Source organism: Streptomyces sp. NPDC002044 (assembly GCF_040296725.1).
Lineage (GTDB): Bacteria > Actinomycetota > Actinomycetes > Streptomycetales > Streptomycetaceae > Streptomyces > Streptomyces antarcticus.
In genome coordinates this window covers 1-54,819 of sequence record NZ_JBEOXU010000016.1, presented here as the reverse complement: position 1 = coordinate 54,819, position 54,819 = coordinate 1, and the positions used below count along the sequence as shown (strand labels likewise).

Annotated in this window: 55 protein-coding genes and 2 pseudogenes (1 of these 57 only partly in view); 30 read left to right on the top strand and 27 right to left on the bottom strand. The window is 72.8% G+C overall.

Going from position 1 to position 54,819, the window contains the following annotated elements:
* Positions 1–1,795, bottom strand: the 5' portion of a protein-coding gene (locus ABT106_RS06935) for a tetratricopeptide repeat protein (protein ID WP_351273383.1). It extends 1,526 nt beyond the left edge of the window; only the first 1,795 of its 3,321 coding nucleotides appear in the window; it begins with the start codon at positions 1,793–1,795; its stop codon lies off the left edge, out of view.
* A gap of 157 nt (positions 1,796–1,952) precedes the next feature.
* Between ABT106_RS06935 and ABT106_RS06930 the strand changes: the two genes are divergently transcribed.
* Positions 1,953–2,765: a DUF4344 domain-containing metallopeptidase gene (locus ABT106_RS06930; protein ID WP_351273380.1), complete on the top strand. Its 813-nt coding sequence runs from the start codon at positions 1,953–1,955 to the stop codon at positions 2,763–2,765.
* Positions 2,766–2,796: 31 nt separating this feature from the next.
* On the opposite strand, the gene ABT106_RS06925 is transcribed toward ABT106_RS06930, so the two are convergent.
* Together ABT106_RS06925 and ABT106_RS06920 are read right to left on the bottom strand one after the other, a co-directional pair.
* Positions 2,797–3,315 carry a Uma2 family endonuclease gene (locus tag ABT106_RS06925; RefSeq protein ID WP_351273377.1) on the bottom strand — a complete coding sequence of 173 codons (519 nt, stop codon included), beginning with the start codon at positions 3,313–3,315 and terminating at the stop codon, positions 2,797–2,799.
* Between the two features lie 255 nt (positions 3,316–3,570).
* Entirely contained in the window at positions 3,571–5,094 is a 1,524-nt protein-coding gene (locus ABT106_RS06920; RefSeq protein ID WP_351273374.1) for a restriction system modified-DNA reader domain-containing protein, read from the bottom strand.
* 116 nt (positions 5,095–5,210) lie between these two features.
* Between ABT106_RS06920 and ABT106_RS06915 the strand changes: the two genes are divergently transcribed.
* The gene (locus ABT106_RS06915; RefSeq protein ID WP_351273371.1) at positions 5,211–7,283 is read left to right on the top strand and encodes a thioredoxin domain-containing protein; all 2,073 of its coding nucleotides are present in this window, start codon (positions 5,211–5,213) and stop codon (positions 7,281–7,283) included.
* Positions 7,284–7,403: 120 nt separating this feature from the next.
* On the opposite strand, the gene trhA is transcribed toward ABT106_RS06915, so the two are convergent.
* The gene (gene trhA, locus ABT106_RS06910; RefSeq protein ID WP_351273435.1) at positions 7,404–8,021 is read right to left on the bottom strand and encodes a PAQR family membrane homeostasis protein TrhA; all 618 of its coding nucleotides are present in this window, start codon (positions 8,019–8,021) and stop codon (positions 7,404–7,406) included.
* A 402-nt stretch (positions 8,022–8,423) separates the two neighbouring features.
* On the opposite strand from trhA, the gene ABT106_RS06905 reads away from it, so the two are divergent.
* Positions 8,424–10,247, top strand: a complete 1,824-nt coding sequence (locus tag ABT106_RS06905) for a phosphoenolpyruvate carboxykinase (GTP) (RefSeq protein WP_351273368.1) — start codon at positions 8,424–8,426, stop codon at positions 10,245–10,247.
* Between the two features lie 74 nt (positions 10,248–10,321).
* Here the strand turns inward: ABT106_RS06905 and ABT106_RS06900 are convergent, their stop codons facing one another.
* From ABT106_RS06900 to ABT106_RS06885, 4 genes are read right to left on the bottom strand one after another with little or no spacing between them, the layout of a single operon-like run.
* The gene (locus tag ABT106_RS06900; RefSeq protein ID WP_351273365.1) at positions 10,322–10,927 is read right to left on the bottom strand and encodes a hypothetical protein; all 606 of its coding nucleotides are present in this window, start codon (positions 10,925–10,927) and stop codon (positions 10,322–10,324) included.
* Complete coding sequence (locus ABT106_RS06895; RefSeq protein ID WP_351273362.1) at positions 10,914–12,554, bottom strand: substrate-binding and vWA domain-containing protein; 1,641 nt, start codon at positions 12,552–12,554, stop codon at positions 10,914–10,916. Before ABT106_RS06895 ends, ABT106_RS06900 begins: the two co-directional genes overlap by 14 nt.
* A complete protein-coding gene (locus tag ABT106_RS06890; protein ID WP_351273360.1) occupies positions 12,551–13,744 on the bottom strand; it encodes a toxic anion resistance protein in 1,194 nt (397 codons plus the stop codon). Before ABT106_RS06890 ends, ABT106_RS06895 begins: the two co-directional genes overlap by 4 nt.
* Positions 13,741–14,832, bottom strand: a complete 1,092-nt coding sequence (locus tag ABT106_RS06885; RefSeq protein ID WP_351273357.1) for a substrate-binding domain-containing protein — start codon at positions 14,830–14,832, stop codon at positions 13,741–13,743. Before ABT106_RS06885 ends, ABT106_RS06890 begins: the two co-directional genes overlap by 4 nt.
* 143 nt (positions 14,833–14,975) lie before the next feature.
* On the opposite strand from ABT106_RS06885, the gene ABT106_RS06880 reads away from it, so the two are divergent.
* Together ABT106_RS06880 and ABT106_RS06875 are read left to right on the top strand one after the other, a co-directional pair.
* The gene (locus tag ABT106_RS06880; protein WP_351273355.1) at positions 14,976–15,422 is read left to right on the top strand and encodes a hypothetical protein; all 447 of its coding nucleotides are present in this window, start codon (positions 14,976–14,978) and stop codon (positions 15,420–15,422) included.
* A 201-nt stretch (positions 15,423–15,623) separates the two neighbouring features.
* Positions 15,624–16,121 (top strand): hypothetical protein, encoded by a 498-nt coding sequence (locus ABT106_RS06875; RefSeq protein ID WP_351273352.1) that lies wholly within the window; start codon positions 15,624–15,626, stop codon positions 16,119–16,121.
* Between the two features lie 95 nt (positions 16,122–16,216).
* On the opposite strand, the gene ABT106_RS06870 is transcribed toward ABT106_RS06875, so the two are convergent.
* The 4 genes from ABT106_RS06870 to ABT106_RS06855 all read right to left on the bottom strand — a co-directional run bounded on the left by ABT106_RS06870 (position 16,217) and on the right by ABT106_RS06855 (position 19,421).
* Positions 16,217–16,609, bottom strand: coding sequence for an SCO4983 family protein (locus ABT106_RS06870; RefSeq protein ID WP_351273350.1), 393 nt, complete (start codon positions 16,607–16,609; stop codon positions 16,217–16,219).
* 145 nt (positions 16,610–16,754) lie between these two features.
* Entirely contained in the window at positions 16,755–17,966 is a 1,212-nt protein-coding gene (locus ABT106_RS06865; RefSeq protein ID WP_351273347.1) for a pyridoxal phosphate-dependent aminotransferase, read from the bottom strand.
* A gap of 253 nt (positions 17,967–18,219) precedes the next feature.
* Positions 18,220–18,825: a dihydrofolate reductase family protein gene (locus ABT106_RS06860; protein ID WP_351273345.1), complete on the bottom strand. Its 606-nt coding sequence runs from the start codon at positions 18,823–18,825 to the stop codon at positions 18,220–18,222.
* Complete coding sequence (locus ABT106_RS06855; protein ID WP_351273343.1) at positions 18,822–19,421, bottom strand: TetR/AcrR family transcriptional regulator; 600 nt, start codon at positions 19,419–19,421, stop codon at positions 18,822–18,824. Before ABT106_RS06855 ends, ABT106_RS06860 begins: the two co-directional genes overlap by 4 nt.
* A 245-nt stretch (positions 19,422–19,666) precedes the next feature.
* On the opposite strand from ABT106_RS06855, the gene ABT106_RS06850 reads away from it, so the two are divergent.
* Complete coding sequence (locus tag ABT106_RS06850) at positions 19,667–20,230, top strand: GNAT family N-acetyltransferase (RefSeq protein ID WP_351273340.1); 564 nt, start codon at positions 19,667–19,669, stop codon at positions 20,228–20,230.
* Here the strand turns inward: ABT106_RS06850 and ABT106_RS06845 are convergent.
* The 3 genes and pseudogenes from ABT106_RS06845 to ABT106_RS32125 form a co-directional block, all read right to left on the bottom strand.
* The gene (locus ABT106_RS06845) at positions 20,191–20,568 is read right to left on the bottom strand and encodes a DUF6083 domain-containing protein (RefSeq protein ID WP_351273338.1); all 378 of its coding nucleotides are present in this window, start codon (positions 20,566–20,568) and stop codon (positions 20,191–20,193) included. The two genes, ABT106_RS06850 and ABT106_RS06845, sit on opposite strands and share 40 nt — an antisense overlap.
* Positions 20,569–20,631: 63 nt before the next feature.
* Positions 20,632–20,859: pseudogene (locus ABT106_RS06840) on the bottom strand (DUF397 domain-containing protein); the annotation flags it as partial.
* Positions 20,860–20,971: 112 nt separating this feature from the next.
* A pseudogene (locus ABT106_RS32125) lies at positions 20,972–21,358 on the bottom strand (helix-turn-helix domain-containing protein); the annotation flags it as partial.
* 68 nt (positions 21,359–21,426) lie between these two features.
* Here ABT106_RS32125 and ABT106_RS06830 point away from each other — a divergent pair.
* Positions 21,427–21,783 (top strand): hypothetical protein, encoded by a 357-nt coding sequence (locus tag ABT106_RS06830; protein ID WP_351273335.1) that lies wholly within the window; start codon positions 21,427–21,429, stop codon positions 21,781–21,783.
* Here the strand turns inward: ABT106_RS06830 and ABT106_RS06825 are convergent.
* A complete protein-coding gene (locus ABT106_RS06825) occupies positions 21,770–22,402 on the bottom strand; it encodes a hypothetical protein (RefSeq protein WP_351273332.1) in 633 nt (210 codons plus the stop codon). The genes ABT106_RS06830 and ABT106_RS06825 overlap by 14 nt on opposite strands.
* 33 nt (positions 22,403–22,435) lie before the next feature.
* Complete coding sequence (locus ABT106_RS06820; protein WP_351273330.1) at positions 22,436–22,882, bottom strand: nitroreductase family deazaflavin-dependent oxidoreductase; 447 nt, start codon at positions 22,880–22,882, stop codon at positions 22,436–22,438.
* A gap of 107 nt (positions 22,883–22,989) precedes the next feature.
* Here ABT106_RS06820 and ABT106_RS06815 point away from each other — a divergent pair, with 107 nt between their 5' ends.
* Together ABT106_RS06815 and ABT106_RS06810 are read left to right on the top strand one after the other, a co-directional pair.
* On the top strand, positions 22,990–23,988 hold the full coding sequence (locus ABT106_RS06815) for a LysR family transcriptional regulator (protein ID WP_351273327.1): 999 nt from the start codon (positions 22,990–22,992) through the stop codon (positions 23,986–23,988).
* 97 nt (positions 23,989–24,085) lie between these two features.
* Positions 24,086–24,721, top strand: coding sequence for a TOPRIM nucleotidyl transferase/hydrolase domain-containing protein (locus tag ABT106_RS06810; protein WP_351273324.1), 636 nt, complete (start codon positions 24,086–24,088; stop codon positions 24,719–24,721).
* Positions 24,722–24,884: 163 nt separating this feature from the next.
* On the opposite strand, the gene ABT106_RS06805 is transcribed toward ABT106_RS06810, so the two are convergent.
* Positions 24,885–25,070, bottom strand: a complete 186-nt coding sequence (locus ABT106_RS06805) for a hypothetical protein (RefSeq protein WP_351273321.1) — start codon at positions 25,068–25,070, stop codon at positions 24,885–24,887.
* A 188-nt stretch (positions 25,071–25,258) separates the two neighbouring features.
* Here ABT106_RS06805 and ABT106_RS06800 point away from each other — a divergent pair, with 188 nt between their 5' ends.
* Complete coding sequence (locus ABT106_RS06800) at positions 25,259–26,620, top strand: carbohydrate-binding protein (protein WP_351273318.1); 1,362 nt, start codon at positions 25,259–25,261, stop codon at positions 26,618–26,620.
* 123 nt (positions 26,621–26,743) lie between these two features.
* Here the strand turns inward: ABT106_RS06800 and ABT106_RS06795 are convergent, their stop codons facing one another.
* Genes ABT106_RS06795 through ABT106_RS06785 form a run of 3 tightly spaced genes read right to left on the bottom strand, consistent with a single transcriptional unit; the run spans position 26,744 to position 30,668 of the window.
* Positions 26,744–27,751, bottom strand: coding sequence for a YdcF family protein (locus tag ABT106_RS06795; protein ID WP_351273316.1), 1,008 nt, complete (start codon positions 27,749–27,751; stop codon positions 26,744–26,746).
* A 5-nt stretch (positions 27,752–27,756) separates the two neighbouring features.
* Positions 27,757–29,358, bottom strand: coding sequence for an N-acyl-D-amino-acid deacylase family protein (locus ABT106_RS06790; RefSeq protein ID WP_351273313.1), 1,602 nt, complete (start codon positions 29,356–29,358; stop codon positions 27,757–27,759).
* An 11-nt stretch (positions 29,359–29,369) separates the two neighbouring features.
* On the bottom strand, positions 29,370–30,668 hold the full coding sequence (locus ABT106_RS06785; protein ID WP_351273311.1) for an amino acid deaminase: 1,299 nt from the start codon (positions 30,666–30,668) through the stop codon (positions 29,370–29,372).
* Between the two features lie 175 nt (positions 30,669–30,843).
* Between ABT106_RS06785 and ABT106_RS06780 the strand changes: the two genes are divergently transcribed.
* Together ABT106_RS06780 and ABT106_RS06775 are read left to right on the top strand one after the other, a co-directional pair.
* Complete coding sequence (locus ABT106_RS06780) at positions 30,844–31,611, top strand: IclR family transcriptional regulator (RefSeq protein WP_351273309.1); 768 nt, start codon at positions 30,844–30,846, stop codon at positions 31,609–31,611.
* Positions 31,608–32,027, top strand: coding sequence for a RidA family protein (locus ABT106_RS06775; protein ID WP_351273306.1), 420 nt, complete (start codon positions 31,608–31,610; stop codon positions 32,025–32,027). The genes ABT106_RS06780 and ABT106_RS06775 overlap by 4 nt, the downstream gene beginning before the upstream one ends.
* A gap of 154 nt (positions 32,028–32,181) precedes the next feature.
* On the opposite strand, the gene ABT106_RS06770 is transcribed toward ABT106_RS06775, so the two are convergent.
* A complete protein-coding gene (locus tag ABT106_RS06770; protein ID WP_351273303.1) occupies positions 32,182–33,516 on the bottom strand; it encodes a M14 family metallopeptidase in 1,335 nt (444 codons plus the stop codon).
* A gap of 125 nt (positions 33,517–33,641) precedes the next feature.
* Positions 33,642–35,339 (bottom strand): chitinase, encoded by a 1,698-nt coding sequence (locus ABT106_RS06765; RefSeq protein WP_351273300.1) that lies wholly within the window; start codon positions 35,337–35,339, stop codon positions 33,642–33,644.
* A 399-nt stretch (positions 35,340–35,738) separates the two neighbouring features.
* Here ABT106_RS06765 and ABT106_RS06760 point away from each other — a divergent pair, with 399 nt between their 5' ends.
* The 14 genes from ABT106_RS06760 (at position 35,739) to ABT106_RS06695 (ending at position 46,983) form a co-directional block, all read left to right on the top strand.
* Complete coding sequence (locus ABT106_RS06760; RefSeq protein ID WP_351273298.1) at positions 35,739–36,668, top strand: hypothetical protein; 930 nt, start codon at positions 35,739–35,741, stop codon at positions 36,666–36,668.
* A 48-nt stretch (positions 36,669–36,716) separates the two neighbouring features.
* On the top strand, positions 36,717–37,418 hold the full coding sequence (gene cpaB / locus ABT106_RS06755) for a Flp pilus assembly protein CpaB (protein ID WP_351273295.1): 702 nt from the start codon (positions 36,717–36,719) through the stop codon (positions 37,416–37,418).
* Positions 37,419–37,446: 28 nt separating this feature from the next.
* Complete coding sequence (locus ABT106_RS06750; protein ID WP_351273292.1) at positions 37,447–38,706, top strand: CpaE/TadZ family protein; 1,260 nt, start codon at positions 37,447–37,449, stop codon at positions 38,704–38,706.
* Positions 38,707–38,769: 63 nt separating this feature from the next.
* Complete coding sequence (locus ABT106_RS06745) at positions 38,770–39,099, top strand: TadE/TadG family type IV pilus assembly protein (protein WP_351273290.1); 330 nt, start codon at positions 38,770–38,772, stop codon at positions 39,097–39,099.
* Position 39,100: 1 nt separating this feature from the next.
* On the top strand, positions 39,101–39,475 hold the full coding sequence (locus ABT106_RS06740; RefSeq protein WP_351273287.1) for a TadE/TadG family type IV pilus assembly protein: 375 nt from the start codon (positions 39,101–39,103) through the stop codon (positions 39,473–39,475).
* Positions 39,476–39,477: 2 nt separating this feature from the next.
* Positions 39,478–40,824 (top strand): TadA family conjugal transfer-associated ATPase, encoded by a 1,347-nt coding sequence (locus ABT106_RS06735; RefSeq protein WP_267718278.1) that lies wholly within the window; start codon positions 39,478–39,480, stop codon positions 40,822–40,824.
* On the top strand, positions 40,821–41,759 hold the full coding sequence (locus ABT106_RS06730; protein WP_351273283.1) for a type II secretion system F family protein: 939 nt from the start codon (positions 40,821–40,823) through the stop codon (positions 41,757–41,759). The genes ABT106_RS06735 and ABT106_RS06730 overlap by 4 nt, the downstream gene beginning before the upstream one ends.
* A 13-nt stretch (positions 41,760–41,772) precedes the next feature.
* Positions 41,773–42,663 (top strand): DUF5936 domain-containing protein, encoded by an 891-nt coding sequence (locus ABT106_RS06725; RefSeq protein ID WP_351273432.1) that lies wholly within the window; start codon positions 41,773–41,775, stop codon positions 42,661–42,663.
* 2 nt (positions 42,664–42,665) lie between these two features.
* A complete protein-coding gene (locus tag ABT106_RS06720) occupies positions 42,666–44,012 on the top strand; it encodes a sensor histidine kinase (protein ID WP_351273281.1) in 1,347 nt (448 codons plus the stop codon).
* Positions 44,009–44,695: a response regulator gene (locus ABT106_RS06715; protein WP_351273279.1), complete on the top strand. Its 687-nt coding sequence runs from the start codon at positions 44,009–44,011 to the stop codon at positions 44,693–44,695. The genes ABT106_RS06720 and ABT106_RS06715 overlap by 4 nt, the downstream gene beginning before the upstream one ends.
* Positions 44,696–44,805: 110 nt before the next feature.
* Positions 44,806–45,051 (top strand): hypothetical protein, encoded by a 246-nt coding sequence (locus tag ABT106_RS06710; protein WP_351273277.1) that lies wholly within the window; start codon positions 44,806–44,808, stop codon positions 45,049–45,051.
* A gap of 8 nt (positions 45,052–45,059) precedes the next feature.
* Positions 45,060–45,716, top strand: a complete 657-nt coding sequence (locus ABT106_RS06705) for a pilus assembly protein TadG-related protein (RefSeq protein WP_351273274.1) — start codon at positions 45,060–45,062, stop codon at positions 45,714–45,716.
* 30 nt (positions 45,717–45,746) lie between these two features.
* Positions 45,747–46,343: a hypothetical protein gene (locus ABT106_RS06700; protein WP_351273271.1), complete on the top strand. Its 597-nt coding sequence runs from the start codon at positions 45,747–45,749 to the stop codon at positions 46,341–46,343.
* 4 nt (positions 46,344–46,347) lie between these two features.
* Positions 46,348–46,983 (top strand): OmpA family protein, encoded by a 636-nt coding sequence (locus tag ABT106_RS06695; RefSeq protein ID WP_351273269.1) that lies wholly within the window; start codon positions 46,348–46,350, stop codon positions 46,981–46,983.
* A 102-nt stretch (positions 46,984–47,085) separates the two neighbouring features.
* Here ABT106_RS06695 and ABT106_RS06690 read toward each other — a convergent pair whose 3' ends face one another.
* Complete coding sequence (locus ABT106_RS06690) at positions 47,086–47,673, bottom strand: TetR/AcrR family transcriptional regulator (protein ID WP_351273266.1); 588 nt, start codon at positions 47,671–47,673, stop codon at positions 47,086–47,088.
* Positions 47,674–47,798: 125 nt separating this feature from the next.
* On the opposite strand from ABT106_RS06690, the gene ABT106_RS06685 reads away from it, so the two are divergent.
* The 4 genes from ABT106_RS06685 (at position 47,799) to ABT106_RS06670 (ending at position 51,942) form a co-directional block, all read left to right on the top strand.
* Positions 47,799–49,409 (top strand): MDR family MFS transporter, encoded by a 1,611-nt coding sequence (locus ABT106_RS06685; RefSeq protein WP_351273263.1) that lies wholly within the window; start codon positions 47,799–47,801, stop codon positions 49,407–49,409.
* Positions 49,410–49,683: 274 nt separating this feature from the next.
* Entirely contained in the window at positions 49,684–50,565 is an 882-nt protein-coding gene (locus ABT106_RS06680; RefSeq protein ID WP_351273261.1) for a polysaccharide deacetylase family protein, read from the top strand.
* Between the two features lie 208 nt (positions 50,566–50,773).
* Positions 50,774–51,097: a nuclear transport factor 2 family protein gene (locus ABT106_RS06675; RefSeq protein ID WP_351273258.1), complete on the top strand. Its 324-nt coding sequence runs from the start codon at positions 50,774–50,776 to the stop codon at positions 51,095–51,097.
* A gap of 218 nt (positions 51,098–51,315) precedes the next feature.
* The gene (locus ABT106_RS06670; protein WP_351273255.1) at positions 51,316–51,942 is read left to right on the top strand and encodes a hypothetical protein; all 627 of its coding nucleotides are present in this window, start codon (positions 51,316–51,318) and stop codon (positions 51,940–51,942) included.
* A gap of 182 nt (positions 51,943–52,124) precedes the next feature.
* On the opposite strand, the gene ABT106_RS06665 is transcribed toward ABT106_RS06670, so the two are convergent.
* The 3 genes from ABT106_RS06665 to ABT106_RS06655 form a co-directional block, all read right to left on the bottom strand.
* Positions 52,125–53,408, bottom strand: a complete 1,284-nt coding sequence (locus ABT106_RS06665) for an extracellular solute-binding protein (protein ID WP_351273253.1) — start codon at positions 53,406–53,408, stop codon at positions 52,125–52,127.
* Between the two features lie 291 nt (positions 53,409–53,699).
* Positions 53,700–54,317, bottom strand: a complete 618-nt coding sequence (locus ABT106_RS06660) for an SMI1/KNR4 family protein (RefSeq protein ID WP_351273251.1) — start codon at positions 54,315–54,317, stop codon at positions 53,700–53,702.
* Positions 54,318–54,376: 59 nt separating this feature from the next.
* Positions 54,377–54,745 carry a DUF192 domain-containing protein gene (locus tag ABT106_RS06655; RefSeq protein WP_351273248.1) on the bottom strand — a complete coding sequence of 123 codons (369 nt, stop codon included), beginning with the start codon at positions 54,743–54,745 and terminating at the stop codon, positions 54,377–54,379.
* Positions 54,746–54,819 lie beyond the last annotated feature (74 nt).

The window sequence follows — 54,819 nt, the reverse complement described above, 5'->3', positions numbered from 1 at the left end:
CGACCATCCGGATCACCGAGTCCGCGAGCTGCGCGTAGTTGCGGATCAGCCGCTCGTGGGCCGCCGAGGCCCGCGCCCGCTCCTCCTTCGACGCCGGCCGGGCCGCCGCGTACGCCCGTACCGCGTCGTGCATCCGGAACCGCTGGCCGCGCACCCGCTCGATCAGCCCGGCCTCCCACAGCTCCTCCAGCGTGCGCAGCGCCGCCTGCTCCGGTACGTCCGCCAGCGCGGCGGCCGCCGCCCCGCCCAGGGAGGCCCGCCCGGCCAGCGGCAGCAGCCGCAGCAACTGCCGGGCCGGCTCCGCCAGGCGCGCGTCGGCGGCCCGCAGCGCGCGCTCCACCGGATGCCCGCCGTCCGGCGCGCCCGGGCCCTCGGCGGCCGGCACCCGCCCGGTACGGGCCAGCGGGGCCAGCATCCGCAGGGCCAGCGGGAGCCCCTCGCCCAGCCGCACCGCGGCCGCGGCCGCCTCCGGGCCGAGGCCGGGGGCGGGGGCGGACGTGCTGCCGGGGCCGCTCGGGCGGCCGTGAGCCCGGCCGGGCTCCGGGGAGCCCGCCGGCCGCGCGGGCCCCGACTCCGCCGCCGCGGACCGGAGCAGCTCCAGGGCCTCCGCCTCCGCCAGCCGCTCCACCGGCAGCCGGTGCACCCACGCCGACAGCTCCGCCGGCAGCTCCAGCGGCTCCCGCGCCGTCACCAGCACCAGGCTCTCCGACCGCTCCGGCACCAGCAGCCGCACCTGCTCCGCGTCCACCGCGTCGTCCAGCACCACCGTCACCGGCAGCCCCCGCAGGTACTGGTGGTACAGCTCGGAGAGCCGCCGCACCTGCTGCTCCGCCGAAGCGCCCTCGCGGAACAGCAACTGCTCCCGGGGCGCGCCCAGCCGGTTCAGCAGGTGCAGCAGCGCCTCCCGCGTCGACAGCGGAGCCCCCGAACCGCCGCCGCCCCGCAGGTCCACCACGCACGCGCCCCGGAACTGGTCCCGCAGCGCGTGCGCCGCCCGCAGCGCCAGCGCCGTACGCCCCACGCCCGGCTCCCCGTGCAGCACCACGACCACCGGCCGGGTCTCCGTACTGGCCCGCGCCGCCTGCACCCACCGCGCCACGCGCGTCAGCTCCGCCCGCCGCCCCGCGAACAGCCCCGCCGGCTCCGGGAGCTGCCCGAACGACTGCTCCAGCACGCTGCGCCGCCGCGCCTCCGCGCTGCGGTCCGTCCCGCGCAGCGGGGTCGGCGCCTGACGCGGGACCTTCCGGGGCGCCCGCGCCGCCGCGCTCACCGCGCGCTGCTGCTCCAGGAACGGCCGTATCCCGCGCACCTCCAGCGCCGTCAGCCACTGCAAGCGCAGCTGTTCGGCCCCGCCCGGCCGGCCCCGTTCCCCGGCCCGCCGGTTCGCGGCCGGCACGTGCACCGCCGCCACCCGGGCCACCGTGGCCGCCGCCCCGGCGACGCCCACGACGGCCCCCGCCGTCAGGGAGGCGCCCGCCGCGACCCCGAGCGCGAGATCGGTCCCGACCGCGGCCGCGGCCGCGACGGCCACCGCCAGCAGCGCCGTCGAGGCGTTGCCCCGCCGGAAGACCTGCCCCAGGGACTCGTCCCCGGCCGCCGCCTCGTCCAGGGCCCGTACGTACGCCTCGTACTCCGGCGCCGCGTTCGCGGACCACGCGTCCAGCGCCTCCCTGCCGCGGGCCAGCAGCGCGGTCCTGTCGGCCGGCGTCCCCGCGGCCCCCGGACCGCGCCGGACCTCCTCGTCCACGGCCCGCCCCAACAGCAGCTCGGCCTCACCGCGATGGGTGTCCCGCATCGGCGTCCCCCTCCGAGAGTTCAGGTCGACTCGATTCCCAAGTGTCGTGGGTGCGGAACGCCAAGGCGAGGGAATCTGAGCGAGTTCAGAGTTAAACGGCGTGTTCACGAGCGGAGTTGACGAACCGCCGACCGGTCCGGCGGCCTACCCTGACCCCATGAGCCGACGGTGGGGGACCCTGGCGCTGTGCGCGGCCGCGCTGCTGGCGACGGCGGCCGGAGCCGGCTGCGCCGGCCCGGCGCCGCAACCCGCACCGGAACCGGCGGCGACGGGCTTCACGATGCGCTACGAGGAACCGGCCTCCGCCGACCGCCCGCACCACCTCTTCCTCCGGGACCGGCGGATCGTCGAACCGGTCCTCACCACCCTCAACGCCCGCTTCGCCCTGCCCCACGAGGTCGCCGTCGTCGCCCGCTCCTGTGACGGCGACGGCAGCGGCTACGACCCGCGGACCCACCGCATCGAACTCTGCTACGACGACCTGCCCGAGGAACGCGCCCTGTTCGCGGCGGCCGCCGCCCCGCCGGGCACCCCGCCGGGCACCCCGCGGCCGGACGGCGATCCGGACGCGGAACTCGCCGAGGTGGTCCGCGAGACCGTCCACCACGAAGCCGGCCACGCCCTCCTCGACGCCCTGCGCCTCCCCGCCGAAGGGGACCGCGCCGAGGAGGACGCCGCCGACCGCTTCGCCCGCCTGATGCTGCTCCGCGGCGGCCGGGAGGGCGAGGCCACCCTCCTGACGGCGGCCCGCGCCTACGACCTCGCCGCCGCGGCCGACCCCGCCCCCGACCCGGACGACGAGCACGCCCCGCCGGCCGAGCGCGCGGAGGCCCACCGCTGCGCCGTCTACGCCGAGGCCCCCGCCCGGCACGCCGACCTCGCGACCCCGGCCCGCGCGACCTGCCCCACGACCTGGCCCCGCTCCCGCGAAGCCTGGACCCAGGCCCTGACCCCCCTGCTGCGCCCCTGACCGGAGCGCCCTGGATGGGGTTCCGGCGCGGTCAGACGGTTCCCAGGTCCACGGTGACGGAGAAGGGCACGGCGGTCTTGACCGCGCCGGTGAACAACTCGCCGTCCCGGTAGGCCCTGGTGGCGGGGTCGAGGACGTAGGTGTAGACGATCGGGACGCCGGTGGCGGCCTGCTCGACGCGCCAGTAGAAGGGGATGCCGGCCTTGGCGTACTGGTCCACCTTCACGATCCGGTCCGTGGTCTCCGAGCCGGGCGACACGACCTCGACGACCAGGAGTACGTGTTCGGGGCGGGTGGGGGTGAGGTCGATGGTCTCCGCCCGGTAGACGATGACGTCCGGACGGCGCTTCCAGTCCGGTCCGGCGGCAGCGTCCAGGACGTTGGCCAGGATCCGCGCCAGCCGGTTGTGCCGCTTGGAGGCGCTCGGGCTCGCGACGACCATCCCGTCCACGATCTCGATGCCGGCACACTGCTCCTCGGACCAGGAGTCGTACTGCTCCGCGCTGATCTGGGCGTGCGTCCACGCGGGCGCCACCATCTCGGCGGTCATGGTGTGCCTCCTCAGAGGAGCCTCAACGGTTCCAGCGCTACCGGGCTCAGCCTACTGTCCCGCGCCGCCGAGGCGCCGCTTTCGACCGGGCGGGGCAGGGCCGCGCGGGCCCCGCCCGGCGGCACCCCTGGATGCCGGAGGCGCTCGTGGAGACCCGGCGGCACCACATGCCCCATCCCGATGTCAGCCGATTGCTCCACGTGCCACCGACGTCAGTGAACTCGCGGACCGGTGGTCCGCGGCGAGCGGGGTGGCTCAGCCCCCGTACTCACGCAACAGCTCGATCATGTTGCGGAGCAGCGGTATCGCCGCGTCGCCGACCTTGTCCTTGTCGTTGAAGTGCATCAGCTCATTGCGGACCTCGCGCAGGCTGTTGAGGCGGTCCGTGAAGGACTTGCGGTCCAGCGGCCAGCCCAGCCTGTCCCACTGATCTTGATTGCTCAAGACCCGCTGGTAGTCCCCGTAGGACAGTTGGTCGAAGGAAGTGAGGCCGCGACGTCCGTCCGGGTCGCAGAGAGCGATCACCTTCGCAAGGTCGAGCCCTTCCGAGATGATCCTGCGCAGCTGTCGGTCGAGATCGCCGATGAGGAGGAACGGCCGTGCGGTGGCACCGTACTCGGCAGCCACGTCGGCGACGGTGATGATTCCGGCGATTCGGTTCGTCTGATCCCTGACCAGGAGGAAGCCGAACTGTTCCAGATGGGGCAGCGCGTCGATCAGGTGGTCGGCGTAGCTGACGGCGTGAGCTTTGACTATGGCCCGGGAGAAGAGGGCTTCGGAATCCGCGTAACGGGCCAGCGCGATGGACTCCCAGGTGACGGCCCCTTGAAGGTTCCGAGGCCCGTTCAGCACCGGCAGCTGTGAGTATCCGTTGAGCCGCATCTTGGTGAACGCCTCCTCGAAGCTCGCCGAGGAGGTCACCGATTCCACGCCCCTGAGCGCCGAAGGCAGGTTGCCGACCGTCTGCCCCTGGATCGGTTCGTCCTCGTCTGCGGCCGTGGACCGGCGTGACGCGGTCATCCTCGTTTCCTCCTGCGCCGCCGTTTCCTCCTGGTCCGTTTCCGTCGCCTGCTCCGTCTCTGCCTCCGGCCCGGCCGTTTCTCCCTGCTCGTCCTCGGCATCCACGGACGGTCCGGTCAGGGTGACCCGGTCGTCGAGTCCTACAGCGGCAAAGTCCGGCACGGTGGACAGACCGTGGTTGGCCAGCTCGGCCGATACCTGCTCGCTGACCAGATAGCCACGCCTGGAGGCCCCCCACCAGCCCAGCAGATCCCGGACGGTCAGAGTGATCGGAGTGTCTGAGTCCGCCTGTTGCCGGGCATCCTTCAACCGGGCGTGCCGGATGGCGGAGCCGTCCGCTTCGGGCCCGTCAGAGGGCGGCTGCTCGGCAACCGTGTCCAGCAGTCTCTGTCGCAGAACATCCAACAGGGTGACGCCGTCGAGTGCCCAGGCGGTCCAGCCGTCGAAGGGACCTCGTCCCGAGGCCGCGGCGGCTGCCGCGGAGGGGGACTTAAACCGTCGGCCGTCGCTCAGCTCGATCCTGCCGTCCGCGGTCACCCGAGCACTATGTGCTACCCCCGATCGCTTACGCCGGAAGACGAGTGGCGCGCCCGCGGTCAACAGCCCGGCATCGACCAGATCCGAAACCCGTACCCGCCGTCCCCCGATCAGATAGGAGGCCCGCCCGGGAGACTCCTCCGCGCCCTCGTCCACCGTGGAATCCGTCACCGATGCCGCCCCCTCGAAACCGTTCGCGCTCCAGAAGGATCCGATCCTCACAGAGATTCCCTCCCGTGTACCGAGGATGCGGAGAACGTCCTGTTCAGGGGTTGCCCCGCTTGGCGCCGACCGTGCCGCGGACGGCTCCCGTCGCCCGTGTGAGCGAGGATGGGCGCATGTCGAACCGCCTTGCTGACGAGACGTCCCCCTACCTCCTCCAGCACGCCGACAACCCCGTCGACTGGTGGCCCTGGTCGCCCGAGGCGTTCGCCGAAGCGCGGGAGCGGGGCGTGCCGGTCCATCTGAGTGTGGGTTACAGCAGTTGTCATTGGTGCCATGTGCTCGCGGCCGAGTCCTTCGAGGACGAGCTGACCGCCGCCTACATGAACGAGCACTTCGTCAACGTCAAGGTGGACCGCGAGGAGCGGCCCGACGTCGACGCCGTCTACATGGAGGCGGTTCAGGCCGCCACCGGGCAGGGCGGCTGGCCCATGACCGTGTTCCTGACCGCCGACGCCGAGCCGTTCTACTTCGGGACCTACTTCCCGCCCGAGCCCCGCCACGGGATGCCGTCCTTCACGCAGGTCCTCGAAGGCGTGCGGTCCGCCTGGGTGGGGCGGCCCGAGGAGGTCGCGGAGGTCGCGCGGCGGATCGTACGGGACCTGGCCGGGCGGCAGCTGGACTACGGCAAGGCCGGGACCCCGGGGGCCGGGGAGCTGGCGCAGGCGCTGCTCGGGCTGACGCGGGAGTACGACTCCGCGCGCGGCGGGTTCGGCGGGGCGCCGAAGTTCCCGCCGTCCATGGTGCTGGAGTTCCTGCTGCGCCACCACGCGCGCACCGGGGCCGAGGGTGCGCTGCAGATGGCCGCCGACACGTGCGAGGCCATGGCCCGGGGCGGCATCTACGACCAGCTCGGCGGCGGGTTCGCGCGGTACGCGGTGGACCGGGAGTGGGTCGTCCCGCACTTCGAGAAGATGCTGTACGACAACGCGCTGCTGTGCCGGGTGTACGCCCACCTGTGGCGGGCCACCGGGTCCGACCTGGCGCGGCGGGTGGCCCTGGAGACCGCCGACTTCATGGTCCGGGAGCTGCGCACCGAGCACGGCGGGTTCGCCTCCGCGCTCGACGCCGACAGCGCGGACCCGCTGACCGGCGCGCACGTCGAGGGGGCGTACTACGCCTGGACCCCGGCCCAGTTGCGCGACGTGCTGGGGGAGGAGGACGGGGACCTGGCCGCCGCGTACTTCGGGGTGACCGAGGAGGGCACCTTCGAGCACGGCTCCTCCGTGCTCCAGCTGCCCCAGGACGGTCCGGCGGCGGAGGCCGGGCGGATCGCCTCGATCCGGGAGCGGCTGCTCGCCGCGCGGGCGCGGCGCCCGGCGCCCGGGCGCGACGACAAGGTCGTGGCGGCGTGGAATGGGCTGGCCGTCGCCGCGCTCGCCGAGTGCGGGGCCTACTTCGACCGGCCCGACCTGGTGGACCGTGCGACGGAGGCCGCCGACCTGCTGGTACGGGTCCACTTCGACGTGAGCTCGGGCCGGGCCCGGCTGGCGCGGACCAGCAAGGACGGCCGCGTCGGCGCGAACGCGGGGGTGCTGGAGGACTACGGCGACGTCGCCGAGGGGTTCCTCGCGTTGGCCTCGGTGACCGGTGAGGGGGTGTGGCTGGAGTTCGCCGGCTTCCTCGTCGACCTGGTGCTGGACCTGTTCGCCGCCGAGGACGGGTCGCTGTACGACACCGCGCACGACGCGGAGCAGCTGATCAGGCGGCCGCAGGACCCCACCGACACGGCGGCGCCGTCGGGCTGGACGGCGGCGGCCGGGGCGTTGCTCTCGTACGCGGCGCACACCGGTTCGCAGGCGCACCGGACGGCGGCCGAGAGGGCGCTCGGGGTGGTGCACGCGCTCGGTCCGCGCGCCCCGCGCTTCATCGGGCACGGGCTGGCGGTGGCCGAGGCGCTGCTCGACGGGCCGCGCGAGGTCGCGGTGGTCGGCGCTCCGCAGGACCCGGCGCGGGCGGAGCTGCACCGGGTCGCGCTGCTGGGGACGGCTCCCGGGGCGGTCGTGGCGACGGGCCTGCCGCGTGCGGCGGACGGCAACGGCGGGGAGTTCCCCCTGCTGGCCGAGCGCACGCTCGTGGGGGGTCTGCCCACCGCGTACGTGTGCCGGCACTTCGTCTGCGCGCGGCCCACGACGGATCCGGTCGAACTCGCCGGGCAGGTGGGGGCGGAGACCTCCCGGGAGGTGTGACGGCACCCCGCCCGCAGGCCGGGCGGCCGTACGGGAACGGCTCCGCCCCCGGCACCCGTGCCGGGGGCGGAGCCGTGGAACCCCCGGGCGGGGCCGTTCCCGTACGGCCGGGCGGAGCCGTCAGTGCTGGTAGGCGGCCATCGAGATGCCGACGTAGTGGGCCACGAAGGCCGCCAGCGTCAGCGAGTGGAAGACCTCGTGGAAGCCGAAGAAGCGGGGGGAGGGGTTGGGGCGCTTCATGCCGTAGATGACCCCGCCCACGCTGTACAGCAGGCCGCCGACGATCACCAGGACGAGCACGGCGATGCCGCCGGTGCGCATGAAGTCGGGCAGGAAGAAGACGGCCGCCCAGCCCATCGCGATGTAGCAGGGGGTGTAGAGCCAGCGCGGGGCGCCGACCCAGAAGACGCGGAAGGCGATGCCGGCGGCGGCCGCGATCCACACCGCCCACAGCAGGGTCCGCCCGGTGGAGGGCGGGAGCAGCAGGACGGTCAGCGGGGTGTAGGTGCCCGCGATGATCAGGAAGATGTTGGCGTGGTCGAGGCGCCGCAGGATGGCCTCGCCGCGAGGCCCCCACGTACCGCGGTGGTAGACGGCGCTGACGCCGAAGAGCAGGCAGGCGGTGAGGACGTAGACGCCGCAGGCCACGCGCGCCTCGGTCGAGTCGGTGAACGCCATCAGCACCAGACCGGCGACCACCACGGCCGGGAACATCCCGGTGTGCAGCCAGCCGCGCATCAGCGGCTTGGCCTCCAGGGCGGCTTCGGCGGTCTCCAGGGCCTGGACGATGGGGGAGGGCTCGGCGGCCTGGGGGGAAGGCTCGGCGGCCCGGGGGGCCTCGGCGGCCTGGACGGCCTCGGCGGCCGGTCCGGCGGCGGCGTCAGAAGTCATGGCCCACATGCTACCTACGGGTCCGTAGGTTTCCGTCAGTCCGCTTTTCCGTCGGCGCTCTTGATCGGTGCTCTTTACGGAAGATTGACGGACGTGGCGATGCTCACGTGAGAGGCCCTCTGGACATATGCGCACATCCACCGGATGATCAGATGAGTGCGGTCGGCACCGGATGAGCGGAGCGCGAAGCGTCCGGGTCGCAGCCCCCACGGGGCAAACACCAAACAAATCCCTCAACAAGGAGCAATCGTGGCGCGCGACAACGCGGCTCCCACCATCCCGACGACCCACCAAGGACTGATCTCCTGGGTGGACGAGATCGCTGCCCTCACCCAGCCGGACCGCGTCGTCTGGTGCGACGGCTCCGAGGCCGAGTACGAGCGCCTGTGCGGGGAGCTCGTCACTCAGGGCACGTTCAAGAAGCTCGACGAGGCGAAGCGCCCGAACTCCTACTACGCCGCCTCCGACCCCTCCGACGTCGCGCGCGTCGAGGACCGGACCTTCATCTGCTCCGAGAAGGAGGAGGACGCGGGCCCCACGAACCACTGGAAGGCCCCGGCCGAGATGAAGGCCATCTTCTCGGGTGAGCAGGGGATCTTCCGCGGCTCCATGAAGGGCCGGACGCTGTACGTCGTCCCCTTCTGCATGGGCCCCCTGGGCTCCGAGCTGTCCGCGATCGGCGTCGAGATCACCGACTCCGCCTACGTCGCGGTCGCCATGCGCACCATGACCCGCATGGGCAAGGCCGTCCTGGACGAGCTCGGCACCGACGGCTTCTTCGTCAAGGCCGTGCACACCCTGGGCGCCCCGCTCGCCGAGGGCCAGGCCGACGTCCCGTGGCCGTGCAACACCACCAAGTACATCTCGCACTTCCCGGAGACCCGCGAGATCTGGTCCTACGGTTCCGGCTACGGCGGCAACGCCCTGCTCGGCAAGAAGTGCTACGCCCTGCGCATCGCGTCCGTCATGGCCCGCGACGAGGGCTGGCTCGCCGAGCACATGCTCATCCTCAAGCTGACCCCGCCGCGGGGCCAGGCCAAGTACATCGCCGCCGCCTTCCCCTCCGCCTGCGGCAAGACGAACCTCGCCATGCTGGAGCCCACGATCCCCGGCTGGACCGTCGAGACCGTCGGTGACGACATCGCCTGGATGCGTTTCGGCGAGGACGGCCGCCTCTACGCGATCAACCCCGAGGCCGGCTTCTTCGGCGTCGCGCCCGGCACCGGCGAGCACACCAACGCCAACGCCATGAAGACGATGTACGCGAACACCGTCTTCACCAACGTCGCGCTCACCCCGGACGGCTCCGACGTCTGGTGGGAGGGCATGACCGAGGAGGCCCCGGCCGAGCTCGTCGACTGGAAGGGCAACCGCTGGACCCCGGAGTCCGAGACCCCGGCGGCCCACCCGAACGCCCGCTTCGCCGTCCCGGCCTCCCAGTGCCCGACGATCGCCCCCGAGTGGGAGGACCCCAAGGGCGTCCCGATCTCCGCGATCCTCTTCGGCGGCCGCCGCGCCTCCGCCGTCCCGCTGGTCACCGAGTCCTTCGACTGGAACCACGGCGTCTTCATCGGCTCGAACATCGCCTCCGAGAAGACCGCCGCCGCCGAGGGCAAGGTCGGCGAGCTGCGCCGCGACCCCTTCGCCATGCTGCCGTTCTGCGGCTACAACATGGGCGACTACATGGGCCACTGGGTCAAGGTCGGTGCTGACAAGGACCAGTCCAAGCTGCCGAAGATCTACTACGTGAACTGGTTCCGCAAGAACGACGCGGGCAAGTTCGTGTGGCCCGGCTTCGGCGAGAACAGCCGCGTCCTGAAGTGGATCGTCGAGCGCCTCGACGGCACCGCCGAAGGCGTCGAGACCCCCATCGGCGTCCTGCCGACGGTCGCGTCCCTCGACACCGACGGCCTGGACCTGCCCGCCGCCGACCTGGAGTTCCTCCTCACGGTCGACAAGGAGATCTGGCGCGACGAGGCCGCCCTGGTCCCCGAGCACCTCAACACCTACGGCGACCACACCCCCAAGGAGCTGTGGGACCAGTACCACGCGCTCGTCGAGCGCCTGGGCTGAGCCGCCCGCCCCGCAACCGGGGCCATGAACGTGGGAACCCCCGACCAAGCGGTTCCCGCCGCCGCACCCGCCGATCAGGAGCGACCCCGGTCCTCCAGGTAGGTCGTGTGCGTTTGCTGACGGCGGACCTCCACCTCGTGGAGGTCCGCCGTCACGCGTTCCGCCTCCGCGACGAGCACCGACAGCTGCCGCTCCAGATGCCGTTCGGGAGACTCGCCGCCCGGCGCGAGCCGCGTCCACCACCGCGTCCGGTGGTAGGTGTCCACGCACTCCGGGACGTCCGTGCGGACCGCCCGCGACAGCGCGTGCGCCGCCTCCGGATCGGCGGCCAGCACCTCGGCCGCCCACCGCGGGTCGAGCAGCGCCGCGTACAGCTCCAGCAGTCCGGCCAGCACCTCGCCCGCCGCCCGCGGCAGCTCCACCTCCGCCAGGTACTCCCGCAGCCGCCCGAGGTCCTCCCGTACGAGACCCAGCCGCTCGGCCGGGTCCGGGACCGCAGGCGGGGCGACCCGCTCGGGCGGGGCGATCAGCGCGCCCGCCCCGTACAGCCCGGCGACGACCAGCGGCCAGTACGCGCCGGCCGCGCCGGCCAGGGCGAGGCCCACCCCGGCGACGCCGCAGGCCGAGCCGGCCAGGTTCTTCTTCGACTCCAGGTAGCGCAGCGCCCTACTGGTAGCCACGGATCTCCTCGAAGGCCCCGTCCAGCGAGCCGTTGCCGTCGGTGGCGTCGAAGAGCCGCCCGCCGGTCAGTTCGGTGATGTGGGCCAGCTCCGCGCGGTCCGAGTCGCCGAACAGGACCGCGAAGACCGGCGTGCGCTTCCCGGCCTCCGGAAGTCCGGCGTAGAAGGCGTCGAAGTCCTTCGCCTTGTCCCCGCTGCGCCCGTCCGTCATCAGCACGATCGAGGTGAACGCGTCCGCGTCCTCCCGCCCCAGGTGCTGGTAGGCGGCCTTCAGGCTGCCGTACACGGCCGTGCCCCCGGCCGGCTGCAGGGCCAGTACGTCCGCCCGGATCGCGTCCAGGGAGGCCCCCGGATCGCCCGGCTCCACGACGTGCGTCAGCACCTTCTTCACCTTGTCGCCGAAGGGCAGCAGCGTCACCTCCTCGCGGTCCCGGAACCGCTGCCCGGGCCCCGAACTCCCGGTGCCCGTCAGCTCCGTGAGCGCCGCCTTCAGCCGCCCGATCCGGTCCTCCTCGGCCATCGAGCCCGAGGTGTCCAGCACGTACACCGTCCGGGAGGGCCGCCGCAGCTCGTTCTCGTAGCTCGCCAGCAGCCCGTCGGCCACCGACCGCGACCCGGGGAACGGCAGCTCCCGCCGCTTCTCCGCGTCCAGGCCCGCCGCCGGGGCCACCCCGGCCGCCACCGGCCGCCGCAGCGTCCGCTCGGTGATCGCCTGCTGTGCCTCGGGGCCGCGCAGCCACTCCGTCAGCGCCCGCCCCGACTCGCGGGCCCCGGCGGGGGCCGCGGTCAGCAGCGTCAGCGGGTAGTGCGCGGTGACCACGCCGTCGCGCGGCCGGATCACCGTCAGGCCGGCCTGCGCGTCCCGGTTCGCGGACAGCAGCACCGACTCGTAGTTGACCAGCGCGTCCACGTCCCCGCGCTTGGCGTAGGCCGTGGCGAGCCAGCCGGAGGAGCCCGACGTCAGCCTCTGCCCGGCGAAGAACTCCTTCAGCCGCGGCGCGGCCGCCTTCACGTCCGCGTCGGTCAGCGCGGACTGCGCCCCCGAGAGGCCCGAGGCCACCGAGACCAGCGCGGAGAAACCGGAGTTGGAGCGCACCGGGTCGGTCATCCCGTACGTCAGCTTCCCCGCGGCCACCGCCTCGTGGACCGCCGACCAGGTGACGTCGCCGGGCTGCCAGCCGAGCCGGGCCAGCGCCTGCGGCTTCACGCCGAGGGCGACGGGCGAGGACATCACCGGGGTCTCGTTGGCGAGCTTCCCGGCCGCCTCGGGGCGCAGCCGCAGGTAGTCGTTGGAGGACAGCCAGATGGCGTCGTACGCGGCGTCCGCCTTCCCCGAGGCGACCTGCTCGGCCGCGTCGAGCGTCCCCGACCAGGTCAGCTTCACCGTGACGCCGGTGGCCTGCTTCGCCCGGTCGAGCACCGGCTGGATGTCGGCCAGCTCGCTGGAGGCCAGGACCCGCAGGGTGCCCTCCTTGTACGCGGTGGGCTTCGGCCCGCCGGGCCCCCCGGATCCGCCGGACCCGTCGGGGGAGGAGGTGCAGGCGCTCGCCGCCACGAGGGCGACCAGCGCGAGGACGCGGGCGAGCGGGGCCCGCCGGAACCGGCCGGCCGGCCGGGACGGGCTCATCGGGCACCGCCGTCGAGGACGCCCGCGGTGCGGGTGCGCGCCAGATGGGCGGAAGCCTGCCGCAGTTCGCCCGCCAGGGACTCCACGGTGGCCGCCATGTTCTCCGTGGCCTGCGCTTTGAAGGAGTCGATCGCGTCGAGCGTGCGGTAGATCTGGGCGAAGGCCGTGCGCAGCGTCTCCGCGCCCACCGCCGGGTCGGCCGCGATCCGCTGGATCTCGCCGCTCTGCGTCGACAGCATCTCGGCGTTGCCCCGGATCAGGTCCTCGGTGGTGCCCTTCAGGGCGTTGACCTGGTCGATCACCTGCCGCTGGTGCTCCAGCGCCGAGGCCAGCATCACCGCGGTCCGCAGCGCGGACACGGTGGTGGTCGCGGCCCGGTCGACGCCCTTGACCAGTTCGTCGTTGTTGCGGCGGACGACGTCCATCGCGAGGTAGCCCTGCGCGCAGACCGCCAGCTGCGTCAGCAGGTCCTGGTGCTTCTGCCGGACGGGGAAGAGCACGTCCGCGCGCAGCGCGTCGGCCTGGCCGGGGTCGGCCGCCTCCGCCTCGGAGATCCGCTGGACGACGGCCGCGTCCAGGGCCTCGGTGAGGACCGCGTGCTCCTGGAGCCGGCCCATGGTCTCCCACAAGCGGGTCCGTTCGGTGTGCAGGGCGGCGTTGTCGCGGCGCAGTTCGTCCTGGCCGCCGCGGAGCGCGCCCACGATCCTGTCGAGGGTGGCCTGTGCGGAGGCGTACGCGGCCACGTGGTCGCGGAACCGGTTGCCGCCCGGCAGCTTCGCGAGGAGCCCGCGCACGCCGGTGGTGGGCGCGTCCCGCGGGCCGAGGTCCTCGACGGTGCGCCGCAGTTCGACGAGGGAGCCGGCCACGCGGGCCTGGGCGTCGCCGCCGCCCGCTCCGGAGGAGCCCAGCGAGCGTACGGCGCGCTCCAGCATCCGGTTGGACTGCTGGGCGGCGGAGCGGACGTCGGCGGCGCCCAGCCCGGCGATCTCGCCGATCCGCTGCGCGAACTCCGGGGAGCGGGCGTCGAGCCCGGCGAGCGAGCCGACGTACTCCCCGGCCCTGCGGGCCATCTCCTCGCGGACGCCGTCCTGGAGCGGGACGAGACCGGCGGCCTGCTCCCGGCGGACGGGGGCGACGGGGTCGGGTGCGGTGAGGACGAGCGGGGCGTCCTCGGGCGGTGTCAGTGTCATGGTGTGTCCCCCTGGCCCTTGGCGCGCGCGGCCAGCGCCATCAGGTTCTTGACGGTCGGGGTGCCGACCTGGCGGATGCCGGTCAGCCCCGGGTTGAGGTAGTCGGTGTGCTGTGCGGTGGCCGCGGTGAACGCGGGTACGCCGTCCTGCGGGCGGAACCCGTGGCGCAGGGCCAGGTCCCGCAGGCCGGGATCGGTGGCGAGGAGGGTGCCGAGGTCCCGGGCGGCGTCGCTGATCGGCACGAAGGTGTGCGCGGTGTTGACGGTGGTGTCGGGGTACAGCACGACCATGTCCTGGGGCTGCTGCCCTTGCAGGAGCATGGCGGCGACCTGGGATTCGTACACGAGGATGAGCGGTTCGCCGCTGCCGCTGATGAAGGCCCGGAACGGGGCGTCGGTGCTGGGTTCCAGGGCGCCCTGGACGGAGATCAGCTTGCGCATCAGGGGCGCGGTGCGGTCGATGGCGGCGTCGTCGGCGACGAGGTTGCCGCCGTTGGCCACGGTGGAGGCGGCGGCGAGGAAGAGCGCGCCGGAGTTGGAGGTGGCCGGGTCGGTGGTCTTGACGAACACCGTGCCGGTCAGTTCGGCGTGGGCGGCGGAGCCGGTCAGCTGCTGCCAGGTGCGGTCCTCGCCGGCGGCCTTGAGGAAGGGGCCCATGAGGAGGGTTCCGGAGTTCTTGCCGGTCCGCTTCGCGAGGCCGTTGCCGACGAGGACCTCCGCGGCGTTGGCGCGGGCGATGACGACGAGCGGGGAGTAGAAGGGCTTCGCCTCCTGGGCGCCCTTCACGCCCGCCGCGGCCGCGATCTCCTTGGCCGGTTCGCTGCTGCTGGGGAAGGCGAAGTCGTATTCCTTGAGGGCGAGTTGGTCCATCGCCCAGGAGCCCGAGGTTTCGGCCTTCACGGTGTAGCCCTGTGCGGCAAGGGCTTTGACGACGCCGGGGTCGCGGAAGAACTCGGACTTCTCCGACCCGATGACGCCGCGCACGGTCTTCGTTGCCGTGGGTTCCGGGCTCTGCCCCCTGGCGAGGACGACGGCTGCCACGCCGCCGATCAGGAGGAGGCCCAGGAGGATTCCTAGGATGCGTCTCACGGATGCAGCGTGCTCGCGGAAACCCACATTCCACGGCGAGTTGAATGAACGTCAGGTGTCCAGGCGGTCCCACTTCGAAATGCTGTGTGGGCCCGTGGGTGCTGGTGGGAGGGGCGGCGGCCCGGGAGGATCGTCGCATGGGCGTGAGCGCGTTGAAGTGGCAGGGCTGGCTGGTCGGGCTGGTGACGCTGGCCGGGCTGCTGGTGTTCGCCCCGCTGGGGCTGTACGTGTGGGCCAGCGGCGGCGGACCGAGCGGGGCGGCGCCGCCGCGGGCCGCCCTGGAGGACGTACGGGTCACCGGGTGCCGAATCGATCCGGCAAGCCGGCGCGTGGTGGCCGCGGTGGAGGCGGCGGGCCGGCCCGAGGGGCCGGGCGCGTACGTGGTGACGGTGGAGTTCCGCGACTCCGCGCAGGCGCGGCCGGGCGGGCGCACGGCCCGCTCCCTGGTGCGGATCCCGGGCGTGGCACCGGCGGCGACGGAACACGCCGAGGCCCTGGGCCCGGTCTGGCCGCCGGAGGCGGTCCCGTGGTGCGGGGCGGCGGAGGCGACGTTCACCCCGGCCGGGCCCCCCACGCCGGACACCCCCTGAGCGGGGGGCTGCGGGGCGGGGACGGGCCGTGGTGCGGTCGCCTCTCAACTACCGTGCAGCACAACGTGGTTGTTGCCGACCGCCGACGCATCCTGAAGAGCCGTTCGACTGTTGCGCCGGATGCCGCTTCGGATAGCCTCCGCCCCACAGATCCGGCGCGGGTCGGGGGTCAGGGTCCTGACGGGAGCGGATGTGCCTTCGGTGAACGTGTGGCGCGCGGCGGCAATGGTCGCCTTCACGGCGCTGGCCGTGGTCGGGTGTACGCCTGCCCCCAGGGCGCTGATTGCCGTCGAGCGCACGGAGTCAGGTCACGCCCGGGTTTTGACCGCAGGGTGCCCGGAGTATGTCGCTCTTCAGTTCTCCGTTTCCAGCTCGGGCGGCAGTGTCGGGCATAAGCGGTGGGCCATCAGCAGCGGAGCGATGGGCGGTCCGCTGGACACCGTGGACGTCTTCTCGACTCCATCAGGGTGGCGTGCCTACAGGTCAGATCTCAGCGACTTGAAGGGAGGGAGCGAGTACACGGTGGCCATGAACGGGGCGGTGCGGGGCCGCGGGCTGGACGGGCATCTCTCCTTCGCCCCGGATCAGTTTGAGGCCCTGAAGGCCGGAGAGGTGCTGGTCACGGAGGATGGAGAAACGGAAGTCGTCAGCAGGTCGGATTTCCTGAAGAAGGATGACCGCCGCTGCGCCCCGGGGTGAGGGGTGCCGGGGCCTCCCCGCGCGCGGGACCGCCGAGCGGCTCCGCAGGAGTATGGCGCCCGGTCCGGAGCCTCCGCGGCCCCGGACCGGGGCCGTCAGTGGGCGCCGGCCAGGTCCAGGGACTCCAGGGCGGCGGCGTGGGCGTCCATGCGCTCGGCGGCGAGGATCGCGGCGGTGGTGTCGGCGCGGGACGCGGCGACGAGCAGGGCGCGGGCGGCGAGGTCGTGGGCGCGCTGGTGCAGCGCGGCGGCGGTGTCCGGGGCCCCGTGCAGGACGGCGCGGGCCGGCTCGGCTCCGCGCAGTCGCTCCACCTGGCCGGCTATGCGGGCGGCGGCCTCGTCGAGACCGAGCTCGTCGGTCACGGCCAGCAGGGCGGACAGGTGGCCGGCGAGCTGGATGTCCAGCGCCTCGTTACGGCTGCTCCGCGGGTATCCGGCCCGGTTGCCGCCCAGGCGGACGACCGACTTCGTGCGACTCGGTTCGTACATGAGGGGGCCTCCTGCGTGGGTCAGGGGACCATCCTACATTGGAACGCGTCTAAAGTTGAGTTCGATCCTGACATGTGGGCACGCCCCGCGGGGGAGCGGCCGGGGCGGGCCCCGGCCCGGCCGGACCGGCGCCCGCCGGGTCGCCCTACGGCTGGCTGTAGCCGTCCAGGAAGTTCCCGATCCGCGTCACGGCGTCCGCCAGGTCCTTCGCGTTCGGCAGGGTCACGATCCGGAAGTGGTCCGGGTCGGGCCAGTTGAAGCCCGTACCGTGCACGACCATGATCTTCTCGGCCCGCAGCAGGTCCAGGACCATCTGCCGGTCGTCCTTGATCTTGTAGACGGACGGGTCCAGGCGCGGGAACGCGTACAGCGCGCCCTTCGGCTTCACGCAGGTGACGCCGGGGATCTGGGTCAGCAGGTCGTAGGCGACATTGCGCTGTTCCAGAATGCGGCCGCCCGGCAGGACCAGGTCCTCGATCGACTGCCGGCCGCCCAGCGCGGTGGCCACGGCGTGCTGCGACGGCATGTTCGCGCACAGCCGCATGTTCGCCAGGATCGTCAGGCCCTCGATGTACGAGGCCGCGTGCTTCTTCGGGCCGCAGACCGCCATCCAGCCGGACCGGAATCCGGCGACGCGGTAGTTCTTGGAGAGCCCGTTGAAGGTGAGCGTCAGCAGGTCGGGCGCGATGGCGGCCGTGTTCGTGTGGGTGGTGCCGTCGTAGAGGATCCGGTCGTAGATCTCGTCCGAGCAGACGATCAGATTGTGGCGGCGCGCGATGTCCGTGAGCCCGCGCAGCATCTCGTCGTCGTAGACGGCGCCGGTCGGATTGTTCGGGTTGATGATCACGATCGCGCGGGTGCGGTCGGTGACCTTGCGCTCGATGTCGGCGAGGTCCGGCATCCAGTCGGACTGCTCGTCGCAGCGGTAGTGCACGGCCGTGCCGCCCGCGAGGGAGACCGAGGCCGTCCACAGCGGGTAGTCGGGCGCCGGGACCAGCACCTCGTCGCCGTCGTCGAGCAGCGCCTGCATCGACATCTGGATCAGCTCGGAGACGCCGTTGCCGAGGTAGACGTCCTCGACGTCCAGTGCGATGCCCTTGGTCTGGTAGTGCTGCATGACCGCGCGGCGCGCGGAGAGCAGCCCCTTCGCGTCCCCGTAGCCGTGGGCGGTGCCCAGGTTGCGGAGCATGTCCTCAAGGATCTCCGGCGGGCACTCGAAGCCGAAGGCCGCGGGGTTGCCGGTGTTGAGCTTGAGGATGCGATGACCTGCCGCTTCGAGCCGCATCGCCTCTTCGAGGACGGGTCCGCGGATCTCGTAGCAGACATTGGCGAGTTTCGTTGACTGGATCACCTGCATGACGGGAGCTTACGGGCCCCCGGTGCGGCCTGTCCCCGGGATTCGGAGGGAGGGCCGCAGGGTGAAATGTACCGTTTCGGGCAATGGGTGGGTCGGGGTGGGGTCCCCCCTTGGAATCCGGGGCCGGTCCCGCACCCCGGCCTGCGGAATGGGTGGGGCCGGGCGGCGCGCCGCGGAACGTGTTGCGCTCGTCACCTCCGCCGCCCGGCACCCCCCTTCGGGTCCGCCCCGTGCCCGCGCGGGTCCGGGCGGATCAGAGCGCGTACGTGGCCTGGGTGAAGCCCGCGCCCAGGGTCCGCGCGGAGCGCAGCGTGAGAGCGACGTCCCGGCCGCCGGGTTCGCCGAACAGCGGGATGCCGGAGCCGATCAGGACGGGCGCGGTGGTGATCGTCAGCTCGTCCAGCAGGCCCTCCCGCAGGAAGGTCCGTACGAGCCGGCCGCCGTCCACGTAGACGCCGCGCGCGCCCGCGGCGGTCAGCGCGTCCAGCAGGGCGTCCAGGGAGCGGTGGACGGTGACCCGCGGGTCGTCGCCGTCCAGCGTCGTGCTCAGGACCATCACCCGCTTGCCCTCGAACGGCCAGAACCCGAAGGTCAGCACCTTCTCGTAGGTCTTGCGGCCCATGGCGAGGGTGTCGATCCCGGCCATGAACGCGTCGTAGCCGGTGTCCCCGGCCTCCTCGCCGCGCGTGGTGAGCCAGTCGATGTCGCCGTCCTCGCGGGCGATGAAGCCGTCGAGGCTGACGCCGATGGTGACGGCCGTACGGAAAGTGCGCGGCCGGGCGTTCGGCGGGTGTGCGGTGCCGGCGGTGGTCGTGGTGCCGGCGGTGCTCGCGGTGCCGGCGGTGCTCGCGGTGCTCACGGTGCTTCCTCTCGTCGGTACGGGGCGAGGGCCGCGGCGAGCGCGGCGCCCCGGCGCCCCGCGAAGGTGCCCTCGCGGTCCACGGCCCACAGCAGCCCGGCCCCGGTGACGGCCGCCTGGACCGCGGGGGCCAGCCGGGCCGGGTCGGTGCCCGGGCGCAGCTCGCCGGCGGCCGCGGCCTCGTCCAGCAGGGTGCGTACGGCCGCTGCCTCGGCCTGCTGGGAGGCGAGGGCGAGGCGGCGGAACTCCGGGTCGGCCAGGTCGGCGCACAGGAACGCCAGGTGGTGCGCGTACTCCTCCGCGGTCGTCACCCCGTCCCAGGCCCCGGCGGTCAGAGCCGCCAGCGCGGCCAGCGGCGAAGGATGCCCGGCCCTGACCCGCGCCGGCAGCTCCGCGAGCTCCCGTACGCCGTGCTCGGCGACCGCCAGCAGCAGGCCGCGCTTGGAGCCGAAGCGCTGCGACAGCGTCCCGGGCACCAGCCCGACCTCGTCCGCGACCGCGCCGAGCGTCAGCCGCGCGGGCCCGGTCCGGCCCATGACGCGCACGGCGGCGCGCAGGATGGCCGCGTCGTCGATGCCGCGGGGGCGCCCGGCCACGGTCCTCACCTCGCTCTCCGGAACGGAATAATAAATGACTATTCATTCATTAAAGCGTGCCGGTGTCTCCCACACAACGGGCCCGGCTCCAAGGGCCCCAAGGTCATCGCCCACGTCTGCAACGACCTCGGCGTCACCGTCTACGACCACCGGTGAGCCCGGCCCGGACGCCCCGTTGGGCCAGTTGGCCGGAGCGTGCGGTGAGGTGTCCCGGCAGGCGCCCGGCGCGGGGCAGTATCGGCCGCATGCGCTACCGACATGCCACCGAAGCCGACGCGCCGGCCATGGCCGCGCTCTTCGCCGCCAACCACCACGACGCCCTCACGGAAGAGCAGCGCCGCGCCCAGGGCTTCGTGCAGGGCACGTTCGACGAGGAGGCGCTGCGCGCCATGGCCCGGGCCGGTGAACTGCTCGTCGCGGACGACGCGGGCCGGGTGGCCGGGCTCCTCGCCCTCTCGGCGGCGGCGGACCTCCCGGACCCGCCCCCGCCGGTGCGCGCGCTCCTCGACGCCCAGGACGTCCTGCGCTGGCAGGACCGGCCGCTGCGCCAGGTGCGCTGGCTGCTGTACGGCCCCGTGGTGGTCGACGCCGCGTTCCGGGGCCGGGGCGTGGCCCGCGGCCTGTTCACGATGGCCGTCGCGGTGGCGGCGCAGGCGCGTGCCGAGGCCGTCGTCGCCTTCATCGAGGCGGGCAACGCGCCGTCCTGGCGGGTCCACGTCGACGGCTTCGGCATGACCCCGCTCGGCGACTACGAGGCCGGGGGCCGCACCTACAGCGCCGTCGCGGCCGCCGCCGGGGAGCCGGCCTGAGCGCACACGTCGAAGTGGCTGACCCGGCAGGTGTCCGAGGGGATCGCCCGGCCCAGGTTGAGGGCGGTGCCGTCGCCCGCGATGCGCCACCGCTTGCCCTCCGGTACGAGATGGCAGGGCGCCGCGCCGGGCTGGATCAGGATCCACCGGCCGTGGACCGTCCGGTGCCAGTACGCGGCCTCGCCGCACCGCCGGCACACCGCCGGGCGGCCCTCGCGCGCATCGGGCTGCCGCGGCCGGCCGATGGTCACGAGGGTGTCCGCCAGTACCTGCGCGAGCAGGAACGGCCCGTTCTCACTGCGCCGGACCCGGTCCCGCTCGTGGGTGTTCGTGTTCAATCGTCCCCCTTCCCCGCTCTGTTGGTAGCGGTTCAGGGGGCCGTCAGGCCACCGTTACGGTGCTCAATCCCCCGAACGGGTGGCGACCCCGCCGGGGAACACGCCCCAGGCGTCCGCCGGCACGGAGAAGCGGGGCCCGGCCGCGCCGAGCTTGGTGTCCCGGACGTGGACGGTGTGGGGGCAGGACGCCACCTCGACGCAGTGGGCTCCTTGGCCGTCGCTGTACGTGGACTTGTGCCAGTCCAGGGCGACTTCGACGCAGTGGGAGCCTTGGCCGTCGCTGGCCGGGGATGAACAGCGGTTCGTAGGTGTTGAAGGCCAGGCACTCCGCCTCCGCCGCCATGAACTCCTCGGACCGTTTCGGGAACGGCTCCGGCTCCATGTACTCGGCTGCCGCCACCAGTTTGCCGCCCGCTCCGAACAGCTGGTCCGCCGCCCGGAGCAGCTGCATCGTCGGGCGCCTGCGGCCCGGTTCCATCGACTTGACGGTCTCCGGGTCGTAGTTCGCCTCCTCCGCCAGCTCCTCCCGGGTCTTGCCCGCTTGGCACGCCCGTGTCCCCGGCCGGGAGGTCTGGGTGCGGTGCCGGTTCGACGGGGAGCGGCTGCGGGTGGAGGTGCTCGACGCCGATCGGGCTGCCCGTCCCTCGGGAGCCCCGGCCGCTGGCGGAGTCCGGGCGGGGGCCGGGGATCGTGGCGGCGCTGGCGGAGGACTGGGGGGCGTACCCGAGGGAGTGCGGGATCGGGAAGGCGGTGTGGTTCGAGCTCGCCACGCCGAGTGATCGCGGAGGATCGATTCGCCCGCCAGCGCCTTCCTAGGGTCGGTCCCGCACCCCCCCCACGGAAGGAATCCACCCGCTCATGAAGCTCCGCAACACCGCCGCCGCCGCTCTCGCGGCCTTCGCGCTGGTCCTCACCCTGCCCGGATCGGCTTCGGCCGCCGCGGGCGACTTCCACTACAAGTACGTCGACGACCGCGGCCATGAGGAGCGCATCACCCTGCACGACCCGCACAGCGGCAAGTGCGTCAACCTGTACGCGGTCGGCGACGACGAAGAACTGCCCGGCTACGCCCCGCACAACCAGACGGACTCCTGGGTCACGGTCTACGTCGGCGCCGGCTGCACGGGCCCCGAATGGCGGCTGCGCCCCAAGGGGAACGCCGCCAGCGACCGGCTCGATGTCCGCTCGGTGAGGTTCGACGTCAACGCGGGCTAGTCCGGCGCCGCCAGGCCGTTCCCGTCGCGGAGGCCGCGAAGGCCACCAGCAGGGCCGTGATCAGCACCGGCAGCCAGTCGGGGACCAGCTCCCGCGTGCCGAGCGGCCCGTAGCAGGTCGTCTGCGGCGGGAACGCCGTCCGCGCCGCCGTCTCGGCGGGTCGGCAGGACAGGACCGGCGGGGAGGCCAGCGCGTACGCGACCACCAGCAGTGCGCCCGAGACGGCGGTCAGGACCCCGAAGCGCCGCCGCGACCCCGGGCGGCGCAGGTGCGCGAACTCCAGGGCGAACGCGCCGAGCAGCAGCAGGATCAGGACGGCCTGGAAGAACCACCACACGTACGCCAGGGCGCCGATCGCCGACAGTTCCGTACCGTCCGGGTACACGCAGGTGTCGTCGTACGGGAAGACCGTGCCCTCCACCCGGAAGGCGCCGCCGGGGCCGATCATGCCGTGCGAGCAGCGCTCGACGTGCTCCGAGACCTCGGTGACCAGGACCGTCAGCAGCCACAGCGGGACCATGACCGCGAGGACCGTGGCGAAGGCGAGCCACGCCCCGCTGGGGGACGGGAGCGCGGTCCAGGCCCGTATGCGGTCGCGGGCCGTTTCGGTGGCGTACATGCCAGGAGCCTAGGGGGCCGCGGCCCGCAGCGGTCAGAACGGTTCCAGGACGACCAGGGGGATCTCGCGGTCCGTGGCCGCCTGGTCCTCCTCGTACGCGGGCCACAGGCCCGTCATCAGGTACCAGTACGTCTCCCGCTCCGCCGGTCCGGCGGTGTGGGCCGTGGCCCGGCGCAGGGTCGCGCCGGCCTGGAAGCGGACCTCGGGGTGCGCGGTGAGGTTGCGGTACCAGCCGGGGTGGTGCGGGGCGCCGTAGCCCGAGGCCACCAGGATGATGCGGCCCGCGTCCTCGCCGTAGACCAGCGGGGTCCGGACGGCGCGGCCGGTGGCGCGGCCGGCCGTGGTGAGCAGGAGGGTGTGGACGCCGTGCCACAGGTGGCCGTCGGCGCCGACGGAGGCCACGTAGGCGCGTACGTGGTCGAGCTGCGGGCCTGGTCGAGGGTCCACGGGGTGGTCCCAGTCGACGTCGAGTGCGTGCATTCACCTGTCCTTAGGGTCGTGGCCCCCGGGCGGCTAACGAGCATTCACCGATTCTGGATGCGGCCGACCCGTAGCGCCCGCCCACTGGTCTGAACCAAGCTCGTGGCATGGACCTGGAGCTGAGGCACCTCAAGATCGTCAGGGCCGTCGCGGACGCCGGCAGCCTGACCCGGGCCGCCACCGCGCTGGGGATCGCGCAGCCCGCGCTCAGCACGCAGCTGAAGCGGATCGAACGGGCGCTGGGCGGGGCGCTGTTCGTGCGCGGCCGGGAGGGGGTACGGGCCACGCCGCTCGGGGAACTGGTGCTGGACCGGGCCCGCGTCGTACTGCCCGCCGTGTGCGAACTCCAGGAGGAGGCGGTGCGGTTCGCCCGGCAGGGCGCGGACGGCTACCGGCTCGGCGGCACGCACGGGCCGCTGCTCGGCGGCCTCGTGGACCGGCTGGCCCGCCAGGAGCCGGGGGTGCCCGTGACCACGTACACCTCCTGGTCCGAGAAGGACGTCGCCGGGGGCGTCGCCGACGGGCGTCTGGACTTCGCGCTGGTCGGGGTCTGCGGGGAGAGCGCGCCGCCCGAGCCGGGGCGCCTCGCGTGGATGGAGGTGGCGCGGGACGCGGTGTACGTGATGCTCGCCGAGGACCATCCGCTGGCCGCCCGGCGGGAGATCGACCTGGCCGAACTGGCCGCCGAGGCCTGGACGGACGTGCCGGGCGACGGCTGCTTCGGGGACTGTTTCGCGGCGGCGTGCGTACGGGCCGGGTTCACGCCCGCCTGCGTCTACGAGACCGACACCGCCTCCTGCGTCCACCTCGTGCAGGTCGGGCGGGCGGTCGGGCTGTGCCGGGCCACCTTCCCGGTCACCCCGGGGGTGGTGGCCCGGCCGCTGGCCGGGACCCCGCTGGTGTGGCGGCACCTGCTGGGGTGGCACCCGGCGGCGCGGGCGGCGGGCCGGGCCGCCGACGTACTGGAGCACGCCCGGGCCGCGCACGCGCAGGCCCTCGCCGGCTCGGCCGGGGCGGCGAACGGCGTCGGGGGGCCGGTCGCGGGCGGGACCGGCAACGGGCTGGCGGCCGCGACGGTCAGCCCGGCGGCCCGGCCCGCCCGGTGACACCCCGCGAAGGCCGCCCGGTCACCGGCCGCCCCGTGACGGCCGGGCGGGGGGAAACTCCCGTGCCGGGGCGCCGGTGACGGGGCAGACTCGCCGCATGGCGGACACGGCAGGCACAGCGGACACAGCGGCATTCCGGGACGCGGTCGGCGACTGGGCGGCGGGCGGCCCCGGCGGGCCGGCGGGTGAACTCGCCGCGCGGCTGGGGGTGCGGACGGCGGTGCTGCTGGAGGGGCTGAGCGACCGCGCGGCCGTCGAGGCGCTGGCCGGGGCGCGGGGCCGGGACCTCGCCGCCGAGGGGGTGTGCGTGGTGTCGATGGGCGGGGCCATGAGCGTCGCCCGGTACGCCGGCCTCCTCGGGCCGCCCGGACTCGGCCTGCGCCTGGCGGGCCTGTGCGACGTGGGCGAGCAGGGCTTCTACGAACGCGGCCTGGAGCGGGCGGGGGCGCCGTACCGGGGCTTCTTCGTGTGCGCGGCGGACCTGGAGGACGAGCTGATCCGCGCGCTCGGCCCGGAACGGGTCGAGGAGGTCATCGGGGCCGAGGGGGACGTCCGGGCCTGGCAGACCTTCCTGCGCCAGCCCGCGCAGCACGGCCGGCCCCGGCAGCAGCAGCTGCGGCGCTTCCTCGGCACGAAGAAGGGCCGCAAGATCCGCTACGGCCGCGTCCTGGTCGAGGCCCTCACCCCCGACCGGGTCCCGGCCCCGCTCGACGACCTCCTGGCGACGCTCTGACCGGGCTGACCGGGCTGACCGGGCTGACCGGGCTGACGGGCCGCGCGCGGGCCGGCTGACGGGCCGCGCCGGCCGGCCTTCGCCCGCCCCCGCCGGCCCACGCGAAGGGCCCCGGACCGGGGGCGACCCGGGCCGGGGCTCTTGGCAGCATCCGCGCCGAGCGCTACGGCAGGTAGCGCTCGATGACCTGCGGACCCTCCTTCTCGATCATCTGGCGTGCCTTTTCGAGCCGCTCCGGAGTCGGCTCCATCCCGCGCACCATCACGAGGTCTTCCGGGTCGTAGGGCCGCTCGCCGCCCGAGAAGAGCCGGTCGGGCCGCCGGGGCTGCTGATCCGCTGCACTGTCCATCGCGTACCTCCTCCGATGCCCCCTGGGGCCATCCTGCGGCGGCCGCCCCATGAACGCACCCCGGGGCGGGCCCGGCCCGGCGGCCCGCGCCGGGCATACCGCCGGGGGAGGGGCCAACCGACAGCTCCCGCACGGTGGTTCGGGTTCCTACGGTTTCGGTTACCCCCACCGAACCGAGGAGATCCCCCATGCTCAAGCGACACGCCCGCGCGGCGTGTACCGCCCTGGCCGCCGCCGGGCTGCTGCTGGCCGCGGCGGGCGGCGCCACCGCCGGCCCCGCCCCCGCGGCCCCCACCGCGGGCACCTCCGCCGCCGCCACCCTCCGTACCGCCGAAGCGCCCCCCGAGCTGCTCGCCGCCCTCCAGCGGGACCTCGGCCTGACCCCCACGCAGGCCAAGGCCCGACTCGCCCACGAAGCCGAGGCGGGCGCCACCGCCGCCCGGCTCCGGGACCGGCTCGGCGCCGCCTTCGCCGGGGCCTGGGTGGACGGCGCCGACGCCGCCACCCTGACCGTGGCCACCACCCGGGCCGCCGACACCGCCGCGATACGGGCCGCCGGCGCCCGGGCCGCCGTCGTCACCCGGACCCTGGCCGACCTCGACGCCGCCCAGGCCGTACTGGACCGGGCCGCCGACGCCGGGACCCCGGTCCGGTACGCCGACCCGCGCACCAACCGCCTGGTCGTCGAGGAGACCCGGGCGGGCGCGGCGGCCCGGCTGCTGGCCGCCACCGGCACCGACGCGGCCCTGGTCACCGTGGTCCGTACGGCCGAGGCCCCGCGGCCGCTGTACGACCTGCGCGGCGGAGACGCCTACTACATGAACGGCAGCGGGCGCTGCTCCGTCGGCTTCCCGGTCACCAAGGGCACGGTGAACGGTTTCGCCACCGCCGGGCACTGCGGCCGGGCCGGAACCACCACCACCGGCTTCAACCAGGTCGCCCAGGGGTCCTTCCAAGCCTCCGTCTTCCCCGGCAACGACATGGCCTGGGTCGCCGCGAACGCCCAGTGGACCGCCACCCCGTACGTCAAGGGCAGCGGCGGCGCGAACGTGCAGGTCACCGGCTCGGTCCTGCAACCCGTCGGGTCCTCCGTCTGCCGCTCCGGCTCGACCACCGGCTGGCACTGCGGAACCGTCCAGCAGCACAACACCAGCGTCACCTACCCCGAGGGCACCATCTCGGGCGTGACCCGTACGACGGTCTGCGCCGAGCCCGGCGACTCCGGCGGCTCCTACATCTCCGGCAGCCAGGCCCAGGGCGTCACCTCCGGCGGCTCCGGGAACTGCTCCAGCGGCGGCACCACCTTCTTCCAGCCGCTGAACCCGATCCTGTCCGCGTACGGCCTCACCCTCAAGACCACGGGCAGCGGCCCGGGCCCCGGCCCCGGCCCCGGTGACCCCGAGCCGGGCGGCACCTGGAAGGCGGGCACGGTCTACGCGACCGGCGCCTCCGTCACCCACGGCGGCGCGACCTACCGCTGCCTCCAGGGGCACCAGGCCCAGACGGGCTGGGAGCCGCCGGCCGTCCCCGCGCTCTGGCAGCGCGTCTGACCGGCGCGCCCCGCCCGGGGACAGGGGGTGCCGTGGCTGCCAAGGGGGGAGTCACGGCGCCCCCGCCCGCGCGTCCCGGCCCGGCAGGCCGGCCGGGTCCGTACGACCGTCCGGCCGCCGTGGTCAGGCGGCGAACGCCGCCGCCACCCCCGCCGCGACCAGCAGCCCGCAGATCCCCAGGTTCACGGTCCGGTGCTCCCAGAACACCGCGACGAACTCGCGCAGGGTCGCGCTCGGCCAGAAGTACCGGGCCGTCGGCGAGCCCACCACCTGGCCGTTGACGCCCGCCTTGCGGGCCATCATCGCGGCCCGGAAGGCGTGGAAGTTGTTGGTGACCACCACGCACCGGTAGCCGGGATCGCCCGCGGTCATCAGCTCCCGGCTGAACTGCATGTTCTCCTCGGTCGTCGTCGAGCGCTCCTCCAGCGCGACGTGCTCCGCCGGAACGCCCTCCGCGATCAGCCAGTCCGCCATCGCCCGCGCCTCGGACACCTTCTCGTCCGTCCCCTTGCCCCCCGAGACCAGCAGCACCGGCGGGCGGCCGCCGCGGGCCAGCTGGGCCGCGTAGATCTGCCGGCCCTTGCGCAGCCGCGAGGCCAGCAGCGGCGGCACCTGGTCCCCGCAGACCAGGCCCGAGCCGAGCATGACCACGTGGTCGACATCGCCGCGGACCTTGATCCGGCCGTAGAGGTAGGCATAGCCGAGGAAGCACATGAAGATGAAGGAGACGTAGGCGGCGACCGCGCTGACGACCGCCGCGACCCCGGTCACCGCCGTCGAGTCGAAGGCCCCCGCGGCCGCCACCAGCGCGATCACCGCGAAGATGCCCAGGCCCGCCAGCATCGACAGCAGGTTCGGCAGGTAGGCGCCCTCCTTGCGGACCATGGTCACGCCGTTGGCGACGAGGAACACGCCCAGCGCCAGGATGCCGAGGGCGGGCAGGCCGAACACCACCAGCAGCACGAGCAGGGCGGCCCAGCCGGGCAGCTCGTCCACCTGGAGGAGCAGGGCGGACGACAGGGTGAGGAACGTCAGGCCCAGCAGGACGGCGTTGCGGAACCTGCGGCGGTCGTTGCGGGCACTGACGCAGAAGGAGAGGAAGAAGAGCGCGGCGAGGGCGAAGGCGACCATGCCGTTCATCGTAGGGGGCGGCGGGGGGCCGGTGCGGGGCCGCTCCGTACCGACCGACCTGCGAGGACGTCCGTCCGACGGCCCTCGTGGATCACCGGCCGGCCGTCGATGAACACGTAGGGGATCCCGGTCGGCAGGACGCGCGGACGCTCGTACGTGGACCCGGCCGCGACCGTGGCCGGATCGAAGAGGACGAGGTCGGCCCGGAAGCCCTCCCGGACCAGGCCCCGGTCGGGCAGCCGCAGCCGGGCCGCCGGGCGCCCGGCGAGGTGCGCCACGCACTCCTCCAGCGAGAGCACGCCCAGGTCGCGGACGTAGTGGCCGAGGTAGTGCGGGAAGGTGCCGTAGGCGCGCGGGTGCGGCTTCGCGCCCTGGAGGATGCCGTCGGAGCCGCCCGTGTGGACCCGGTGGCGCATGATCGTCCGGACGTTCTCCTCGTGGCCGACGTGCTGGAGGACCGTCGGCGCGAGCCGGTCCTCCAGCAGCAGCCGCCGGGCGGTGTCCCAGCCGTCGACGCGCCGGCCGACGTGCGCGGCGGCGAGGGCGGGGTCCCCGACGCCCGAGATCTCGATCGTCGACCAGTCGACGGGCACCCCGTGACAGCCGTCGGCCCCCTCGACCTCCAGTGCGTGGCGGATCCGGGCGGCCACGGCGTCGTCGCGCAGCCGGGCCAGCACCGCCTCGGGGCCGCCCTCGTTCGCCCAGCTGGGCAGCAGGGCGACCAGGGTGGTGCAGCCGGGGGTGTACGGATAGCTGTCGAGGGTGATGTCGCGGCCCCGGTCCAGGGCCGCGTCGAGGAGCGCGAGGAGTTCGGGGGCCCGGCCCTCGTTCTCGCCGAAGTTCATGGTGGCGTGCGCGAGGTGCAGCGCGCAGCCGGCCTCCCGGGTCAGCTCGATCATCTCGGCGTACGCGTCGAGCGCGCGGTGGCCGTAACTGCGGTGGTGCGGGCAGTAGTAGCCGCCGTGCCGCGCCACCACCCGGCACAGCTCGGTCAGTTCGGCGCCGCCGGCGTACATGCCGGGGGTGTAGGTGAGCCCGGACGACAGGCCGGCCGCGCCCTGGGCCAGACCCTCGTCGACGAGCTCCCGCATCCGGTCCAGCTCGGCGGCGGTCGCGGGCCGGTCGTCCCAGCCGACGGCGTACGCGCGGACCGTGCCCTGGGGGACGAGGTAGGCGGCGTTCACGGCGATGCCGCGGCCGCCGTGGGCGCGGTCGAGGCGGTCCAGGTACCCGCCGACGGTGCGCCAGTCGAAGTCGACGTCGTCGCCGGAGCCGTTCCAGCCCGCGATGGCCGTGCGGACCCCGGCGAGGGTGCGCTCGTCGGCGGGCGCGTACGACAGGCCGTCCTGGCCCAGGACTTCGAGGGTGACGCCCTGGGCGGCCTTCGCGCTGTGGTCCGGGTCGCGGAGCAGGGCCAGGTCGCTGTGGGCGTGCATGTCGACGAAGCCGGGGGCGAGCGCGAGCCCGTGCGCGTCGAGCGTGCGGCGCCCGCCGCCCGGGATCCGGCCGATCGCGGCGATCCGGCCCCCGTGCACGCCGACGTCCGCCGTGTACGAGGGCCCGCCCGTGCCGTCGACGACGCGGGCACCGCGGATGACGAGGTCCATGCGGCCGCGGCCTAGAAGAAGGTGCGGACGTAGTCGGTGACCGTGCCGTCGGCCTCCACGACCGGGATCAGCGGCCACTTCTCGAAGATCGTGCACGGGTGGGACATGCCGAGCGCCACCCAGTCGCCGACGTCCAGGTCCCCGGCGGAGCCGGTCTCCAGCCAGGTGTGCTGGTCGGACAGCTTCACCACGCGGACCCCGGTCGCGGGCCGCTCGGTCCCGCCCCGCGCGTCGCGGACCAGCTCGGCCTCCGGCAGGCCCAGGTCGTAGGCGATGTCCCGCTTGCCGGCGTTGACGAACGCCTGCGTGGGGGAGGGGCGGGAGACCACCTGCGTCCACAGCCGGAACGCGGGGCGCAGCCCGCCCTCTTCCGGGATCCGGTTGAAGGGCGTCAGGCGGGTGTACCAGCCGTGGTCGTGGGAGACGTACGCGCCGGAGCGCAGCAGCTTCAGGACCGGGCGGGACAGCTCGGGGATCCCGGCGAAGACATCGGCGACGGCGTCGAACCAGGCCGAGCCGCCGGCGCTGACGACGATCTCGTCCAGGTCCGCGGCGAACCGCCCGGCCTGGTCGAACTCGGCGGCCAGCGCGGTCAGGCGGCGCAGGTAGGCGTGGACGTTGTCCTCGTCGGCGCCGGGGACCTCGGCCTCGTACCCGGCGACGCCGACGAGGCGCAGGGTGTCCGTGGCGGCGACGGCGTCGGCGACGGCGCGGCAGTCCTCGTCGGTCCGGGCGCCGGTACGGGCCCCCTCGCCGGCGCCGAGCTCCACGACCACGTCCAGGACGGCCGGCTGCCCCTGGAGGGCGCGGTCCATCAGGCGCACCCCGCGCACGGAGTCGACGTAGCAGACGAAGCGGAAGCCGGGGTCGGCGGCGAGCTCGGCGGCGACCCAGCGCAGGGCGGCGGGATCGACGAGCTCGTTGGCGAGGAAGATCCGCCGGATGCCGAAGGCGCGGTAGACGCGGGCCTGGTGGGGGACGGCGGCGGTGATGCCCCAGGCGCCGTGGTCGAGCTGGCGGCGGAAGAGCTGGGGGGACATGCACGTCTTGCCGTGGGGTGCGAAGGCCAGCGCGTGCCGGGCGGCGTAGGTGCCCAGCGCGGTGAGGTTGTGCTCCAGCGCGTCGGCGTCGAGGGTCAGCACGGGGGTGGTGAACCCGCCGGTGTACAGATCGCGGCGCTGCGCGGCGAGCCCGCCCACGGTGAGGCCGGCGGCCTGGGCGTCCGGGGGGAGGCCCTTGAACCGGTGGTCCACCGGCTCGTCGGCGAGGTCCTTGACGGGGTCGCTGGCGGGGTCGCTGGCGCTGGCCATGCGGGTGCCTCCCGGGTGTGTGTTGCATGAGCTGCAACAGTCGTTGCGTAGATCGCTGCATGCTGTCTAACATCCCGGTTGACGGCGGGTCAACGTCTGCGGTGCCGCCGCCGGGGCTCCGCCCCGGACCCCGCGCCTCAAACGCCGGCGGGGCTGAGAACGGGGAAGGGACCGGATGAGCCAGTCGGTGGAGAGGGCGCTCGGCATCCTGCCGCTGCTCGCGCGGGGGCCCGCCGGGCTCGGGACGGTGGCCGACGCGCTCGGCGTGCACAAGAGCACCGCCCTGCGGCTGCTGCGGACCCTGGACGCCCACGGCCTCGCCTACCGCCAGCCCGACGGCCGCTACCGGCTCGGCGCGAGCCTCTTCGCGCTGGCCGCCGAGGCCATCGAGAACCTCGACGTGCGCGAGATCGCCCACCCCCACCTCGTGGAGCTGAACCGGGCCACCGGGCACACCGTCCACCTCGCCCTGCACCAGGACGACGAGGTCGTCTACATCGACAAGGTCGACAGCCGCTACCCGGTCCGCATGTACTCCCGGATCGGCAAGCCCGTCCCGCTCACGGTCGCCGCCGTCGCCAAGCTGCTGCTGGCCGACCTCCCCGAGGCGGAGCGGCGGGCGCTCGCGGCCCGGATCGAGTACCCCCGCTACACCTCCCGGTCCACTCCCGACGCGCAGGCGTTCCTGCGCGAGCTGGACCTCGTACGGGAACAGGGCTGGGCCACCGACCTCGGCGGCCACGAGGAGTCCATCAACTGCCTGGGCGCGCCCGTGTACGGCCCGGACGGGCGGGTCGTCGCCGCGCTGTCCGTGTCCGCGCCCGGCGTGGTGGTCGCCGCCGAGGCGCTCCTCGAACTGCGGCCCCTGGTCCTGCGCACCGCCGACACCATCAGCCAGGAGTACTCCGGCTCCGGCTCCGATCCGAACAGGGACCCCGCATGAGCGACACGACCGCCAAGACCGCGATCACCCCCGCCACGCACACCACGCCGCCGGCGAAGTTCTCGCACGGCGTGCGCAAGGGGAACATCCTCCAGGTCGCCGGGCAGGTCGGCTTCCTCCCGCACGTCGACGGGCAGCCGCCGACGCCCGCGGGGCCGACGCTGCGCGAGCAGACCCTCCAGACGCTGGAGAACGTCCGCTCGGTCCTGGAGGCCGGCGGCGCCGACTGGGACGACGTGATGATGATCCGTGTCTACCTCACGGACACGGACCACTTCGCCGAGATGAACGGCATCTACAACGCCTACTTCGAGGAGCGGGGCCTGAAGGAGGCCGCCGCCGCCCGCACCACGGTCTACGTGGGCCTGCCGGCCGGGCTGCTCGTCGAGATCGACGCCCTCGCCGTCCTGGGCTGAGCGGACGCGCCCGGGGCAGCGGCCGAGGGGGGTGCCCCGCGCGGCGCGCGGGAGGGGCGCCCCCCTGGCGGTGAGGCGCCCCGGTCACGTGGCGGTCGGGCCGCTGGGCGGTCGGGCCGCTGGGCGGTCGGGCCGCTTGGCGGTCAGGCCGCGGTCAGGCGCAGTACTGCGCCTCCTTGCCGATCGAGCGGTACATGCAGTCCGCGTTCTCCAGCAGTTGCAGGACGGCCTCCTTGTTGCGCGCCGTCTCGCGGTCGATGACCTCGTCGGGCGGGTAGAAGCCGCCGCCGCCCGAGCTCGACGGGTACATCTCGAAGGTGTAGGCGAAGATCTTCTGGCTGCCCCACAGCCAGTCGTCGATCGTGCCGTCCGTGATGTAGAGGTCGCTCGACTGCTCCGGCGTGTAGCCGTTGCTCGACGCCATGCCCGTACCGATCTTCTTGAAGACGGCGAGGTCGTCGGCCGTCAGGCCGGGCGCGGTGTCGTTGTACGTCCAGCCGAAGGGCCAGAGCACCAGCTGGCTGTAGGTGTGGAAGTCGATCGAAGCCTTGATCTGCTGCTTGCCGCCGACGACCCGGCTGCGGACGAAGTCGGAGACGACCTTCACCTCGGGCGCCGACTCGGCGGCCGTGCCCCGGTAGGTCTCGGAGCTCTTGCTGCCGCTGGAGCCGCCGCAGCAGCCCCACTTGTAGTTCCAGTTCCGGTTCTGGTCGGTGCCGACGTAGGAGGAGCCGGAGTTGGGCTGGCGGTTCTTGCGCCAGGAGCGGTAGGAGCCGGTGGCGATGTCGTACTCGCCGCCGTCCGGGTTGAGGTCCGGGATGATCCAGATCTCGCGGCCGTTGACCGCGTTGGTGACCCGCGACTCGCTGCCGTACTTGGAGCCCAGCTCCTTGAGCAGGTAGAGGGCCATTTCCACGGTCAGGTGCTCGCGGGCGTGCTGGTGCGCGGTGAACATCACCTCGGGCTCGGCCTCGTCGGTCGCGACGTTGTCGCTGATCTTGATGGCGACGAGGTCGCGGCCCTGGTAGGACTTCCCGATGACCCGCTTGCTCATGATCGAGGGGTACTGGGCGACGCGCTGGTCGATCTCCGCGCTGGCCTCGGCGTAGTTGTGGTAGCGGGAGTCCGCCGAGGGGAAGTCCATCGTGCCGGACGCGATCCCGGGCAGCGAGCGGTCGGGCGGCCCGGGAAGGGCCGTGAGCTGGTATCCGAGCGTGCGAAGGCTCTTGGCCTGCATGGTGTCGGCGCTGACGACGACCGTGTGGTCGTCCACCTCGTCGATCGACACCCCGGTCCGGAGCAGGGCCGTACGGTCGGCGGCCGTGGAGGGCCCGTGGATCCGGTACTGGACGATCGCCTCGTCCTGGGTGGCGGTCGACGGGGAGGCTGGTGGCGAGGCCGTGGCGCTCATGCCGTACGCGGGCGCGCCGAGCGCGAGCGCCAGCAGGGCGGCCGTGACGGCAGCCCTCCGGCGGGTGTGGAGCCGCATGCGTTCTCCTGGGTGGGGAGTGTGGGGGTAGCCGTGCGGACGCGCACAGCGTGCTCTTGTGGCATGTCCTGGTCAAGAGCCCATCGTGTCCGCCGAACCGATCCGGCCACCCCCACACCTACCGCCTACGGGAGGGCGTGGACCTTCGGACCCACCGCGTTGGACCAGGCACTACCCGCCTTGGCGTCCCAGTTGGTCGACCAGGTCATCGCGCCGCGGAGCCCCGGGTAGGTCTTGGAGGGCTTGAAGGTTCCGCAGTTCGTGCCCCGGGCCAGGCAGTCCAGGGCGTTGTTGACGATGGCCGGGGAGACGTAGCCGCTGCCCGCGCCGCTCGGCGAGGCCGGGACGCCGATGCCCACCTGGGAGGGGGCGAGGCCGCCTTCCAGCTGGATGCAGGCGAGCGCGGTGAGGAAGTCCACCGTGCCCTGGGAGTAGACCTTGCCGTCGCAGCCGTTCATCGCGCCGCTGTTGTAGTACTGCATATTGACGACGGTCAGGATGTCCTTGATGTTGAGCGCCGTCTTGAAGTAGCCGCCCGCCGTCGACTGCATGTCGATGGTCTGCGGCGCCATGGTGATGACCAGCGAGGGACCGGCCTTCTGCGACAGCGAGCGCAGCGCCTGCGTCATGTAGGTCGCGTTGATGCCGTTCTCCAGGTCGATGTCGATCCCGGTGAATCCGTACTCCCGCATCAGCGCCCAGGCCGAGTTCGCGAGGTTGTTCGCGGAGGCCGAGTCGTTGACCGTGATGGTGCCCTTCTCGCCGCCGACGGAGAGGATGACGGACTTGCCCGCCGTCTTCTTCGCGGCGATGTCGGCCTTGAACTGGGCGACGGTGTAGCCGTTCAGCCCGGCCGAGTCGAGGTTGAAGGTGATGGCGCCCGGCGTGGAGGTGGCGTCGGCGAAGGAGACGGCGATGATGTCGTACTGCGCCGAGACGTCGGAGATCTTCTGGACGGTGGCGCCGTTGTTGAAGTTCTGCCAGTAGCCGGTCAGCGCGTGCTTGGGCACCGCCGGGTTCGGGTCGGGGTCGCCACCGCCTCCGGTGGTCGTGCCGGTCACCGCGGCCGACCGGGGGCCCTCGCCCGCCGCGTTGTGGGCGCTCACCTGGAAGGAGTACGAGGTGGAGGCGGCGAGCCCGGTGATCTGGGCGGAGGCCGAGGCGACGGACTGGACGCGGACGCCGTCCTGGTAGACGTGGTAGCCGGCCGCGCCGCTCACGGCGTTCCACGAAAGGGTGAGGCCGCTCGCGCTCTGGCCGGAAACGGCGGTCCCGGCCGGGGAGCCGGGGATGCCCGGGCCGGGGTCGGTCCCGCCGCCGCCGTCCGGGCCGAAGACGCTGAACTCGTCGGCGAAGTAGGCGGGCTGGCCGTACCAGCCGTGGGTGTAGACGGTGACCTGGGTGGTGTTCGGGCCGGTGGAGAAGGTCGTGGAGAGCTTCTGCCAGCCGCCGCCGGAGCCCGGGGTCCAGGTGGACACGTCCTGGGTGCCGGTGCCGGTCGCGCCGAGGTAGACGTAGCTGCCCTGGACCTGGGTGCTCAGCGTGTACGTCGAGTTCGGCTTGACCGCGACGGTCTGGCTGCAGCGGGCGTTGTCGGACCCGGCCGGGGTGGCCTTGAGGGCGCCGGCCCCGGCGTGCACCGGGGAGGAGACGGCGGCGCCGCTCCCGCCGGAACACGACCAGTTGGCGAGGCCGGACTCGAAGCCCCCGTTGCGGGCGACGTTGATGTCCGCGGCTTGCGCGGTGCCCGCGGCGAGGGCGGTCAGACCGCCGGCGGTGAGTGTGGCGGCGCCCAGCAGGGCGAGGGAGCGTATGCGGTTCACGTGGGCTCCGGTGGGGGGAGGAAAGGGGTGGGGAGGGTGCGGGCCCGGTGGGGGAGGGCGACTGAAGGCCCGCGGTGCCAAGTTGGTCCAGACCAATCCTCGTGTCAAGAGTCTTTGCTATCTGGCTTGAAATGGTCGGCATGCCGATCCCTGTTGTCCGGGTTTCCGGCCACCTGTGACCCGTGCCCGCGGTACGGGAATCGGCAAGGCCCTGCCCTGCCAGGGGCGACGCGGATATGGTGCTGGAGCAAGGGGGAAGCGCGTCGATCGTTTGCTGTCGCGCAGGGTTTACGCGTACGCGGCGAGCGGAATGCGCGTGCGGGAGACGGGCGTGGAAGCGCCCGCAGGGGCACCGCCCAGCGGTAGCTGGGGGCGTACGGGGTGAACAGGGGGACTCGCGTGCCGACCGCCATCGCTGTCACCAGCGCGGACCTGGTACTGCCGGCCCCCGACCGGCACACGCCGGGCGCCGCCGTACTCGACCCGCCCGAGCGGCTCGGCCTCGACGCCGCGCTCACCGCCACGGCCGCCCTGCTGGAGCGCCACGGCCACCTGGTCGCCGTCGTGCCCTCCTGGCTGCCCCGCGCCGCCGTCCAGCGGCTGCACACCGTACGGGCCATCCTGGAAACCGACCGGATAGCGCTCCTCGACATCGACCTCCCGCCGCTGGGCACCGCCCTGCTGATCCGTCAGCTGCGCCAGCTCAGCATCTTCGACTTCAGCCCCGGAGTCATAGCCTCCGCGGCCCGGCTGCTGTCCCACTACATCTACGCGGGCGCCCTGCTGGGCTCCGTGGCCAAGCTCGACCGGATCCCCGTCGGCCTCAAGGCCCACGCCCGGTCCTGGTCGCCGAGCGCCCAGTTCGCCGTACTCGCCCACCCCACCCCGCACCTGGCCCGGCTGTCCGGCGCCGGAGCGGGCCGCACCGGCGGGAGCCACGGCGCGGGCCGGGCGAAGGGCTCCGGCGGGGCGGCGGCCGCGCTGCCGGCCGGACCCGAGTTCGCCACGCACCTCACCTTCGCCCGCGGCCAGCTCGCCTCCGACTGGGTCGCCGCCGAACTGGCCCCCGCCTGGCAGGTGCAGGGCGTCATGGAGAACCCGCTCCCGGCCGACTCCGCCGGCTGGTGGGGCACCCCCAAGCTGGTCGAGTTCGCCGCCGGCATCCCGGACCCCGCCGTCCTGTGCCAACTGGTCGCCTCGGTCCGCCGCGAGGAGTGCCGCTGGTGCGGCCTCGAACTCATCGGCGACCGCTGCGGCTTCTGCGCCGCCCCCCTCACGGCACCGCCCCCGCCGGCCCAGCCGGCGAGCACCGCACGCTCCAGACGCTGACCGACCCGACCGCACGAACGAACGAAGAACGGCGAGGTAGTACGGCTCATGAACTCACGCCAGCGCCGCGGCGTCATCCTGCTGCTCCTGTCGGTCCTCTGCGCACTGGGAGCCTTCGCCGGAGTCCTCGTGGTGATCGGCGACGTCAACTCCAAGGTCGGGGCCGAGGTCGTCGCCTACCGGGCCAAGGGAGACATCGCGCCGTACAGTCCGCTCACGGCGGGCCAGTTCGAGGAAGTCACCATCCCCCGGCGCTGGCTGTCCCAGACGGCCGTCACCGACCTCGGGGCGCTCGACAACAAGATCGCGCTCACCACCCTGAAGAAGGGCTCGCTGCTCCAGGCCGACATGTTCGTCGACCGGCCGCAGCTCCAGCCCGGTGAGCAGGAGATAGCCATCATGATCGACGCGGCCACGGGCGTGGCCGGAAAGATCACCTCCGGAGCCAAGGTCAACATCATCGCCACCTTCAAGGGCGCCAAGGACACCGACCCCGCGCGCTCGGTGATCATCGTCGCCAACGCCCGCGTCCTGGGCGTCGGCAAACTCACCGCCCTGGAGAAGAACGCCGACCGCACCGGACCGGCCGAGGCCGTCCCGATCACCTTCGCCCTGAACACCAAGGACACCCAGCGCGTCGCGTACGCCGAGTCCTTCGCGGAGCACGTACGCCTGGCCCTGGTCGCCCCCGGAACCGACTCGGCGCCCAGTCCGGGCGACCGCACGTACACCCTCGACGGGGACAAGTGAGGCCCGGCCCGGGCGAAAGGAGAGCGCAATGACCACCCGAATCCTCCCCGCGGTCGGCGACCCGGACGCGGCCCGCGCCATCGCCACCCTCCTCAGCCAGCTCCCCGCCGCCGAGCCGGCCGCCCCCGTGCCCGACTCCACCTCGCTCCTCGACACGCTGGCCCGGATGGCCACCGAGTCGATCGACGAACTGCCCGAAGTCGTCCTGGTCCACGAGCGGATCGGCCCGGCCCCGGCCCTGGAACTCATCCGGGAAGTCGCCCTGCGCTTCCCGGCGGTGGGCGTCGTCCTGGTCTCCTCCGACGCCGGCCCGGGCCTCTTCTCCGCCGCCATGGACTCCGGCGCGCGCGGCCTCATCGGGCTGCCGCTGTCCTACGAGGAACTCGCCGCCCGCGTCCAGGCCGCCGCCCAGTGGTCCGTGGGCGTACGCCGCCACCTGGGCCGCAGCCCCGAGACCCTCACCGGCCCGGGCGGCCGGGTCGTCACCGTCACCGGCGCCAAGGGCGGGGTCGGCGCCACCTTCACCGCCGTCCAGTTCGCCCTGGCCGCGGCCGCCTCGGGGCGGCGTACGGCGCTGGTCGACCTGGACCTCCAGGCCGGGGACGTGGGCTCGTACCTCGACGTGCAGTTCCGCCGTTCCATCGCCGACCTGGCCGGCATCCAGGACATCTCCCCGCGCGTGCTCCAGGACGCGGTCTACGACGACCGCACCGGCCTGGCCCTGCTGCTGGCCCCCGCGGACGGCGAACGGGGCGAGGAGGTCGACGACCGGGCCGCCCGGCACGTCATCGCCGCCCTGCGCGGCCGCTACGAACTCGTCGTCATCGACTGCGGCACCCAGATGACGGGTGCGAACGCCGCCGCCGTGGAGATGGCGGACATCGCCGTGCTGGTCACCACCCCGGACGTGGTCGCCGTACGGGCGGCGAAGCGGATGGTGCGGATGTGGGAGCGGCTCCAGGTGCGCAAGGCGGAGGACACCGCGATGGTCGTCAACCGCTGGAGCAAGCACACCGAGATCCAGCCCGCCCTGATCGAGAAGATCACCAAGACCCGCGCCACCCGGACCCCGGTCCCGGCCGCCTTCAAGGAACTCCAGGCGGTGGTCGACGCGGGCCGCGTCCAGGACCTCGACAACCGCTCCACGGTCAAGCAGGCCCTGTGGACCCTCGCCGGCGAACTCGGCCTCCTCACCACCCCGGACGACCCGGCCCAGCCCCCCGGCGGCACGCTCGCGGTCCGCGCGGCGGGCCCGGTGGCGCGGCTGCGCCGCGGCCGGGAGGGCTGAACGGTGGCCGCCCGGAGAGGAACGCGCGCCAGGGGCCGCGGCCGCGATCGTGACCGCGGCCAGGTGGCCGTGGAGTTCGTCGGCACGGTCCCGCTGATCCTGCTGCTCGTGGCGGCGGTGTGGGAGTGCGTACTGATCGGGTACGCGTTCTCCCTGGCGGGCAACGCGGCGGACGAGGCGGCGCGGGCGGGGGCGGTGACGGGCGACGCGGCGTGCGCGGCGGCGGCCAGGGAGCACATCTCCGACGCCTGGAACATGCCCGCCCCCCAGTGCGGGAGGTCGGGGAACATCTACAAGGCGACGGTCACCCTGGAGATTCCCGTGCTCTTCCCCGGACTCAGCTTCGACGGCATCACCGGCACCGCCGGAGCGGCCATGGAGAGGGAGGACTGACGTGGACAGGCGACGCGTGCGCTGCGACCGGGGCCAAGTGGCCCTGGAGTACATCGGTTTCGTGCCGATCCTGCTGTTCGTCGCGCTCTGCGGCATCCAGCTCGGCTGGGTCGCCCACGTCCACGAGCAGGCCGGCACGGCCGCCCGTACGGCGGCCCGCGTCGAGGCCCGCAACGGCAGCGGCGGCGCGGCCGCCGGTGCGGCGGCCGTCAAGACGAGCCTCGCCCCGTCCATCGAGGTGACCAAGGGCGCCGACGCCGTCACCGCCAAGGTGACCATAAAGATCAACTCGCTGCTGCCCGGACTCGACGTCCCCGACGCCAAGGCCACCGCCGTCATGCCCAACGACGACCCGACGCTCCCGAAGGGCCCCTGACCATGAGCCTGCGTTCCCGGGTCAACACCCCGGACGACCGCCACGGCCCCCGCGAGGACGGCCGGCTCGTCTCCTCCTACCGCGCCAAGCTGCTGGAGGAGATCGACCTCGCCGAGATGTCGGCGCTCGCGCCGGCCGAGCGCCGGGCGCGGCTGGAGCGCGTACTGGGCCACATCATCAGCCGCGAGGGCCCGGTCCTCTCCACCGTCGAGCGCGCCCAGCTGATCCGGCGCGTCGTCGACGAGGCCCTCGGGCTCGGCGTGCTCGAACCGCTGCTGGAGGACGCCTCCATCTCCGAGATCATGGTCAACGGCCCCGACCAGATCTTCGTCGAGCGGGGCGGCCGCGTCGAACAGCTCCCGCTGCGCTTCGCCTCGCACGAGCAGCTGATGCAGACCATCGAGCGCATCGTCTCCACCGTCAACCGCCGCGTGGACGAGGCCAATCCGATGGTCGACGCCCGCCTGCCCAGCGGCGAGCGCGTCAACGTCATCATCCCGCCGCTCTCCCTGACCGGCGCCACCCTCACCATCCGCCGCTTCCCGCGCGCCTTCACCCTGCACGAGATGATCGGCCTCGGCTCCCTCGACGAGCAGATGCTCCTGCTGCTGTCCGGGCTGGTCCAGGCGAAGATGAACCTGATCGTCTCGGGCGCCACCGGCACCGGCAAGACCACCCTCCTCAACGCCCTCTCCGGGCTGATCCCGGAGGGCGAGCGCGTCATCACCATCGAGGACTCCGCCGAGCTCCAGCTCCAGCAGGCCCACGTCATCCGGCTCGAATCCCGGCCGGCGAACGTCGAGGGCAAGGGCCAGATCACCATCCGCGACCTGGTCCGCAACTCCCTGCGCATGCGCCCCGACCGCATCATCGTCGGCGAGGTCCGCGGCGGCGAGACCCTCGACATGCTCCAGGCCATGTCCACCGGCCACGACGGCTCGCTCGCCACCGTCCACGCGAACAGCGCCGAGGACGCGCTGATGCGCCTGCAGACCCTCGCGTCGATGTCCGAGGTCGAAGTTCCCTTCGAGGCGCTCCAGGACCAGATCAACAGCGCCGTGAACGTCGTCGTCCAGCTCACCCGCTTCGGCGACGGATCGCGCCGCATCACGGAGATCGCCATCCTCGACTCGCACGGCCGCGAACCCTTCCGGATCACCACGGTCTGCCGTTACGTCGCCCAGCCCATGGGGGCCGACGCGCGCGTCCACGGCCGCTTCGAGTACTACCCGCTGCCGCGCCGCATCGCGGACCGCCTCTACATGAACAACCAGCCGATCCCGCAAGCCTTCGGGGTCGCCCTGTCCGACGACCCGCTCACCGCCCGCATCACCCGGACCGCCCTGTGAACCCCACCGTCCTGATCACCCTCGGCGCCACCCTGCTGGCCTGCCTGTTCGTCATCCTCGGCGTGCACGCGTACGCCGCCGGCCGCGCCCAGCGCGCCGCCCTCGTCGAACGCCTCAGCTCGGCGGGCGCGCCGGCGCCGGCGGGCCGGCGCCGCCGCTTCCCCGGAGTCGACCGGCGGCTGCGCAGGACCACGTTCGGCCGGCGCATCGAGGTCAGGCTGGCCACGACGGGCCTGGACATGACGCCGGGCGAGTTCTTCGTCTACATGCTGCTGGGCGTCGGCGGGGTCTGGCTGATCGCGGCCGCCCTGCTGGCCCCGTTCTTCGGCCCGGTGGCCGGCCTGATCGGGCTCTGGTCGGCGAACGCCTTCCTCACCTGGCAGCGCTCCCGCCGCACCGAGCGGTTCATCAACCAGCTCCCGGAACTCGCCCGGATCCTGGCCAACGCCACCCAGGCCGGCCTGGCCCTGCGTACGGCCATCGGGATCGCCGCCGACGAGCTGGAGGCCCCGGCGGGCGAGGAGCTGGGGCGGGTCGCCGACCGCCTGGCCCTCGGCCACTCCATCGAGGAGTCCCTCGGCGAGCTGGCGGAGCGCCTCCCGTCGCGGGAACTGGTCGTGCTCGTCTCCACGCTCGTCCTGTCCGCCCGTGCGGGCGGCACGATCGTCGAGAGCCTGCGCAACCTCACCGTGACGCTGGAGCAGCGCAAGGAGACCCGCCGCGAGATCCGTACGCAGCTCTCCCAGGTGACGGTGACCGCGTACCTCGTGCCGGCCATCGGGCTCGGCTCGCTGCTGCTGGTCGACATGATGATGCCGGGCGCGCTGGACCGGATGACAGGGGCCTTCATCGGGCAGACCGCGGTCCTGGTCGCGCTCGGCCTCTTCACCCTCGGCTTCGTCCTCATCCGCCGCCTGTCCAAGATCGACGTGTGAGGGGGCCGACATGATCAGCGTTCTCCTGGCCCTCCTCGTGGCGGTGTCCGTCTTCGGCATCCTCCAGGGCATCCGCCTCTACCGGGCCGACGTGAAGCTCCCGACCGACCTCGCGCTGGCCCTGGAGGTCGGTGCGACGCGCACCACGGCGGTCGGCTCGCTGGTGGACCGGATGGGCATCCGCTGGGCGCCGCTGGTCCTGCGCCTGATGGGCCCGAACCGGGTCGCGCGCAAGCGCCGCCAGATCGACATGGCCGGCAACCCGGCCGGCCTCACCATCGACCGGTACGCCGCGCGCCGCGCCGTGTACGGCCTGCTGGGCGGGCTCGGCGCCTTCTCGATGCTGATCAACGGGCAGTTGGTGGCGGCCCTGCTGATGGTCGCCTTCGGCCTGTTCTGGATCGAGGCCGGCCTGTGGTCGGCCATCCGCGTCCGCCGTGACCACATCGAGCGCACCCTGCCGGACTTCCTGGACGTGCTCGCGGTCGTGGTCAGCGCCGGCCTCGGCTTCCGGCAGGCGCTGGAGCGCGTGGCGCACAAGTACGAGGGCCCGTGGGCGGACGAGATCCGGATCACCCTCCAGCAGATGGACATGGGCGTCGGCCGCCGCCAGGCCTTCGACGAACTGCGCCGGCGCAACGACTCCGAGCAGGTCGCCCAGTTCGTCACCGCCCTCCAGCAGGGCGAGGAGCTGGGCTCCCCGATCGTGGAGACCCTCATCGCCATCGCCGAGGACATGCGCCGCACGGACGCCCAGAACGCCCGCCGGCGCGCGGCCCGCGCCGTCCCGAAGGCCACGTTCGCCGTCACGATGTTCATGCTCCCCGGCACGCTGATCCTGCTCGTCTGCGGCTTCGTCTACGGGGCGAACGTCGACTTCGGCGCGCTCCTCGGGGGCGGGTGACCATGGCGGCACTGGACATCGCGGCGGGCGCGGCGCCGGGCGTGGCGCCGGTCGGCGTACGGGCGGGGCGGCTCGGGGCGGCGACGTGGTGGGCGCGGGCGGCCCGGGCGCCGCGGGGGGCACGGGCGCCGCGGGGGGCACGGCCCGCCCCCGGGCCGTCGTTCGCGCTCCAGGTCAACGCCCTCCAGGCGCTGTGCCGCCAGGTCTTCGCGTTCCGGCTGGTGATGATCGCGCTGGGCGCGCCCCTGGCGCTGGGCCGGACCGCGCCCGGCGGGCCGACGTACCTGGTGGGCGCGGCCGTACTGGTCACCTCCGTGCTCTCGTACGCCCTCTTCCGCGACTGGGAGCGCTTCGGCCCGCTGCTGCTGCGCCACCGCTGGCTCCTCGTACCGGACATGGCGTTCAGCGGGCTGCTGCTGGTCACGGCGACACCGGAGTCCCCGCTCGGGCTGGTCGCCGTCTGCACCCCGCTGCTCGCCGGCCTGCTCTACGGCCGGCGCGGCTCGGCGCTCTACGCCGCCGTCCAGGCCGTCGCCGTGGCCGCCCTGGCGCAGGGGCCGGTCCTGCCGGCCCTGTGCCTCCTGGCGGGCGCGGCGGGGGTGTGCCTGCGCGACCTCCTGTTCCGCTTCGGCGCGGCCGGCCGGGACCTGACCGAGACCCGCGCCCGGCTGGCGGCCGCCGAGGCGGTCCGGGCCGAACGGGAGCACCTGGCACGGGAGATGCACGACTCGGTGGCCAAGACCCTGTACGGGCTGGCCCTGACCGCCGACGCCCTCGCCCGCACCACCGACCCGGCGGCGGTCCGCCGCCAGGCCGACCTGCTCGCGGACGCGGCCCGCCGTGCGGCGGCGGAGTCCCGGGAGCTCCTGACCGACCTGCGCCGGGACGCGGAGGAGCAGGCCCATACGGAGCCCGGGCCGGGCGCCCCGGTCGTCTCCGCGCTCCGCACGCTGCTGCGGTCCGCGACGGAGGCGGGGACGGGCGAACTGAGGGTCACGGGCATGACCCCGGCCGTCCCGCCCCCGGTGGCCCGGCACCTCGTATCGGTGGCGTCGGAGGCGCTGGAGAACGTCCGCCGCCACGCGGACGCGGCCCGCGTGGTGGTGGAGCTGGCGACCGCCGGCACCGAACTCACCCTCACCGTCACCGACGACGGCCGTGGCCTGCCGGCCGGCGGCGCCGACCTCGCCGACCTGCGCTCCGGGGGCCACTTCGGCCTGCTCGGCATGGCGGAACGCGCGACGGCGATCGGAGCCCGCCTCCGGCTGGGCCCGGGCCCGGACGGCCCCGGCACCCGGGTCCGCCTGACCCTCCCGCTGGCCGCCCTGACCCCGGAGGGGCGCCCGTGACCCCGACCCGCGTCCTGATCGCCGACGACAACCCGGTCGTCCGGGCGGGCCTGGCCGCGCTCCTGGCCACGACGCGGGACCTGGAGGTCGTCGCCGAGGCGGTGGACGGCCGCGAGGCCCTGGTCCTGACCCGGCGTCACAACCCCGACGTGGTCCTGCTGGACGTCCGCATGCCCGGGGTCGACGGCATCTCGGCCCTGCCGCACCTGGTCCGGCTGGCGCCGGTGCTGATGCTGACGTACAGCCAGGAGACCGACATCGTCCGGGAAGCGCTGCTCCTGGGCGCGGGCGGCTACCTGATCCACGGCGAGTTCACGTCGGACGACCTGGTCCGCGCGGTCCGCGACCTCCGCCAGGGCCGCGCCCACTTCACGCCGACGGCGGCGAACGCGTTGGTCGCCGAACTCCGGTCCTCTTCGCAACAGCAACGATCTGTGGCACAGTCTTCTGAGCGGATCCACAACTCCGTTGCATTCGGCCTGAGTTCCCGGGAGGTGGAGATCATGGATCTGATCGCGTCCGGGATGAACAACCAGCGGATCGCGGCCGCGTGCTTCATCAGCGAGAAGACCGTCAAGAACCACATCAACCGCATCTTCGCGAAGCTCCAGAGCACCACCCGCAGCGAGGCGATAGCCCGCTGGCTGGGAACCGCCCGTCCAGGAGTGACCGGCCATGGGTAGACAGAGTGCGCAGTGGGTCCGTAATTGGGCCCCGGGACCCTTGGTAACGACAGGTGACTCGCCGTACCGTCCGCAAACCAACAGCGGTACCGGCCCGGGAGGGAACCCCCATGTCACACAGCACGCTGCTGAAGGCGACCGTCGGTGCGAAGATCCGCCTGACCGCCTGGTCGGACACGACGATCACCCGAATCCGCCAACGCCAAGCGAACCTCGACCGAGGCCAGACGGCATTCGAATACCTGGGCATCATCCTGGTGGTCATCGTGATCATCGGAGCGATGATCGGCACCGGAATCGGACAGCTGATCGTCGACAAGATCAAGACGCAGGTCGGACTGATCAAGGCCGGCTGACGCGAACAGTGCGCGGTGATCGAGGGCAGGCATTCCCCATCTACGTCGTTGCGGTGACCGGCCTGCTCTTCGCTGCCTTCGTCTTCTTCGTTGTGGGGCAGGCATCAGTCACGCGTAGCGATGCCCAAGGGGCGGCAGATGCTGCCGCCCTGGCGGCTGCCAGGGAAGTCAGGGACGGCGCGCTATCTGATCTCGATCTCGTGGCCTTGAAGCCGGCGGACTGGCAGAAACTTTTGAACGGGAAGTTACTCAAAGGCGAGGGCGCGTGCGCAGCGGCTGTCGACTTCGCGGCCAAGAACGATGCCGTGGCCACGTGCGCGCCGTCGATTCCGAGTATCACGGTCACGGTGAAGACGAAAAGGACAGTCGGCAAGTCAGTGGTCCCGGGGACCGACGGAATGCATGGTACGGCCAGTGCCGCCGCACTGATCGAACCCCGTTGTGAGCTAGGAGTCGTGCCGCGTCCCAGCGCCACCCCCGTACCGAGTGCCACCGCCACGCGTCCTCCTGGAGACGGCAGCTCACCCACTCCTGCACCCACACCCGCACCTGATCCGATCACAGTGCAATGCAAGGGCGGCAATGCCATCGAGATTGACCCACTGAAGCCTGGATCGCTGCGCACGCTGTCGCGGAACCTGTTCAGTGTGCGACTGGTCGACTGACAGCGAATGAGAGACAAGGAAGCAGCGCAAATGAGCATTCGGCACACGGTGAAGGTCCGTGGGGGAGCGACCATGGCGGTCGCGGCGGTCTTGGCCCTCACGTTGGCCGGGTGTGGCGGCGCGGACGGCAAGTCGGACTCGAAGGAGCCAGCGAAGACGTCTGCCGCGCAGCCCTCGAGCGGCTCATCACCTTCAGCGCCCGAGGGCGGCAACAGTACGGCTCCGGTTCAGGTGCTCGCTACGGTGAACGGTGAGAGCGGCATCGTCCTGACGATCAATTCGGTCGCTCGTGAAGCGGGTGGCTTCGTGACCGTCAACGGGCAGATCAAGAACACTGGAAACCAACAGTTCGTCAAGACCGGGGCGTGGCGCGGGGGCGAACGTGAACTCTCGGGAAGCGGTGAATCCGTTGCGGGAGCGACCCTGGTCGACAAGGCCGGCAAGAAGCGCTACTACGTGTTGCGTGACACGGACGGGCGCTGCCTGTGCACCACGGGTGTGGCGGGTATCGATGTCGGCGCCACCGTTCCCTTCTTCGCCCAGTTCCCCGCACCGCCTCCCGCCACTACGGATGTCGACTTCACGCTTCCGACGTTCGCCACGGCTGCCGTCAAAATCTCAGGATGACGCCATGACAAAACGCCACCGCACCACAGCCGCCGCAGCCATCGTCGGTCTCGTCGTCGCCGGGGCCCACTTCATCGGCGCCACCGCCGCCCACGCGGACGACGTCCAGCCGTCCGTGCCCCCCGGCACCGAGCCCTCCGCGTCCGCCCCCGTCGCCATCGACTCCAACGCCCCCGGGCTGAAGATCCCGCAGGGCGGGACCCTCGCGCCCGTCAAGGTGCTGGACATCGCCGAGGTCGTCGAAGACCTCGGCGGGGAGCAGCGGCGGCAGGAGACCAACCAGACCGTCATGATGGCGCTCCAGTCCGAGGTGCTGTTCCCCGAGAACAGCGCGGTCTTCAACGCGCAGGCCGCCGCCCGGATCCAGGCCATCGCCAACGAGATCAACCAGCAGAAGGCGACCCGCATCCGCGTTTTCGGCTTCACCGACGACCAGGGCAGCTACGAGCACGGCCAGGTGCTGTCCAAGCAGCGGGCCGACGCCGTGCAGTCGGAGCTGTCCAAGACGGTGACCGCCCCCGGCGTCGTCTACGACGTGCGCGGGTACAGCGAGGACTACCCGGTGGCCGACAACAGCACCGAGGAAGGCCAGAAGAAGAACCGCCGCGTGGAGATCACCTTCCCGCGCAGCGAGAAGTAGCGGTCAGAAACACCGGCCCGCCTCGGCACCCGCCCGCCCCCGCCCCCGGCGCCCGCCCCGGCCGCCCCGCGCCAGCCCGCCCGGGGCCCCGGGCGGCTTCCGCTACGCGTCGTGGTGGGCCTGGGTGATGAGGTCCGTCGCGACCTCCAGGGCCGCCTGCCGGGTCTCCTCCGGGTCGCCCTCCACGTGCTGGAGGAACATCATCCCCGCGTGCAGCGTGAACAGCGCGCTCACGCAGCGGACCTGGTCGGTCAGCGGCCCGTCCTCCGCCCGCAGCAGCTCCACCAGCCGGAACAGCCGCTTCTTCACCGTCTCGCCGATGCTCAGCTCGCGCGTCGTCGCCTGGTTCTCCTGCATGAAGCGGTACAGGGACGCGCCGTCGGCCATGGCCCGGCTGTAGCGCCGCAGCACCTCCCGCTTGGTCTCCAGGGTGCGCGGCTGCTCCTCGGCCCAGGCGATCAGCTCGTCGATCGGACGCGTGACGTCCTCGAACAGGCTGATGATGATGTCTTCCTTGGTCTTGAAGTGGTAGTACAGCGCCGCCTTCGTGACGTCGAGCCGCTCCGCGATCTCGCGGAGCGACGTCTTCTCGTACCCCTGTTCCGCGAAGAGCTCCAGCGCGACGTCCTGGATGCGCTGACGCGTGTTGCCACGTCGCTGCTGCGGACCCCTGCTGGGACTGGTGGTCATCGCTCTCCTCGAAAAAATTACTTACTTGACGCCCGGCTAGTTACGGGTCTACCTTCCCCCAGTGTAGTGAACTAGCCGGGCGGCAAGTAAGTTCCGGCGGTGTGGAAAGTGCCAGGGGAGTGGACATGAGCGAGACAGTCAAGACGGCGGACGCCTCGAAGGAGGTGAAGCCGCGCAGCGTGCGGGTCGTCCTGATGGCGCTCATGATCGCGATGTTGCTGGCGATGCTCGACAACATGATCATCGGCACGGCGATGCCGACGATCGTCGGCGAGCTGGGCGGCCTGGAGCACCTCTCCTGGGTGGTCACGGCCTACACCCTCGCCACCGCCGCCTCCACCCCGATCTGGGGCAAGATCGGCGACCTGTACGGGCGCAAGGGCTCGTTCCTCGCCTCGATCGTCATCTTCCTCATCGGCTCCGTGCTCAGCGGCATGGCCCAGGACATGGGCCAGCTGATCGGCTTCCGCGCGATCCAGGGCCTCGGCGCCGGCGGTCTGATGGTCGGCGTCATGGCGATCATCGGCGACCTGATCCCGCCCCGCGAGCGCGGCAAGTACCAGGGCATGATGGCCGGCGTGATGGCCCTCGCCATGATCGGCGGCCCGCTGGTCGGCGGCACCATCACCGACCACATGGGCTGGCGCTGGTCCTTCTACATCAACCTCCCGCTCGGCGCCATCGCCCTCGCGATGGTCTCGGCCGTGCTGCACCTGCCGAAGAAGACCGGACAGGTCCGCCCGAAGATCGACTATCTCGGCGCGGCGCTCCTGACCATCGCGATCACCTCCACCGTGCTCGTCACGACCTGGGGCGGCACCGAGTACGCCTGGGGCTCCGCCGAGGTCCTCGGCCTGATCGCCGTCGGCGCGGCGTCCACCGCCGCGTTCCTCTACGTCGAGACCAAGGCCGCCGAGCCGGTCATGCCGCTGCACATCTTCCGCAGCCGCAACTTCACCCTCATGTCGGTGATCGGCTTCCTCGTCGGCTTCGCGATGTTCGGCGGCGTGCTCTACCTGCCGCTGTTCCAGCAGTCCGTGCAGGGCGCCTCCGCCACCAACTCCGGCCTGCTGCTCCTGCCGATGCTGCTCTCGATGATGCTCGTCTCGCTGATCGCGGGCCGCGTCACCACCAACAGCGGCAAGTACAAGATCTTCCCGATCATCGGCGGCGCGCTCATGGTCGTCGGGCTCTTCCTGCTCGCGACGATGGACACCGACACCACCCGGCTGATGTCCGGGGTGTACATGGCCGTCCTCGGTGCCGGACTCGGCTTTCTGATGCAGATCACCATGCTCGTCGCGCAGAACAGCGTCGAGATGAAGGACATGGGCGTCGCGTCCTCCTCGGCGACCCTCTTCCGGACCCTCGGCGGGTCCTTCGGCGTGGCTCTGATGGGCTCGCTGTTCACCACCCAGGTCACCGACACCATGCGGGACCGCCTCGGCCCGGAGGCCGCCGCGGCCGCCGGCTCCGCCCAGTTGGACGCCGCGAGCCTGGCCAAGCTGCCAGAGGCCGTACGCGACGCCTACCAGCACGCGGTCGCCGCCGGTACGCACTCGGCGTTCCTGCTCGGCGCGGCCATCGCCGTACTGGGCTTCGCGGCCGCCTGGTTCGTCAAGGAGGTCCCCCTGCGCGGCGCCGGCCCCGCGGCCCCGGACGCCGACCCGGCCGCCGACCCGGACGACGCGCAGCCGGTCCCCGCGCCGCAGCCGACCGCGACCCCGGTCCGCTAGGAGACGGCGGCGGCCCCGGCCGCCGTTGCCCGGCCCGGCCCCGGTGGAGAACCCTACCACCGGGGCCGGGCCGTTCCGGCGTACCCGCGCACCCACCGTTGCGGGGAGGACATCTCACCGTTTCACTCGGTTTCGTCTGGGCAGGAATTCGGGACGATCAAGGACCAACGTCCCATTACCTGGAATTTAAGGGGCAATCGGCTGGAACCCCTCGATGGAGACGTACGTCCTGATCCACAGAACGCTCACAAGGCGGATGGGGAGTGGACGGTTCATGGGCTTCAAGGCGCGCATCACCGAGCAGGGCACCCGGGCGCGAACGGCCGTCGCGGCCACCGCGATCGGCGTGGCGGCGACGGTCTGGGGGGTGTCGGCCCTCGTCGAAGCCGGACACACCTCCGCTCACGACGTCGCGGGGGGCCACGGCCCCGCCCGGCCGGGCGGGGCCGGCCCCGGAGGCACACCGGCCAAGGGGATACCCGAGGGCATAGCCCACGCGTCGGAGAGCGGCGCGAACGCCGTCAACATCACCACCGACGACGGGCCCGACCCCCGCTGGACCCCGAAGGTGCTCGACGTCCTGGCGGAGCACGACGTGAAGGCGACCTTCTGCATGATCGGCCCGCAGGCCAAGGCCCACCCCGACCTGGTCAAGCGGGTCGTCGCGGCCGGCCACCGCCTCTGCGACCACACCATGAACCACGACACCGCGATGGACAAGAAGCCGGTCGCCTACCAGCAACAGCAGATCCTGGACGCGAAGAAGCTCATCGAAGAGGCCGCGGGCGGTGCGAAGGTGGAGTACTACCGGGCCCCCGGCGGCGCGTTCACCCCCGACAGCCGGCGCATCGCCGCCGCGAACGGGATGCGCCCGCTCGGCTGGAACGTCGACACGAAGGACTTCGGCAAGCCCGGCGCGGCCGCCATCGTCGACGCCGTGAAGCGCGAGATCGGCAACGGTCCCACGGTGCTCTTCCACGACGGCGGCGGCAACCGCGCCCAGACCGTCGAGGCACTGGACGGGGTGCTCGCGTGGCTGAAGCAGCAGGGCCGGCCCACCGGCTTCCCGATCCGCACCGCGCCCGAAGCGGCGGAGGCCGCCGAGGCCCCGGACGCCGCCGAGGCCCCGCAGCCCGGCCGGGGCCACGCGTCCTGAAGCCCCGTCACGCCTCCTGACGGCCTTTACACCTCCCGACGCCCCTGTGGCCGCCTGACGCCCCGTCCGGCCGCCTGACGCCCCGTCCAGGCTCCTGACACGCCGTCCGGCGGCGAACGGGTGACGGTCGACGCCCCGGCCCGCCCGCCGGTGTTCCCTGGGTCGCGCGAACCGACCCGCCGACCGTCAGCCGCCCCAGGAGGCCCCCGTGATCGACCCCAGCCAGCTCTCCGACCCCGCCGTCCGCGCCTTCGTCACCGCCGTCAACACGGGCGACCAGGCCGCTTTCCAGGCCGTTCTGACCCCCGACGCCACGATGTCCGACGACGGGTCCGACCGCGATCTCGCCCAGTGGACGGAGAAGGAGGTCTTCTCCTGCAACGGCCACATGTCCGTCCACGCCGAGTCCGACGGGGGCCGCGCCCTGATCGTCGACTACCGCAACGACACGTGGGGCGAGATGCGCACCGCCTGGCGCTTCACGGTCACCGACGACGGCCGGGTCGGCCGCTTCGAGACAGGCCAGGCCTGACCAGGCTCTTGGGCCCGGCGACGGGCCCTCCAGCCCCGCCCCGCCGCACCCCCCTCACCGCGCCGTGCCCCCGCGCCACCGCGCCGTGCCCCCGCGTCGTCGGCGGTCTCGTCGTGGCCGAAGCCCCGTCCACGCCCCCGCCCGACGGCAGGCTCCCGTACGGGTGAAAGCACGCCCGGCGTCGTTCCGGCCCGCCGCGGACGCCCGTTGGGCCCGGTATGAAGCGCACCCGCATCGCCGCTCTCGCCCTCGCCGCAGCCACCGCGGCCCTCGCCCCCGCCCTCGGCCAGGCGGCCACCGCCGCGGAGGGGACGGCGTTCCTCCAGGACCCCGCCGGAGGGGAGAAGTCCATGAAGTCGATGTGGACCAAAGACGAGATGCACAAGGTGGAGGGGCAGTTCCGCTTCCACCCCGGGATCCAGTACAAGACGGTCACCAAGCCCGGCCCCTCGGGTGCGCCGGAATGGGAGCGGAAGGTCGCCGACCCCAAGACCCTCGCGTGGCAGCCCTCGTACGAGTTCGCCTGGTCGGTGTCGGACTCGACCCTGGTCAAGAAGGCGCTGACCACCAAGGAGGGCAAGCACCCGATCGTCGTGCACGCCGTACTGCGCACCGCGAAGCGGGCCGTGGCGGGGGAAGTCCGCGAGGAGCTGACGGGCAGCGCGGCGACGGGCCGCAAGAAGATCGCGGGAAGCGGGCGGATCGCCTGTGACACCGGTGAGTACACGGTGGAGTGGTCGCTCACGCGCTCGGGCTACGGGACGCTGACGGGCAGCCTGCCCTGGGACTCCAGCTGTGCGGAGTACCGCACCGCGTTCTCGGCCGACCACGGCAAGCAGGGCTGACGCGGGCCGCGGACCGCGGGGGCCGGGCGGGGCCGGTACGGCGGGGGCCGGCCGCCCCGCGCACCTTGTGGGTGCTCGGCGGGCGACTGGGCCGACGGCCTCGGATCGAGTGCCGTACTGGCCATCGTGCCGCACGGGGTGGGGGGCGGCACGGGGCGAAGGTCCCTTCTCAAGGGGGCCCTTCAGCGCTTCTTGACGGCCGCGTTCGCCTGGGCGGCGATGTCGTCGAGCACGGCCTTCGGGTCGCCGGCCGGCTCCACGGCCCGCCCGATGTTGCGCTTGATGGTGTCGCTGACCTTCACCCAGGACGGGTCGTTCACCGGGTAGAGCTGGGCGCCGCGCAGCGCGGTGAGGAACAGCTGGTCGTTCGTGTCGAGGCCGCCGCCGGCCGGGGTGCGCGAGGCGGAGACGGTGGACGGCAGCAGGTGGTAGCGGCCCGCGAAGTCCGACAGGTTCTTGTCCTGGTAGACGAAGTCCAGGAACGTGCCGATCTCCGCGCGGTTTCCGTTCTGCTTGAACGCCATCATCCAGTCGGCCACGCCCACCGCCGGCGTGCTCTCACCGGCACCGAGCGTGTTCGAGACCGGCATGTCGACGGTGCCGACGGTGATGCCCTTGCCGCGCGCCTCGTGGGCGAGCGAGGGATAGCCGTTGAGCATGCCGACCTCACCGCGCAGGAACGCGGCGAACGCGTCGGCGCGGTTGAGCTGCGCGGGCGGGGTGGGGCCGACCAGTCCCGGCGTGACCAGGTTGTCCTTGACCCACTGCCAGGTCTCGACGTTCTGGTCGGAGGCCAGGCTGTAGTTGCCGCTGCTGTCGGCGTAGCCGCCGCCGTTGCTCAACTCCCAGATCATCGCCTCCGCGTGCGCCTCCTCGGGACCCAGGGGCAGGGCGAACGGGTACTTCACGCCCTTGTCCTTGAGCGCCTTGGCGGCGGTCTTGAGGTCGGACCAGGTCTTGGGCGCGGTGACGCCGGCCTTGGTGAAGAGCGCCTCGTTGTAGAACAGCAGGCGGCTGCTCGCCACGAAGGGCAGGCCGTAGAGGGTGTTTCCGACGGAACCGGCCTCGGCGAGGGGCTGGAGGAAGTTCGCCTCGGCGGTGACCGAGAGGAGCTCGTCCGCGGAATAGAGCTTGCCCTGCGCCGCGAAGTCCGAGTAACCGCCCATGAGGGCCAGGTCGGGCGCTTTGCCGGCCTTCACCATGCGGGAGACCTCGCGGTCGATGTCCGTCCACGGCAGGAGCTGCACCTCGACCTTGATGCCGGGGTTGGCGGCGGTGAAATCCTCCGTCACCTTGTCCCAGAAGGCCCTGGAACTCGTGGCCGGAGTGTCACCGTACTCGGCGGCCACCAGCCGCAGCGTGCCGCCGTCCCCGCCGCCGTCGTCGGACAGCCCACATCCGGCCAGGGGTATCAGCAGACCGAGCACGACCGTGGTGGCGGCCGCGCCGAAGATTCTTCGTCGCACGGGTGTATTCCCCTGATTTTCTTTTGGATCGCGTTACTACTTATGAGTTACTCCGGGTCGAGGTGTCCCTCCATGGCCCGTTGGCCGGAATTCTCTCCCGAGGGAGGGGTGGTTGATTCCATTGGGGGCGTCTTTGTGGTCAATGCTCCAAGTGGGGCTTTTCCGGCTGGTGTTTTCCGATATGTGATCAACAATTCGGACGCGCGTAGACATGCCGAAAAGCCCGATTCCGGTCACGGAACGGGCTGTCGGGCGGGGGAGCGTCGCTCAGTCGCTCAGTCGCTCAGTCGCTCAGTCGGCGAACTCGCCCGCGTACGGGTCGGGCTCGCCCGTCTCCGGGTTGCGGCCCTCCTGCCACCGGCGCTGCGCCTTGCGCCAGTGCACGAAGCTGAGGTGGCCGCCGTCCCAGAAGGTGATGCTGACGGGACTCACGTCGAACTCGTCCGAGCAGAGCCGGTAGAGGAATTCGGCCATGCCGTACGGATACACCGCGAAGGAGTCCGCCGTGTGCCGCCCGCACACCAGGACCGGCCACCGGTTCGGGTCGGGGTCGGAGGTGAGCCAGCACAGGATGTCGGATCCGCCCGTGACGCCCCAGGCGACGATCGCCTCCGGGTCCACGTCGAAGGCGGACCGGCCGCCCTCGGCCTCCCAGACCTGCCGGGCGTTGCCGGTCTCCTCGGCCATCTGGGCCGGATCCCACTGGAGTCCGGGCTTGGGCAGCGGCAGCAGGATGCTGGCCTCGCCGTTGATGGAGCCCGCGCCGTAGCGGCCCATGAAGGCGATGAAGTCCGCCGGGAACCGGGTGCCCCACACCGCCTCGGCCGCCGGCCAGTCGATGTCCTCGTCGGCGCCGTGCGTCGCCGGCATGATCTGCTCCAGCGCCTTGATCCGCGCGTTCTCCGTCATGCCGCTCCCCTGCCACCCCAGCTCAACCGCCCCAACCTACCGCCGCGGGACCGCACCGCCTAGCCGGGCGTGAGACGCCCGGGTACGTCCACGTTCACGGTGGTACCGGCCGTCAGCCCCCAGCCGGCCATCGCACCCGCCGCCGCTTCCAGGACGTGCCGGGAGCGGAGCCGGGGCAGCCCGAGGCGGCCGGGGGGCATCGTGACGACGGCGAGTACGCGCAGCTTCCGGTCGAGGTGGGCCACGTCGATCGGGAACCGCATCCGGAACGTGTGCACGCTCGCCGCCGGGGTCAGCAGCAGGGCCCCCTCGACGCCGTCCCGCCCGAGCAGGCCGCGGGTGCGGGCCCGGTAGGAGGCGGCGATCTCCAGGGGAACCGCCACGTCTCCGACCCGGAGGGTGGCCGGGCCGTCGTACCAAGTCGCCATGGCGGCACCTTAGGCGGTCGCGGTCCCGTTCGGGGGTGCGGGTCCCGTCCGGGGGGCGCCTCAAACGCCGGCGG

What these genes read in the sequence shown, in the direction of transcription:
- ABT106_RS06930 (WP_351273380.1), top strand. Translation starts at nt 1,953, where the DNA reads ATGAGCCGACGGTGGGGGACCCTGGCGCTGTGCGCGGCCGCGCTGCTG.
- ABT106_RS06925 (WP_351273377.1), bottom strand. Translation starts at nt 3,315, where the DNA reads ATGACCGCCGAGATGGTGGCGCCCGCGTGGACGCACGCCCAGATCAGC.
- ABT106_RS06915 (WP_351273371.1), top strand. Translation starts at nt 5,211, where the DNA reads ATGTCGAACCGCCTTGCTGACGAGACGTCCCCCTACCTCCTCCAGCAC.
- trhA (WP_351273435.1), bottom strand. Translation starts at nt 8,021, where the DNA reads ATGCGCGGCTGGCTGCACACCGGGATGTTCCCGGCCGTGGTGGTCGCC.
- ABT106_RS06895 (WP_351273362.1), bottom strand. Translation starts at nt 12,554, where the DNA reads ATGAGCCCGTCCCGGCCGGCCGGCCGGTTCCGGCGGGCCCCGCTCGCC.
- ABT106_RS06890 (WP_351273360.1), bottom strand. Translation starts at nt 13,744, where the DNA reads ATGACACTGACACCGCCCGAGGACGCCCCGCTCGTCCTCACCGCACCC.
- ABT106_RS06870 (WP_351273350.1), bottom strand. Translation starts at nt 16,609, where the DNA reads ATGTACGAACCGAGTCGCACGAAGTCGGTCGTCCGCCTGGGCGGCAAC.
- ABT106_RS06865 (WP_351273347.1), bottom strand. Translation starts at nt 17,966, where the DNA reads ATGCAGGTGATCCAGTCAACGAAACTCGCCAATGTCTGCTACGAGATC.
- ABT106_RS06850 (WP_351273340.1), top strand. Translation starts at nt 19,667, where the DNA reads ATGCGCTACCGACATGCCACCGAAGCCGACGCGCCGGCCATGGCCGCG.
- ABT106_RS06830 (WP_351273335.1), top strand. Translation starts at nt 21,427, where the DNA reads ATGAAGCTCCGCAACACCGCCGCCGCCGCTCTCGCGGCCTTCGCGCTG.
- ABT106_RS06825 (WP_351273332.1), bottom strand. Translation starts at nt 22,402, where the DNA reads ATGTACGCCACCGAAACGGCCCGCGACCGCATACGGGCCTGGACCGCG.
- ABT106_RS06820 (WP_351273330.1), bottom strand. Translation starts at nt 22,882, where the DNA reads ATGCACGCACTCGACGTCGACTGGGACCACCCCGTGGACCCTCGACCA.
- ABT106_RS06815 (WP_351273327.1), top strand. Translation starts at nt 22,990, where the DNA reads ATGGACCTGGAGCTGAGGCACCTCAAGATCGTCAGGGCCGTCGCGGAC.
- ABT106_RS06810 (WP_351273324.1), top strand. Translation starts at nt 24,086, where the DNA reads ATGGCGGACACGGCAGGCACAGCGGACACAGCGGCATTCCGGGACGCG.
- ABT106_RS06805 (WP_351273321.1), bottom strand. Translation starts at nt 25,070, where the DNA reads ATGGACAGTGCAGCGGATCAGCAGCCCCGGCGGCCCGACCGGCTCTTC.
- ABT106_RS06800 (WP_351273318.1), top strand. Translation starts at nt 25,259, where the DNA reads ATGCTCAAGCGACACGCCCGCGCGGCGTGTACCGCCCTGGCCGCCGCC.
- ABT106_RS06795 (WP_351273316.1), bottom strand. Translation starts at nt 27,751, where the DNA reads ATGGTCGCCTTCGCCCTCGCCGCGCTCTTCTTCCTCTCCTTCTGCGTC.
- ABT106_RS06790 (WP_351273313.1), bottom strand. Translation starts at nt 29,358, where the DNA reads ATGGACCTCGTCATCCGCGGTGCCCGCGTCGTCGACGGCACGGGCGGG.
- ABT106_RS06785 (WP_351273311.1), bottom strand. Translation starts at nt 30,668, where the DNA reads ATGGCCAGCGCCAGCGACCCCGCCAGCGACCCCGTCAAGGACCTCGCC.
- ABT106_RS06780 (WP_351273309.1), top strand. Translation starts at nt 30,844, where the DNA reads ATGAGCCAGTCGGTGGAGAGGGCGCTCGGCATCCTGCCGCTGCTCGCG.
- ABT106_RS06775 (WP_351273306.1), top strand. Translation starts at nt 31,608, where the DNA reads ATGAGCGACACGACCGCCAAGACCGCGATCACCCCCGCCACGCACACC.
- ABT106_RS06770 (WP_351273303.1), bottom strand. Translation starts at nt 33,516, where the DNA reads ATGCGGCTCCACACCCGCCGGAGGGCTGCCGTCACGGCCGCCCTGCTG.
- cpaB (WP_351273295.1), top strand. Translation starts at nt 36,717, where the DNA reads ATGAACTCACGCCAGCGCCGCGGCGTCATCCTGCTGCTCCTGTCGGTC.
- ABT106_RS06750 (WP_351273292.1), top strand. Translation starts at nt 37,447, where the DNA reads ATGACCACCCGAATCCTCCCCGCGGTCGGCGACCCGGACGCGGCCCGC.
- ABT106_RS06735 (WP_267718278.1), top strand. Translation starts at nt 39,478, where the DNA reads ATGAGCCTGCGTTCCCGGGTCAACACCCCGGACGACCGCCACGGCCCC.
- ABT106_RS06720 (WP_351273281.1), top strand. Translation starts at nt 42,666, where the DNA reads ATGGCGGCACTGGACATCGCGGCGGGCGCGGCGCCGGGCGTGGCGCCG.
- ABT106_RS06710 (WP_351273277.1), top strand. Translation starts at nt 44,806, where the DNA reads ATGTCACACAGCACGCTGCTGAAGGCGACCGTCGGTGCGAAGATCCGC.
- ABT106_RS06700 (WP_351273271.1), top strand. Translation starts at nt 45,747, where the DNA reads ATGAGCATTCGGCACACGGTGAAGGTCCGTGGGGGAGCGACCATGGCG.
- ABT106_RS06695 (WP_351273269.1), top strand. Translation starts at nt 46,348, where the DNA reads ATGACAAAACGCCACCGCACCACAGCCGCCGCAGCCATCGTCGGTCTC.
- ABT106_RS06690 (WP_351273266.1), bottom strand. Translation starts at nt 47,673, where the DNA reads ATGACCACCAGTCCCAGCAGGGGTCCGCAGCAGCGACGTGGCAACACG.
- ABT106_RS06685 (WP_351273263.1), top strand. Translation starts at nt 47,799, where the DNA reads ATGAGCGAGACAGTCAAGACGGCGGACGCCTCGAAGGAGGTGAAGCCG.
- ABT106_RS06680 (WP_351273261.1), top strand. Translation starts at nt 49,684, where the DNA reads ATGGGCTTCAAGGCGCGCATCACCGAGCAGGGCACCCGGGCGCGAACG.
- ABT106_RS06670 (WP_351273255.1), top strand. Translation starts at nt 51,316, where the DNA reads ATGAAGCGCACCCGCATCGCCGCTCTCGCCCTCGCCGCAGCCACCGCG.
- ABT106_RS06660 (WP_351273251.1), bottom strand. Translation starts at nt 54,317, where the DNA reads ATGACGGAGAACGCGCGGATCAAGGCGCTGGAGCAGATCATGCCGGCG.
- ABT106_RS06655 (WP_351273248.1), bottom strand. Translation starts at nt 54,745, where the DNA reads ATGGCGACTTGGTACGACGGCCCGGCCACCCTCCGGGTCGGAGACGTG.